Origin of the sequence: Ancylomarina salipaludis (genome assembly GCF_004122035.1) — a bacterium.
Classification (GTDB): domain Bacteria; phylum Bacteroidota; class Bacteroidia; order Bacteroidales; family Marinifilaceae; genus Ancylomarina; species Ancylomarina salipaludis.
Map to the genome: position 1 here is coordinate 115344 of NZ_SAXA01000003.1, position 57671 is coordinate 173014.

Genomic DNA, 57671 nt, shown 5'->3' on the forward strand with positions numbered 1-57671 from the left:
CGATTCCTAGTAGAGCCATCATTCCCATAGCCACAAATGTATGTTGTAGCCCCGATGGTAAGCCGATTTTTAGACTCTTATAAAATAATTCTTTATCAAACCTGAGCTTGGTTAAAGCAAATTTCATAATCTTATGGCTGCGATTTAGGTATAGTAAGGCAGCAATAAAAGCGATGCCTTGAGCTAATACTGTGGCCCAGGCTGCCCCGCCAATTCCCCATTTAAATACCATGACAAAAAGCATATCGAATACAATGTTTAATATCGAAGCCAGTATTAGAAAATAAAGGGGTGTTTTTGAATCACCTAATCCGCGCAGAACTGAACTTGTTCCGTTAAAACCGAAGAAAAGAATCATCCCGGCCATATAGATGTTTAAATAGATGGTGGCCTGGGGCATTAGCTCTTCGGGTAATTGCAGCAGTTTGAATAGATCTTCGCTAAAAATGATGCTAAGAATAGAAATGATAAAACCGGCGACGAATAAAAAGATATACATGGTGTCGATTGATCGTTTCACCCGATCGATATCCTTAGCGCCATAAAATTGGGATATGACGATGGAGAACCCTGATCCAATACCAATCAGGAGAGCAATTAAAGTGAATATGATTGGAAATGAAGCACCAACTGAGGCCAGGGCTTCTTTACCAAGTACTTTACCAACAATGATACTATCAACAATATTATAAAGTTGCTGAAATACATTGCCCAAAAGCATGGGTAGCGTAAAATTAAATATATGGCGTGCTACGTTTCCAGTAGTGAAGTCTTTCATTGGAAAAATATTGGATTACAAAGCTCCCAATTTAATTCGGAATCTCAAAATCTGACCTAATAAATTTAGATTTGATTCAAGTGACGATATTTGAAGAAAGTTTTGGGTATAAAAAAAGCACCAAAGTTTTTCAACTTTGATGCTTTAAAGCGGAGAGAGAGGGATTCGAACCCCCGGTACGTTGCCGCACAATGGTTTTCAAGACCACCGCATTCGACCACTCTGCCATCTCTCCTGAATTGAGCGGGAAACGAGACTCAAACTCGCGACCCTCAGCTTGGAAGGCTGATGCTCTATCAACTGAGCTATTCCCGCAGGAAAATAATAGTGGGGAGAGCAGGATTCGAACCTACGAAGACGAAGTCAGCGGAGTTACAGTCCGCCCCAGTTGGCCACTTTGGTATCTCCCCAATATATTTACAATAAAATTGAGCGGGAAACGAGACTCAAACTCGCGACCCTCAGCTTGGAAGGCTGATGCTCTATCAACTGAGCTATTCCCGCAGATCTTTAGCAATTTATCGATCGTTATCGAATAAATTTGTTTGCTTCAGAATATGGTGGGAAGAGCAGGATTCGAACCTACGAAGACGAAGTCAGCGGAGTTACAGTCCGCCCCAGTTGGCCACTTTGGTATCTTCCCAGTTGCAATGTTTATTGGGTGATCGTTATCTCCCTATTGCGATGCAAATATAGATGCTTTCCCCGAATATACAAGCCTCCTGAAAATATTTTTTTTAGAAAACAGAAGCGAGTTTATGTAAGTATTTGATTTCCTAGTGACTATTTTGAGAACTTTTTTTTGAAAAAAAAATCAGTCTCTCTGTTTTCATTGTTAAATGGTGATTAATTCATATTTCCGGGGTTGAATCAAGCAGCATGAATCTCAAATTTCTTCTTTTAAAGATGCAGTTTTGATTGAATAGAATTATTCAGGCCTATAAATTAAAAGAGAAGAATCGGATTAATCACTTTATCTTAATAAAAGCTGGACATTAAAAAACCGCAACTAAATTTAGCTGCGGTTTTATAGTATTATATAGTATGTCGGTTTTAAATTACTGAGCTTTAATAAAACTCAAGGAAGTTTTTCATCGATCCTAAATAGTAATCTTGCCAGCCTTCAACAATTTCGTCATAAGCTTCGTCAGGAATATTTGTATGTGTTAATTCCAGTAAGGTGTTTTTTCCTGCTTTTTTTAGGGTAAAGCTGACAATAGAAGGGTTTTCAGTTTCTCCGAAAAACCATTCCTGAACCAATTTGTAGTCTTTCACAACCTGAATATTGCAACCTGAAATATCACCTTCCCACAATGAGAAAACAGTTCCAACCTGATCGTCCATTGTTGCAGGATATCCAGTCCATAACTCAATTTGAAATGGATTTGTCAGCGCATTAAATACTTCTTCTTGATTAGCTGATATCTCCAGAGTATAGTTGTAGTCTTTCATGATGCTTTGTTTTATTTGAATGCAAAAATAATTTGAATAATAGATTTCGCTAACTATTTGAGGACTTATTTTGAAAATAGGCTTTATCTTCTGATAATCACGCCTTTTTTCCTTAATAATTATTCATTAACTTGTGATATGTGACTTTGTAAATGGCTGATAATGAATGTTGAATTCTTAGTTGTTATCCAGAGATTGCAAAAAAGTTAAATCTTAAGGAGTCTAAATAAAAATAAATGATATATTTGTCTCATTATTTATAAAGATTCTAACTAATAATCAAAGAATATATGTCAAGTTTTGAAATTCTAATGCCCAAGTTGGGGGAGAGTGTTCAGGAGGCAACCATCACCAAAATGTTTGTTAATCTTAATGATACAGTTGAAGAGGATGATATGCTTTTCGAGATTGCAACCGATAAGGTGGACTCTGAGATTCCTTCTCCTGTATCTGGGAAAGTGATTGAAATTCGCTACAAAGAGGACGATGTGGTACCTGTGGGTGAGGTTGTAGCAATTATTGATTTGAGTGGTGGTGACGATGCAGAAGAAAGCCAGACTCAGGAAACAGCAAGCTTGGAAGCTTCGGTTGTTGAAGAAAAAGTAGTGAGAGAATCTGTTGATATTAAATCAGATTCTGATCGTTTTTATTCTCCGTTGGTAAAAGCAATTGCTCAAAAAGAACAAATCAGTCAAGCTGAGTTGGATTCAATTGTGGGACATGGCAAAGATGGTCGTGTACAGAAAGAGGATGTTTTGAAATTTGTTGCTGAGAGACAAAGTCCGGTACAAGCTCAGATTGTTGCTGAAACACCTGTTAAGCCAGTAGCAGAAAAAACACCTGCAAGTAACGAAAAACCAAAGGTTTCAATGTCAGTTGGAGCGAACGATCAGATTATTGAGATGGATCGTATGCGTCGAATTATTGCTGATCATATGGTAATGTCGAAGCAAACTTCACCTCACGTTACTGCTATGGTTGAGGCCGATGTAACCGATATGGTAAATTGGAGAAACAAGGTGAAAGACGAATTCTTTGCAAAAGAGAAAACCAAAATCACGTTTATGCCGATTATCATTGAGGCTGTTTCAAAAGCTTTACGCGAATTCCCAATGATTAATTCATCAGTTGATGACTATAAGATTATTGTGAAAAAAGATATTAATATTGGCGTTGCAGTTGCTTTACCATCAGGTAATCTGATTGTTCCTGTTATTAAAAATGCAGACCAAAAGAATCTTCTTGGTTTGACTGTTGGTATGAATACTTTGGCTGATAAGGCTAGAAACAACAAATTAGATGCAGATGATATTCAAGGTGGAACCTTCACAATATCAAATTTTGGATCGTTTAAAAATGTAATGGGAACACCGATAATCAATCAGCCACAGGTTGCGATCCTAGCTGTTGGTACTATTGAAAAGAAACCTGCAGTACTGGAAACACCTGCTGGTGATGTTATTGTTCCACGTCAAAAAATGTTCTTATCTCTTTCTTACGACCACCGTGTGGTTGATGGTGCTTTGGGTGGTGCTTTCTTGAGAAAGATTGCCGATTACCTGGAGGAGTTTGATCTTAACAGAGCAGTTTAACGGACTTTGATCAGACAAGCATTTAAAGACAGATTACTAATATATTAATGACTTTTACAATGACAAATAAGAAAAAATATAGCATAAAGGAGACCCCTAAAGAGCTACTTGCTGAGTGGTTTAATTTAATGACTTTAGGACGAGCTCTTGACGAAAAAGCGCCTAATTATTTGAAACAAGCTATTGGCTGGTCGTATCATGCTCCTTATGCTGGACATGATGGTATTCAGTTGGCTATTGGACAAATATTTGATAGAAAAACGGATCATTTGTTTCCTTATTACCGTGATATGTTGACTTCGTTATCTGCTGGTTTAACTGCGGAAGAGGTTATTTTTAATGGTATTTCAAAAGATACTGATGTTGCCGGTGGTGGGCGTCATATGTCGAATCACTTTGCAAAACCCGAGTGGAATGTGCACAACGTTTCGTCATGTACGGGGAATCATACTTTGCATGCGGTAGGTATTGCGCGTGCATTGAAACATTATAAAGGTAAGGGTGTTGCCATTAGTTCTCAGGGGGAATCTTCAGTTTCAGAAGGTTACGTTTATGAGGCGATTAATGGAGCTTCGAAAGAACAATTGCCCGTTATTTTTGTTTTCCAGGACAATGGTTATGGTATCTCAGTTCCTAAGAAAGATCAGACCGCAAATCGTAAGGTTGCGGATAACTTTAGAGGATTAAAATATTTGAAGATTTTCCATTGCAATGGTAAAGATGTTTTTGATTCGATGAATACCATGGCAGAGGCAAAAGCTTATGCGATTGAAAATCAGATGCCGGCTATTGTTCAGGCAAACTGTGTGCGTATGGGCTCGCATTCAAATTCGGATAAACATGAGTTGTATCGTGATAATGCTGAGTTAAACTACGTGCAGAAATACGATCCTTTGGCTAAGTTTCGTCGTTTGTTAATTCGTTACGAGCGTTTTACTGAGGAGGAATTGCAAGCAATTGAAGCGGATGTGAAATTACAGGTTAAGAAGGCACACCGTGCAGGTTTGACTGCTCCGGATCCGGATCCAAATTCGGTTCACGATTTTGTGATGCCTGAAGCTTATCCAGCTGCTAAATATCCGGAAGGACTTCATAATGAAACAGGAGAATCCAAGAAATTAATTGAGGGCTTAAATGAAACCCTAAAAGCTGAATTCCGCCACAATCCTGATACTTTTATTTGGGGACAAGATATTGCCAACAAAGACAAGGGAGGTATTTTTAATGTGTCGAAAGGCATGCAACAGGAGTTTGGTATTGAACGCGTGTTTAATGCACCTATTGCCGAAGATTTTATTATGGGTACGGCCAATGGTATGAGTCGTTTTAATGATAAGATTCGTATTGTTGTTGAAGGGGCTGAGTTTGCCGATTATTTTTGGCCGGCTATGGAACAGTTTGTTGAAACAACCCATGAATACTGGCGTACTAAAGGCCAATATTCACCTAATATTACTGTTCGTTTAGCTTCAGGTGGTTATATTGGAGGAGGACTTTATCATTCACAGAATATTGAAGGTGCTCTATCAACTTTCCCTGGTGTTCGAATTGTTTACCCATCTTATGCTGATGATGCGGCAGGTTTGCTTCGTACAAGTATCCGTTCGAAAGGGATGACCGTATTTATGGAGCCAAAGGCTTTGTATAACGATCCGAAAGCAGCTGCAGTTATTCCTGATGATTTCGAGGTGCCATTTGGTAAAGCTCGTGTTCGTCGCGAGGGAACAGACCTAACAATTATTACCTATGGTAACACGACCCACATGTGTGTTGAGGTGGCTGATCAGATTGCCAAAGATTTGGGTCGAAATGTTGAGGTAATGGACTTGCGTTCCTTAATTCCATTGGATAAGGAAAGCATTCTTAAGTCGGTTGCTAAAACCAATAAAGTATTAGTAGTACACGAAGATAAAGTATTCTCCGGGTTTGGTGCTGAAATTGCAGCGATTGTAACAGAGGAGGCTTTTGAACATTTGGATGCACCTGTAAAACGAGTTGGATCAACTTTTACTCCGGTTGGATTTAATCGAATTTTGGAAAAAGCAATTCTTCCAAACAATGAGAAAATTTACGCTGCAGCTAAAGATTTATTAGACTACTAAACGAGTGATAAGTTAATTTGAAAATGAGTAAATATGTTACGAATAAATTGTAATTTTAATAGTAACGGTTAACTTTTATCAGATTCTAAAAATATAAAGAGATGAAAATTGGATTAATATATAGCTTCAATACCATTAAGACTTCGAAGAATGCTGAGAAAATCAAGAAAGCTTTCGGTAAAGATTTTGATGTGGAAATGGTAAATGCTGAGGAGATTGATGAGAATACTTTCTTGTCCTTTGATAATATGGTGCTTGGCGTTCCAACTTGGTTCGATGGCGAATTGCCAAACTATTGGGATGAGTTTATGCCGGCTATTGAACAATTGAAACTCAAAGGAAAAAAAGTAGCTCTTTTCGGTTTGGGCGATCAGGTCGGTTATCCTGAAAATTTTGTAGATGCCATAGGTTTATTAGCGATTGCCTTGGAAGACCGAGGAGCTCAAGTGATTGGCTTGATAAGTCCCGAAGGCTATACCTTTGAGCGTTCCGTAGCTTTACGTGATGGAAAATTCTTAGGACTTGCCTTGGATATCGAGAACCAAGCTGCTTTGACCGATGAGCGCATTAAGACTTGGGTAGAGCAATTGAAGAAGGAATTTTAATTCTAACAATTAGTCTAAACGAAAAAAGATGATCCGAGGTGGATCATCTTTTTTTTTTTATATATAAATACGATTAATAAATGCTTATAGCATCTGCATGTCGTTAAGTTTTTTGTAGGTGCCATTCAATTTAATCAACTCATCATGCTTGCCTCGCTCTACAATCTCACCCTCGTGGAAAACACAGATTAAATCGGCATTTTTTACTGTTGATAAACGGTGAGCAATTACAACTGATGTTCTGTTTTGCATTAACTTATCCAAAGCATCCTGTACCAAACGTTCAGATTCTGTATCCAGTGCAGAAGTTGCCTCGTCCAGAATCATAATTGGAGGGTTCTTCAATACCGCACGTGCAATACTCAATCGCTGACGCTGACCACCAGAAAGTTTACCGCCACGATCACCAATATTCGTCTGGTAACCATCTTCAGTTGCTGTAATAAAATCATGAGCATTTGCAATTTTTGCTGCAGCTTCAACCTCTTCTTGTGTGGCATTGTCAACACCAAAGGCAATGTTGTTAAAAATGGTGTCGTTAAAAAGGATAGATTCTTGGTTTACATTACCCATTAGGTTTCGCATATCGGCAATCTTGCAATCGCGAATATCTTCGCCATCAATGAAAATACCACCTTCAATCACATCGTAAAAACGTGGTAAGAGGTCAACAAAAGTAGTTTTACCTGATCCGGATTGTCCAACAAGTGCTACGGTTTTCCCTTTTGGAATCTCAAGGTTGATGTTTTTCAGAACTTGTTTTTCACCATTGTAGGTAAAGCTTACGTTTCTGTATTCAATCGCTTTCTCGAATTTATCAACCGATTTGGCATTGGCTTTATCAACAATAGTCGACTCAGCATCTAAGATTTGATCGATACGCTCCATAGCCGCTAAACCTTTTTGAATGCTGTACAAGGCTTTTGAAAAGGCTTTTGCAGGATTAATAATTGAATAGAAAACAACCAAATACGCAATAAACCCAGCACCATTCATCCCGCTTTCACCATTTAGAATCAAGCGGCCACCATACCAAAGGACAATGACAATCACAATGGTACCTAAGAATTCACTGACAGGATGTGCCAATATACGTCTACGCATCAGGCTATTCATAATACGACGGTAGTCGTTATTTTCAGTAGCAAAATGTTTTTTTACCTTATCTTCAGCTGTAAAAGCCTTGATAATACGAAGTCCGGAAAGGGTTTCTTCAATGGTTGATAACAAATCGCCCATTTTGTTTTGTCCCAAACGAGAAGTTTTTTTAAGACTTTTCCCAATTTGCCCAATAATATAACCGGCAATAGGTAAAAGGATGAAACTAAAGAGAGTTAACTGCGGACTCATGATAATCATTGATACAAGGTACACAATGATTAAAACTGGATTTTTAATAAACATGTCCAATGAGTTCATTACCGAGTTTTCGACCTCTTGTACATCACCTGTTGAGCGAGAAATAATATCTCCTTTTTTCTCTTCGGTGAAGAATGGAATAGGTAGGTTAACAATCTTATCATAAATTTGTTTTCTCATATCACGAACGACACCGTTGCGAATACCAACTGTGTGGTAAGAACCCAAGTATGTAAAAGCGACTTTGAAAAGAGCAGTAATAATCAAGACGAAACCGACAAATAGGAGTGCTGAATCGGCTCCATATTCGATCTTCATTTGAGTAGTATAATAATAGAAATTGTGTTTTAATGAATCGATACTCAGCTCCCAAGGAACGAGTTCTTCGACTGGCTTTGCCATTTCGAAAAGAATTTCGAGAACAGGTTGCATCATTACAAAGGAGAATACCCCAAAGATAGCTGCAAGTAAGTTATACACAAAACTCATGATTAAATCACTCTTGTAGGGAGGAAGGAATCGTTTTAATATTTGAATGAAATCTTTCATTTATTCGTTTAAATTATTTCTGTATGTATGGGTTATATTTTGTTTTTCAGGCATGAAGTAAAACAAAATAGCTGGTAAAAATACGATTCTTACCCGCTATTCGCAAAGATTTAACAATATTTAGATGCTGAAGTGCTTTGTGGAGGTATAACAAAAAAAGGCCGCAAAAGTCAAACTCCTGCGGCATTTCAATTAAATGTATTTTGAGATTAAACTCCTGTATAATTGCTCGGAGTGATGGTTTTCAATTCAGCTTTTAGACTGTTAGGAATCTCAAGTGTATCGATAAACTCAGCAATGCTCTCGCTGGTTATTTTTGTATTGGTTCTGGTTAAAGCTTTCAACGCTTCGTATGGGTTTGGATAAGCTTCTCTACGCAAAATGGTTTGAATGGCTTCAGCAACAACTGCCCAGTTATCTTCCAAATCAGCTTCAAAAGCATCAGGAGAAAGAATCAGTTTATCCAATCCTTTTAATACGGATTTGAAGGCAATAATTGAGTGAGCAAATGGTACCCCAATATTTCTCAATACAGTTGAATCGGTAAGATCACGTTGCAAACGAGAGATAGGTAATTTAGATGCCAAATGTTCATAAGTTGCATTAGCTAAGCCCAGATTACCTTCTGAATTTTCAAAATCGATAGGGTTTACCTTATGAGGCATAGCTGAAGAGCCTACTTCACCTTCTTTAATTCTTTGCTTGAAGTAATTCATGGAGATATATGTCCAAAAATCACGGTTCATATCAATTAATATGGTGTTGATACGCTTGAAGTTATCGAAGATAGCACCCATATTGTCGTAGTTCGAAATTTGAGTGGTGTATTCTTCACGCTCTAATTTCAACGACTCGTTTACAAATTTGTTACCAAAAGCTTTCCAGTCGATTTGTGGATAAGCGACATGATGGGCATTGAAATTACCCGTAGCGCCACCAAATTTTGCTGAACAAGGAACCGATTTTAATAGGTCTAATTGTTTTTTTAGACGGTATACATAAACTTGAATTTCTTTACCCAAACGAGTTGGTGAAGCGGGTTGTCCGTGAGTACGAGCCAAAAGAGCCACATCTTTCCAGTCGTTTGATAAGTTTTCAAGCTTTTCAATCAATTCGTCTAAAAGAGGGTAATAAACATCATGTACGGCATCCCTCAAAGAGTATGGCGTAGCAGTGTTGTTGATATCCTGAGAAGTCAATCCAAAGTGGATGAATTCTTTATATTCTTGTAAGTTAAGAGCGTCAAATTTTTCTTTGATGAAGTATTCAACGGCTTTTACATCGTGATTGGTTACAGCCTCAATGTCTTTAACTTTCTGTGCATCTTCAACAGTAAAGTCTAAGTATAAACTGCGTAGTTCATCAAAATTATTGGTGTCGAAATCGGCTAGCTGAGGTAGTGGATACTCGCAAAGTGAGATGAAATATTCGACCTCTACCAATACCCGGTATCGAATAAGCGCATACTCCGAAAAATATTCTCCTAATACGTCAACCTTGTCACGGTAGCGTCCATCGATTGGTGAAATAGCTGTTAAACTGTGCATTCTATAAAAATTAAGTTGTAAAATGATTATTTAGTTTTGCAAAGATACAATATAATGTGAATGAGCATAAATGAATTTTTACGAATCTCTCATTGACAAGATTTTTCCTTGGGGTTTATTAATAAAAAAAGACAGCCCTTAGGATGTCTTTAAAATCTTATCGTTTCATAGTGGCGATAAAGGTGTCGGAATCTAAAAAGAAATCTAATGCATCGACAATCGATGGCATAATTACATCGACATGATCGATAACATCTTTGTGAATGCCTTCTGCTTGAAGCGTAGCAATGGAAACTTTTGATTGAACAAAGAGTCCAATATCTGTTCGAGCATTACCAATGGAAGCTATATTTTTACTTCCCAGTGAAAGAAGGATATCCTCTTTTTCGCGTGCATTGCTTGCTTCGTAGTAGGTCATGCCACTAACACGAGCTAGATGGTTAGCAGTACCACGTTGATCAGCTGATACCATTACTACATTAACACCATGTGCTTGCAACTGATGAATTTTCTCGATAACGCCAGGAACAATTTCGCCTTTAATTGAGATCGTTCCATTTGAGTCGACAATTAAGGTATCAATCTCAATTACTCCTACTCCTGAAACATCGTAAATCATACTCATAATCTGAATTTATTAGTTTTTAATTCAATATCTTATAATTATGGGTCGAGTTCTGTATGTAGAACTCATTTTTTAAAATTGATATTTAACTCCAACAGCTAAGTTTTCCTTAAACTGAATCTTCGATCCGGTATCATCATCCGAAATCAGATAGGTTGATATGGTTGTTGTTAAGTATTGATTAATCGGAAGATTTAAAATGAATTGCCAATCTACATCAATATTCTTGGGTTTATTGGTATAACTCGAATAGAATTCAAGTTTATTTTCCATACTGATTTCCTTTGTGATTTTCCACTTGTGCAGGATTTTCACATAGGAACCGACCTCTTTTTTAATTTTTTTATCAGCATCAATACCAAAAGCAGTCTGATCGATATTTGCCGTATCCCTTACAATGGTGTACTTAGCTGTAAAGGGTGAAATCAGAATTGAGAAGTCTTTTTGGGGTTTAAAGTCTAAACCGACTGAGCCCAGAATATAAGCAGGAGCAAAGAAATTCGAAATGAGTTGTCTGTTTCCGTCAGCTGAGTAATTGTAACCTCTGACAAATTGTGTTCTCAGATTAAACATGGATGTGTAATACCATTTTCCGAATGCCAATTGACCAAATTTTGTATTGAGTTCCAGTTTATCCTGATTTTTTCTAAACTCATTATCACCTGATTTTAAAAGACCGTATTGGAGATCGAGAGTTGTTTCCCAAGAGGTTTTGTTTTTTTGATATTTGGCAAAAGATTTAACACCTGCTAAAGCCGAAATTGAACTTTCGCCCCCTTCAGCCCAGTCTTTACTTACATGACCTTGATTGAAATCCAGCTTAACCAGAGTTCCAAATTTCCAAATATCGACATAGCGATTGTATTTTTTTAGTTTTGCCAGTTTGAATCCATCAGGCGATACTTTTTCTTCTAAACGAACTTTGGCTCCTTTTCGTTTGGTATTTCTCACCGATTCCTGATAAACATCGTCATCGTACAAAATACGGATGCCTTTACTTGGTGTATTTTGAAGCCAAATACCAATTGAATCCCGTTTGTTTTTTTTCAACCAGAAGCGTTTAAAATCCGGTTTACCATTATTTATCCAAAAGGCAAGGGAGTCGTTCATAGCATTTTTTACTGCAAACTCAACGGAGTCACGACTGATTTCTCTGATCCATTGGTGTATCGAATCGTCTTCGATATAATGATACAATTGAGTGTATTTTCGCGTATCATCTATCAAATTGGATTTCTCGTCCTTTGAAAGTTCTTTGGTTTGTTCGATTTTTTGATTTTCAAGATCGACTTTTTTTGCCAGTTCTCTGAGAGCTTCTTCGGTTTGACGTTTTTCGATATAGGATTTCAGGTAGGTCACCATATTTCTGATACTGTCATTTTTCACATAGTCCAGCAAAGTGTTTACTGCGTTATCCAAAGATTTATTCTCTTTTGAATGCGCCTCAATATCAAGCTCTCCAAGCAAATATTTGAAATCGATATTGTTGATGTGTTTTAATGGATCAGTGTATTTTATCGTTTTTATTGCATAGGTTGAATAGGCATCTAGGGTCGATTTTGAATGGCTGATTTTGTAGAGTTTACCAGGAAGCAATTTCACCTTAATTTCAATTGAATCGCGTTCAATTGAACTGATTGGATTCTGAGGTTCATTTTGCAGAACGGGCATGTTTTGTATGCCAATAAATTGGGTGTCAAAAACCTGATTGTAAATTGAACTTGCCTTACTTTCCGATGAAAAAAGGATGCTTGATTGAAAGAGTAATAGAAAGAGGAAAAGGTTGCGATTCATCTCAATGCGTGTGTCTTAGGGTTTAGTATAAGTTGTCAGTGATAATTTACCAGACAGATCAGATAAACTGATCCATATTTCAATTCCACCAAGAACAAAAATGAGAATAAATTTCTGTTTAAAAAGGGAAAAATGCGTATAAATAACTACAATCGTTTGCGAAAAATGCCTGCAGCTCTTTTTTATGAAATTGAAAAAACTTATTTTTGGGGCAATGGTAAAAATTGAGACTATGAAAAAGCATAATCAACTTTCCAAACCAAAGCAGAACAACTTCCTTAATATAAAGAACCGCGACGGATACCACTATTAGTCGTTGAGGTTTTTTTATTGTCAATTGACTGAGCTTTAAAAAAGCTTTCCCACTATATACTGTAATTATTAGATCAAAATTGATAGCGTAAGCTATACTAGTTTCTACACACCTAATTTTATTTGGGTGCTGTATTTCAGGTACATCTAATTGTAAACCCAAACTCAAAGTTTTTCATTTTATAATGAGAAGATTAATACGATACATTTAAAATTTAAAAGAATATAATCATGGAATTACCTTTCGCAGAATCGTTTAAAATCAAGATGGTTGAAACCATCAGAAAAAGTACCAGAGAAGAGAGAGAAAAATGGCTTAAGGAAGCCAATTATAACTTGTTTAACCTAAAAAGCGATCACGTATTTATTGACCTTTTGACTGATTCAGGAACAGGTGCAATGAGTGATAAGCAGTGGTCGGAGCTAATGTTGGGTGATGAGTCATATGCAGGAGCCCGATCATATTACAAAATGAAAGATGCTTTGAAAAATATTCTAGGTTTCGATCATTTTTTACCAACGCATCAGGGGCGTGCTGCTGAGAATGTATTGTTTTCTGTTTTGGTAAAAGAAGGTGATGTTGTTCCTGGTAATTCACACTTTGATACAACTAAAGGTCATATCGAATTCAGAAAAGCCAAAGCTGTTGATTGTACCATTGATGAGGCTTTCGATACCTTAATTGATCATCCTTTCAAAGGAAATTTGGATCTTGTAAAACTAGAATCGGTACTTTCAACTTACCCTAAGGAGCAGATTCCGATGATTATTGTTACAGTAACGTGTAACACATCTGGTGGACAGCCTGTTTCTATGGCAAACATGAAAGCTGTTAAGGAATTAGCTGACAAGTATGGTATTCCTGTGTGTTTCGATTCGGCTCGTTTTGCTGAGAATGCTTATTTTATTAAGCTTCGTGAAGAGGGGTATCAGGATAAGACAATCAAGGAGATTGTAAAGGAAATGTATACATATGCTGATATGGCAACCATGAGTTCTAAAAAGGATGCTATTGTAAACATGGGTGGATTCATTGCAATGAGAGATGAGAACCTATGGAAACAGGCATCTACTTACAATATCATGTTCGAAGGTTATGTGACTTATGGTGGTATGTCAGGTCGTGATATGAATGCTTTGGCTCAAGGTCTTGACGAAGGAACGGAGTTTGAAACATTGGAAACACGTATTAAGCAAGTTGAATACTTGGGTGAGAAACTAAGAAGTTTTGGTGTACCTATTCAGATGCCAATTGGTGGACACGCTATTTTTGTTGATGCTAAGAAATTTTTAAGTCATATTCCAAAAGAAGAATACCAGGCACAAACCTTAGGATGTGAATTGTATCTTGAAGCGGGTATTCGTGGTGTTGAGATTGGTGCAATTTTGGCTGACAGAGATCCTGAAACGCGTGAGAACCGTTACCCTAAATTGGAATTGTTGCGTTTAGCTATTCCTCGTCGTACTTACACCAACAATCATATGGATGTGGTTGCAGTAGCGCTTAAAAATGTTTGGGACAGACGTATGGATATTAAGCACGGTCTTAAGATTGTGGACGAGGCTCCAATTATGCGTCACTTTACTGTACAACTTGAGAAAGTTGAGTAATTTCTGAATCTCGTTAAAGTTTGATATAGCCCCTTTTTAGGGGCTTTTTTTATGGCTTACTTTTTTGTGATTATTAATTTACAGAGAGTTTAAATAAATAGCCAGATCACTGGAATTAGGCTTTCAGAAGTCCTGTTGTTCTTTCCATTGTTCTGATTGATTATATACCAGTCTTTATATCTAAATATATTCATATATTGAGACACCTAAATATTTATTTAATAAGACCTAAAATGAAAAGAATTAGTCTCGTTTACCTTTTCTGTATTTTTGCCAGTCTGGCTTCAGCACAGGAAGTAGAATTGTCACCTTTTTTTAAGCTTGATGCTATAAAGAATTATGAATTGGATCAGGCGAAAGATCTGCTTGAGAATGCTTTTTCAGAAAAATCCTTTAAGTTAATTGGAGATTATAATCCGGAAAATAAAGATAGCTTAAGAGTGCTTTGTTTTTCTCGCAAGGATTTATCGGAGCTTTGTTTAAAATCGAAAGATAGAGGAGCTTTGGCATCTGTTATTCGTGTCGGAATTGTTCAACTGGGAGATCATGTAACTGTTAGCTTATTGAATCCTCAATATGTGTTTTGTGCCTATTTATCGAATTACGAAAGTGATAAATCCGGTTTGATGAATATTGTGAGTGATAGTAAAGAGGCACTCAAAAGCCTGGGTGGAAAAATTGAAGCATTTGGAGGTTGTCTGACTGAAAAGGAACTTAAAAAGTATCATTATAAAATAATGATGCCCTATTTCAATGATCCTGTTGATTTAAATACGTTTGATTCTTTTGAAGAAGGATTAGCAACAATACGTAAGAATATAAACAGTGGAAAAGGGCATACGAGTTTGGTTTACGAGCAAGTTTTTGGAGACGAAAAGGTGGCTGTGTTTGGACTTGGCCTTATGGATGCTGATGATGGAGAAGGGCATTTTCTACCAATAATTGGTGAAGAGCACATTGCTGCTATGCCTTATGAGATTATTCTTCAGGGAAAAGAAGTGAGTATGCTGCATGGTAAATACCGTTTTGCTTTGTATTGGCCAGAGTTGACCATGGGGACTTTTATGAAGATTATGAGTACGCCTGGTGATGTTGAAGACTTCCTGAAAGAAATGACGCATTAAAGAGGACTGGAAACAAAAAAGCGAAGATCATTGATCTTCGCTTTTTTAATATCTGAATGAGTTGATTACTTCAACTTCAATTTTGCACGAGTAATGTATTTTTCGATGTCACGAGCTTCTGATGATTTTGCAAAATCTTTCTCAATAGTTTCGTAAGCAGCTAAAGCATCAGCGTAATTTCCTATCATTTCGTAAGCGATACCTGCTTTCTGAAGATAGATAGGTGTTGTGAAATTATTAGGGTTGATTGAGCTTGCAGTCATATAGTTCGAAGCTGCTTTTTCGTTATTACCAAGTTCCATATAAGCATCACCAATTGCAGCTTTAGCTAGAGATGAAAGAATGAAATCATCTGAAGAAAAGTCTTCTAAATAATTGATTGCATTTTGAAATTCACCAAGGTGAAGGTAAGAAATACCTGTATAGTATGCAGCTAAATTACCTGCTTCAGTTGATCCATAATTGTCAATGATATCAAGGAAACCATCATAGTTACCGTCTCCGTTAATCGCAAGATTAAAAGAGTCTAGCTCGAAATAACGCTGCGCCTGAAACATTTCAGCCTGTGCACTTTGCTCTAGTGGAGCTCTGTAATATTTCTGATATGAAAAAATACCTACTGCAATTACAATAATTGCCAATGCGATATACGTTAATTTCTTTTGGTTTTTCTCGATATATTGTTCGGTTCTACTTAAAGCTTCTTCTAAATTTTCAAAGTTATCCTCGTGAACCTGATCTTTTTTGTTTGTAGACATATTAGAAATATTTAATGTTTTATTTTTTGCTAACGCAAATGTAATTTTTTTTGCGAATATTACGACAACTTTTATATAAAAAGTGAATGTGAATTCGGCATTGATTAATGAATGAAATTGAGTCTGAAACTGAATTTATTCGTATTTTTGATGCGGAATAAAAAATCTGAACATAAATTCAGATTGTGATCTCCTCAAAAGCAAAATAAAAGATATGCACTTAAAGCGTTTGTCCCTTATAAATTACAAGAATATAAAAGAGTTGGAAATAGAGCTGTCGCCTAAGATCAACTGTTTTATAGGTAATAATGGCATGGGGAAGACCAATTTGCTTGATGCCGTTTATTACCTGAGTTTTTGCAAAAGCTACTTTTCTTCAACCGATCAATTGAATATTAAGCACGATGAACTTTTTATGGTTCTGGAAGGGAATTACCAGCGTAAGGAGATGGATGAGTTGATTTATTGCGGGCTAAAACGAGGTCAGAAAAAAAACTTTAAGCGAAATAAAAAGGAGTATAAAAAGCTTTCCGAGCATATTGGACTTTTGCCAATTGTGATGGTTTCGCCGGCTGATGTACGCTTAATTACCGATGGGAGTGAGGAGAGACGCAAGTATATGGATAGTGTGATATCGCAATACGATAGAAAGTATTTGGATGATCTGATACGTTACAATCGGGTGATTTTACAACGTAACAAATTGCTAAAGGATTTTGCGCGTCGGGGGAAGTTCGAGGAGGATAGCCTGAGTATTTGGGACGAGCAGATGGTTATCCTGTCTGCTTCGATATATGAAAAGCGTAAGGATTTTTTGAACAAACTGATGCCCGTTTTTCAAGAGTATTATAATATTATATCGCAGGGGAATGAGCGTGTAACTCTGGAATATAAATCGCAGCTGAATGCTCACTCAATGCGGGATTTATTGCGCCATGCTCGTTTGAAAGATCAGGTAATGCAATACACAACGGTTGGTATTCACAAGGATGATTTAATTTTGTCATTGGGTGATTATCCCATCAAGAAAATGGGATCGCAAGGGCAGCAAAAAACCTATCTGATTGCTCTAAAGTTGGCGCAATTCGAATTCATTAAAAAATTGTCTGAATACAATCCGATACTTTTGCTGGATGATATTTTCGATAAGTTGGATGCGGAGCGTGTGGAACAAATCGTACATTTGGTTTCGGAGGAGCGATTCGGCCAAATTTTCATATCAGATACCAATCGCGATCATTTGGATCAGATTTTATCCTCATCGAATTTGACTTACAAGCTTTTTGGTCTTAATAATGGATCAGTTGTTGGTCTCTAAACTTTTTACTTTATCCTTTAATCTTTATCCTTAATATGCGCCGTTCAAAAACACAAAAAATAGAAGAACTTGTCAAGATTGTTTTAAAAGAGCAAGGCTTGGATGTGAAGCTTAAAGAACTGGAGTTGATTAAGGCATGGGAAGTTGTGATTGGTAAGAATGTTGCCAATGCCACAACCAACCTTTATGTCAAAAACAGGAAATTGTATGTACAGCTCCGTTCATCTATTATTCGAAATGAACTGATGCTGATTAAAACGGGTTTGATCAGAGCCTTAAATAAAGAAGTTGACGAGCAGGTTATTGATGATATTGTTGTAAGATAAAAGGCCTAAAAAGCTTGACTTACTCCTTAGACCTTTAAATTTTATTTAATCTTTAAGCTTAGAAAATTTCACAACCCGAAAAGTGAAACGCACCTTCGATACAAGCGTTTTCATCACTATCAGAACCGTGAACAGCATTCTTCGACATCGATTCGGCGAATTGTTTACGAATGGTTCCCTCTTCAGCTTCAGCCGGATTGGTTGCTCCAATTAGTTTTCTGAAATCAGCTACAGCATTTTCTTTTTCAAGAATAGCAGCTATAATAGGCCCCGAACTCATAAATTCAGTTAATTCGGCATAAAAGGGTCTATCCTTGTGAACCTCGTAGAAAACTTCAGCCTGTTGTTTGCTGATTTGAGTGTATTTCAGAGCTGCAATTCTAAAGCCACCTCTTGTAATGGCAGCTAAAATTTCACCAATATAGCCATTGGCAACAGCATCTGGTTTTATCATTGTAAAAGTTCTGTCACTTCTCATAATTCTTAAATTTTGGTTATTGAAACAAATTTAATCATTCTAAATAATAAAGCAAGTAAAAAGCGTTTGATCTGATAATTGGCTGAAAGGTTGATGTTTTAGGCTGGTTTGCAGAAGTGTGTTCGAAAACAAATAAGCCTGTCAATAGCCCATGTTTAAAATAATTAAAGCCAGGTTTATGTCAATTGGATTGAGCTGGTTTTTATTTCAGATTCTTTTAAAATATTCCGTAATTTAGCAAACTTGAATTATAAGAGAGAAAAAACAGACTATGCAAAACAGAATAAATCAAGAGCTGAGCTTGTCGGCCAAAGAATATATACTAGAATCGAATCAGATTTCAATTATCCCTCATGCAGGGCCGGATGGTGATGCCATTGGCTCATCGCTAGCTTTGTTGCGATACCTTAAAAAGTTGGGTAAGCAGGTAAAAGCCATTTGTCCCAATGCTTATCCTGAGTTTTTAACCTGGTTGCATAGTCCTGAGGAGTTGGAGGTTTTTGAGACAGCAGAAAAAGATTGTACAGCTTATATTAATGCGTCAGATTTGATTTTTATTGTCGATCACAATTCCTTTAAGCGTTCGGGTGATTTGGGTAAGCTATTGGAGGAGCATAAGGCAACAAAAATCATGATTGATCATCATCCAATGCCCGAAGATATTGCTGATATTGCTCTGACGGATACGGCTATGTGTTCCACTTGTGAGATGATTTATGAATTTATCGATGCTCTGGGTGATAATGATCTAATTGATGAAGGAATTGCAGAGTGTATTTATACAGGAATCATTACTGATACCGGAGGCTTGAGCTACAACTCATCGAATCAGCGTATTTACGAGATAGTAGGCAACTTGATGGCTAAGGGCATTGATAAGGGAAAGATTCATGGTAATATTTACGATAACTTTTCGGCACATCGAATGAAACTGTTGGGTTATTGTTTGAATGAGGGACTGGAACTTTTGCCCGAATACGAAGCGGCAATTATTCATTTGACCAAAGAAACTCTTGAGGCATTCGAACATCAGGATGGCGATACTGAGGGTTTTGTCAATTATCCTCTATCAATAAAAGGAATCAATATCTCGGTTATTTTTATGGAGAGGGACGATGCGGTTAAAATCTCATTCCGATCGAAAGGTGATATTCCAATCAATCAAATGGCTCGCGATTTCTTTAACGGTGGTGGACATATTAATGCCGCTGGTGGTCGTACTTACGATAGTATGCCCAAAGCTATTGAGAAGTTTAAAAAAGAATTACCAGCCTTTTATAAGAACTTGTAGTTTTTTATTGATCGTATCACAAAGATGCGCCCACTCTTGTAATAGGAGTGGGCGTATTTTGTATGAAATTAATTTTATCGTGATATTGCTTTTAGGATTCGATCCTCTTTGATTAAGACATCCTTCATTAAAAGTTGGTAAGGAAATTTCTTGTGTTTGGAACTTCTGAACCCATCCAGAATATTTACTAAGGAACCTGCTGTAATAAGAGATAGATTAATTTCGAATTCAAGACCACAATCATTCACAAAATCATCACTAAAATCAGGGGCAATTAATAATGATTTTACCACATTGAATCCATTGTTTTTAGCTTGATCTACGTAGGATTTGATTTGTCTGGAAACTGAACTGAACTTATTATAGCCACTTTCCTTAATCGTTTTACATTCAACGATAATAACATCATTATTCCCTAAGTTGAGAATTAAGTCCATTTTGTTCTTTGTTGAATTGAGTTGTTTTTTTAATTTCTCATCAACGTTAAATTCAAGTTGTTCAAATATCGTACGAGTTACGTCTTCAAATTTTAAACCTAACTCAGATTCTTTTATAATAATCCCATTTTCTTTAAGTTCAGAAAGATTTCGGAATCCAAGATGTTCATAGTTTTCGATATAGAGATTCTCAGCGTCTTTATATGCATCAAGAATATTAAGAATAAGGTCACCCCTTGATTTTAATTCTTTGGCAGCAATAAATGTCTTAAGATCGTCATTGGAAATTAAATCGAGAATGTCTCTGGGTTTGATATTGAAATCCAGGTAATATTGGCTGTTTTCAATCTTATCATCCTGCATTTCAAATTCGTTTTGAATTTGTTTTTGCAGATTTGGCAGAACATCAGTTAAATCAATCAAAAGCCTCTCGTAACCTTCAATTGAAATACCCACTTTTTCATCTCGTTCAACATCTTCGAAGTAATTGATGAGGTTTGAAATTTTATCCTCTAAATTAAGACCATGCAGGGGTGTTGATATTTTTAATCCATTCTCCCATAAATCATTCAGTAATTTCTTTTTTTCAGTAAGTTTTGTTCCCTCTTTGTGCAGACTATTTTGTAAAAGAGTAGAGATTGGAATGCCTTCAGAAATAATCAGTTTAATTTTAGTCTCGTAGGTTTGGTCCTTGATATCAATATTGTGCTTGCGACAGATAAGATTTAATTGAGGTTCTCGCAGGGCTTTAAGAATTCTGCGATAATACTTATCGGCTAAATCTTTTTCCCGTATTTTTCTTAGAACCCGAACCATTTCATCGGCTATGTAGAGTTGACTGTTTTTTCTTGAATAAAAAATAACACCAATGTTTTTTAGGAATGAAATGACTTCATCAATATCATGTTTCTCAGGTGGTATAATCAGATAGTTGATTAACTTGATTTCTTCCTGGGATAATTCAAGCTTCTGAGCTAAACACAAAAGAATAGACAATTCATCATCGGTAATTTTTGCTTCTCTGTTGTTTTCAAGATCATTATTGTATGCCGTTTTTACACAAGCTTTATAAATGTTGTAATCACGTATCCTTTGTTCGTCCAATTCTGATTTTTCGTCCAGCAGATTGTTCTTTAAATTTCGAGTTTTCTTCTTGATACTTGAAAGTTCTTTTTCATAGAGATAGCCTAACCATTCTCTTTTTAATATGGCATTTCCATCACGAATAATGATATCGATTAAAATATCCAACTGTGATGTTGTGTTGACAAATTCAGATTTAACGGATTGGGTAAATTCGTGAGTTATCAGATTGAAAACTTTTGAAATATTGGCATTATCAACGCTTTTGAGATCGACATTGTTATCGGAGAGAATTTTTTCTATTTCTTTTATCTTTTTCGGATTTGAATTAATGATATTATCAACAATTTTTAAAAATGAATTTTTCTCAAGGGAGTTAATACTGTCTAATATTTTTTCAAGTTTCATTGCGCTTGTATTTAGTGAGTATTTCTAATAGAATTAAATTCAGTGTAAGCTGATTTATCAGTAAGATCCTTAAATTTAATGATTTATTGTTTATGATTGTTGTAGAATGATTCTAAAAGAGAGCGAGTTAGAGAATGAGTGATTTGATGAAAAAAAGAGCTGTCGATATTATCAACAGCTCTTTCCCATTTATTATGTAATGACTCTATTTATCCTTGTGCAAAAGAAAAATGGTAGGTCGTTTATGTAGTTCGGGCATTTGGCTTTTCCATTGTTTAGCCGGAAGGGTTTTTATGAATTCTGTTTCCAGCGTGATATCAACCGCCACACATATTTTGGTTCCGGCGCTGCATTGCTGCGTCAGATCTTCCAGCAGTTTCATATTACGGTAGGGCGCTTCGATAAAAATTTGAGTTTGGTTTTCGCTAACTGAACGGTTCTCTAATTGTTTGATTTTTTTAGCGCGCTCACCTTCTTTAATAGGAATGTAGCCATTAAAAGCAAAACTTTGGCCGTTGAAACCCGAAGCCATTAGCGATAGCAAAATGGATGAGGGACCAACCAAAGGAATAATTCGAATGTTTTTTTCATGAGCCAATTTCACCACATCAGCCCCGGGATCAGCCACACCAGGACAACCTGCCTCTGAAATAATGCCCATATCATATTCCTCAATCGCCTTTAAATAATCTGAAATAGCAGCAGGCGAACTGTGTTTGTTCAGTTCGTAAAAACTGAGTTCTTCTATGTCGATGTTGCGATCTACTTTTTTTAGGTAACGACGTGCGGTACGGATATTCTCAACAATAAAATGTTTGATGCTTGGAATCAGTTCCTGAATATCTTTTGGTATCACGGCATCGAGTCCCGAATCACCCAATGTGGTTGGTATGAGATAAAGTTTGCCTTTCATATGTTTATAATTTCATATTTGCCATATGTCAGTCGCCCATAAATATTTTCCTGTAAGAGGAAAGATTTAAGCATGGCTCGTTTCATATATTTTGTGCTTGAATGTGCGAATTGCGTTGTGTTAATATGAGGGCAAATGTACAAATATTTAAGTATTACTTGTTCTGTATTGGATCTTCCTGTTTGTAGAGCTGTTTGTGTAGGCTTCCGTTCGCGGGTTGACCCTTTCCGTTCGCGAACGGAAGGGGTTGCTGATGCAACGGAGCACCTCTCAGGTGCAACGGAAAGGGGTACTGATGCAACGGAACACCTCCCAGCTGCAACGGAAAGGGTTGCTAATGCAACGGAACGCCCTCCGAGTGCAACGCAAGGTATCCCTGATGCAACGGAACAGGTTTTGGTTTATATAATCGCTATTATCAGGCAAATCAATTAAATTTGTGGAATGGAAAAAATTAAGGCAGAACAGGAAAAGGAATTTATAAGCCGCATTTTTATCGATGAAATTGGTCGATTGCAGAAAGAGGGCTTTTATTTCTTCTCGTTTATACTGATGGGACAAGCCATTGAAGCCCTGGGTTGTTTTCTGGACAACAAGCCTTTAAAGGCACGGGCACAATCTTCAAAACGATTCTCTAAAGCACTGAATATTCTGATGGGGAATAAATACCGTGTGGTTAATAATGACCACTGGCTGTACGATAGGTTAAGAAATCAATTAACCCACTCTTTTGTACCCAGCAAGTCACTTTATCTATTGTCGCGCGATAGGCAAACTGACGAATTGCAACATTTGCAATGGTCTGACGATAGATTGGTTTTGGTGGCTGAAGACATGTACGATGATTTAAAAGGCGCTTGCAAACAGCTTTTTTCGATGATAGACAAGGGCAAGGTGCCTTTGAAAAATATAGCGGCTTCACCTGTTGATTTGCTTTTGCAGGATTAATTTTTTTCAGATTAGGATTAACGAATCAGACAATGATTAAAAAGATTGTATTTATCGGGGCTGGAAATCTGGCTACACATTTGGCTTTGGCTCTTAAGAAGGCCGGATATCATATCTTACAGGTTTATAGCAGAACACAATTGTCAGCTGAAACTTTAGCTAAGCAAGTTGATGCAGATTCTTGTTGTTCCTATGAAGACCTTCGTCGAGATGCTGATTTGTATATCTTCGCCTTAAGCGATAAAGCTTTGCTTCCTGTTTTGCAAGCTCTGCAGCTGAAAGGGAAAAAGCTGGTGCATACAGCCGGCAGTTTGCCTCTATCGGTATTCGATGATTTTACGACCAGTTACGGCGTGTTTTATCCTTTGCAAACTTTTTCAAAAGCGCGTCAGCTCGATTTTTCGAACATTCCAATTTGCATAGAAGCCAATGGTTCTGATTTGGAATCGGAACTGATCGAAATGGGAAATCGGATATCCAATTCGGTTCAGCTGCTTTCATCACATCAGCGCAAGCAGCTGCATTTGGCAGCGGTTTTCACATGTAATTTCACCAATCATATGTACCATATCGGAGAAGAATTGCTTCGTGAAGAGGGGATGGATTTCGATTTGCTAAAGCCTTTGATTTTGGAGACAGCACTCAAGGTGCAAGAAATGCCGGCTAAAGCTGCACAAACAGGACCTGCCGTTCGTTTCGACGAAGATGTTATAAAAGCACATGAGGAAAGCCTGAAAATGCAGCCCGATTTTCAAAAATTGTATAGATTTGTCAGTGAAAGTATTTATCACTTGCACAAGGGTAAATAATAAGTAGTTAATGAGAATTGAGTTGATGCATTAAATTTCTCTCAAATTTCACACTTAATAGTTCAATATTAAAAAAATATGGCCTTTTTTAAAGAAGATTTGATGAAAGTGAAGGCTTTCATTTTTGATGTGGATGGTGTATTGTCCACAGAGTGTATCACCATCGATTCTGATGGGGAATTGTTGAGAACAGCCAATACAAAGGATGGTTATGCCATTCAGTATGCTGTGAAAAAAGGCTATCCTGTGGCAATTATTACTGGTGGAACTTCCGCTGCAGTTGAACAACGCTACCGTGGTTTGGGGGTTCAGGATATTTATATGTCGTCGAAGGATAAGATAGCGGATTTCGAAAATTTTCTATCGAAATACAATCTTGCTGCAGACAATATCATGTATATGGGGGACGATTTGCCGGATTATGAAGTAATGCAGCGTGTTGGTGTACCAACTTGCCCTAAAAATGCCGTGACTCAAATTAAAGAAATTTCAGCTTATATCTCTGACATGGATGGTGGTTGTGCTTGCGTTCGTGATGTGATGGAACAGGTGCTTCGCGCTCATGGCAATTGGTATGTTGCCGATACTAAGATTCAAAGTATATAAGCTAGTCGGTTTTCTGTTGATGGATAAAATCGCTTCTTTACTTTAACCTTTTTTACTTTAACCTTATTTGTAATGCTCAACTTATTAAGACTGATTCGTGTACCCAATCTGATTATTATTGCTCTGACACAATATGTGATGCGGTATTTTATTATTCGGCCCATTTTGGCGATTAATAGAATTCATCTGCAGCTTAGCGATATTAATTTTGCCATTCTGGTTTTAGCGACTCTTTTTATTGCAGCTGGGGGGTATATTATCAACGATTATTTCGATTGTAAAGCCGATCGTTTAAACAAACGTCAGGTGATTGTGGGAAGGCAAATTAGTCGCCGGGCCTCGCTTGCTTTACATCAAATTTTCAGTTTTGTTGGTTTGGTATTGGGTGGATACGTATCCTATAAAGTAGGGCACTGGCAGTTTATACTGATCTTTTTCATGGCAGGAGGCTTGTTGTGGTTCTATTCCACATCCTATAAGAATCATTTTATCCTGGGGAATTTGGTTATGGCTTTTATTTGTGGGGCCATCCCGTTTTTGGTGGTGATTTTTGAGATTCCGCCTTTAAACAAAACCTATGCAGAAGTATTGGTGGCTTCAAAAACCAATTTCGATTACCTGTTATATTGGGTAGGCGCTTTCTCATTCTTTGCTTTTTTTGCAGTTCTGATTCACCAGTTGATTCGCGATTTGATATCGGTAAAAGGAGATAAGGAGATTGGGAGACGAAGTTTGCCTTTTATTATTGGTTTCAGATGGACAAAGGCGATTATTGTAAGTCTGATCTTATTTTTAAGTGTCTCAGTTTTTGGTGTGTGGTATCAGTTTTTGAATGCCCCTGTAGATAAAATTACGCCTTGGTATTTTAGTATCTTAATTATTTTCCCGCTGCTGTTACTTTGTTACCTCATTTTAAGATTGAAGAAAGATGAAAGCCTTAAGTTTGGAATAATTCTGTTGCGAATTGCGATTCTTGCAGGTATTTCATACGCTTTTGTTGTCAATCATATTCTATCAAATACAAATTTTTAGTTCTATGTTGAATAATCTAAATGATTATCAATTGATATTGGCTTCTCAATCGCCAAGACGTCATCAGATGTTGAAAGAATTGGGATTGGATTTCAAAATTAAGACCAAAGAAGTTGAAGAGGTTTATCCTGATAATCTGAGAGTCGAAGAAATTCCAATTTACCTTGCAAAATTAAAGGCTGATGCTTTTGAACTCGATACCGTTGAAAACGAATTGGTGATTACTGCTGACACCATTGTTTGTGTGGGTGATACGGTTTTAGGAAAACCCAGGGATAGGGATGAGGCAGTTAAGATGTTGAAAATGCTATCGGGACGTTCACACGAGGTTATTTCGGGTGTTTGTTTGAAGTCTAATGCAAAAGAAGTCTGTTTTTCCACAACAACACATGTGCATTTTAAGGAACTGAGCCTGGATGAAATTAATTATTACATCGACCATTATAAGCCATTTGATAAGGCTGGAGCCTATGGTATTCAGGAATGGATCGGTTTTGTCGGTATTGATGGAATTGAAGGCTCTTACTTTAATGTGGTAGGTCTGCCTATTCAGCGTTTGTACCAGGAACTAAGCACATTTTAATTATGAATTAGGAGTTATGAATGGAAATGTGATCAAAGAAAAGTCATTTCGTTTTGCAGTGAGGATCGTAATACTTTGTAAGTATCTCAAAACAGAAAAGAGAGAATACATATTAAGTAAACAGCTTATGCGTTCCGGGACCTCGATTGGAGCAAATGTGCGAGAAAGTCAGAATGCAGAAAGTAAGGCCGATTTCATTCATAAACTTGCTATAGCACAAAAAGAAGCTGATGAAACATTGTTTTGGTTAGAGCTACTCAAAGAGACTGACTATATTACAGCAGAGGAATTTCGTTCTTTAGAATCCGATGCATCTGAATTGTTAAAGCTTATTCGAAGTATCATTTTAACAACAAAGAAAAATAAGTAGGTTTAACGCTTAAGTTAATTCATCATTCATAACTTATAATTAATATAAGAATCAAGCAACTAAATAACAACCAAGTAAAACAAACCATGTTAAGAAAAATGACATTTTTACTGATTGCTGTACTATTATTAGTCGGAAATCAGGTTAAGGCAGATGAAGGAATGTGGATTCCTATGCTATTGAAAAAGTACAATATTGAAGACATGCAGAAAGCCGGATTTAAGCTGACTGCTGAAGACATTTACGACATCAACCAGGCTTGCTTGAAAGATGCGGTAATTGGATTAGGAAGAGAAGGACGACCATTCCATCACTTTTGTACAGGTGAACTGATCTCAGATCAAGGCCTTGTGGTAACCAATCACCACTGTGGTTACGGTGCTATTCAAGCTCATTCAACACTAGAGCACGATTACCTGAAAGATGGGTTTTGGGCAATGAGCAAGGATGAGGAATTGGTAAATGAAGGCATTACAGCTTCATTTCTGATTCGTATGGCTGATGTTACTGCTGATGTTTTAAAGGGGGTAACTGACGATACAAAGGAGAAAGATCGTATCAAAATCATTAAAGAAAACATTAAAAAAATTGAGGCAGAAGCCGAGAAAGATTCTAAGTATCGTGCCAATGTGAAAGCTTATTTTGCGGGCAATCAATATTTCCTTTCAGTTTACGAGATTTATAAAGATGTGCGATTGGTAGGTGCGCCTCCATCAGCTATTGGTAAATTTGGTGGTGATACTGACAACTGGATGTGGCCTCGTCATACAGGTGACTTTTCTATGTTTAGAATCTATGCCAACAAGGACAATAGACCAGCTTCTTTCTCTAAAGATAATGTGCCATTGAAGCCTAAAACATCTTTTAAAATTTCATTGAAAGGGATAAACGAAGGTGATTTTACAATGGTGTTTGGTTACCCGGGGACTACAACTGAGTATCTGACTTCTTATGCATTAGAAATGATGACACAAGTTGATAACCCTCATAAAATTAAGTTGAGAACCAAGAAGCTTGATTTAATGCGTGCCGATATGGATGCTTCGCCAATGGTGAGAATTCAGTATTCTGCAAAGTATGCAGGCGTTGCGAATTCATGGAAAAGATGGCAAGGTGAGATTAAAGGTTTGAATCGTTTGAATGCCATTGCTAAGAAAAAAGAACTAGAGAATAAATTTGAAATCTGGGCTAATTCTGATGAGAAGCTTAAGGCAAAATATGCTGGCATTTTGGATCAGATGAAAGGCATTTATGAGGAAATGACACCATATAGCCTGGCTCGTGATTATGCGCTTGAAGCTGGACTGTCAGGTGCTGAACTGGTTGATTTTGCATTGGACTTTAAGAAATTGGTTTCTCTTGACAAAAAAGATACTGAAGCAATTGCAAAAGAGGTTGAAGGCTTGAAGAAGAAATCTGCCGCATTCTATAAGAATTACAATCTGGATACTGACAAGAAGTTGTTGGCTGCAATGATGAGTATGTATCATGAGAATGTGGAAGCTAAATTCTTGCCGGAAGAATTGAAGGTAATTGCTAAAAAATACAAAGGCGATTATAAAGCTTACGCTAAAAAGGCGATGGCTAAATCGATATTGGCTAAACAAAGTCAGCTTGAGGATATGTTGGCTAATTATAAGCCTTCAATGGCTAAGAAAATTGCTAAAGATCCTGTCTATAAAATGGCAATGAGTATTCTCGACTTATATAAGAATACAATTAGTCCTAAGTACTATGAGTTATCGGATAAGGTAAACAAATTGCAACGTACTTATATGGCAGGTTTGATGGCTATGCAGTCTGAGAAAGTATTTTATGCGGATGCAAACTCAACTTTCCGTGTACACTTCGGAAAAGTAGCGGGTTACAAGGCTAGAAATGCCGTAAACTACGACTATTACACAACGCTTGAAGGTATTATCGAAAAGGATAATCCAAATATTTTTGATTACGATGTCCCTCAAAAGTTGAAAGATTTATATGCAGCCAAAGATTATGGTCGCTATGGACAAAATGGACAAATGAATGTTTGTTTTGCTGCAACCAACCATACCACTGGTGGTAACTCAGGAAGCCCTGTGTTAAATGCCAATGGAGAGCTTATTGGTTTGAATTTCGACCGTGCCTGGGAAGGGGTGATGTCTGATTTGATGTATGATGCAACGATTTGTAGAAACGTATCATTGGATATTCGCTACGTGTTATTTATCGTTGATAAATTTGCGGGTGCTGGCTATTTAATTGATGAAATGAATATTGTGGAGTAATCTCAATTTGAATTGATACAAAAGGCTGTTGGAGTAATCCGACAGCCTTTTTTGTTTTACTGAGTTCAAAACCTATTTACAGCTCTTAGAGATTCCACTGTGTTAGGGAGAAAAATGCACATGTGTGATCCTTAAAATGGTGTAGGATTATTGGGTTTATCGAAGCAAGGTAAATTTCCCCGATTTATTTATGTTGACACCATTGGTATAGGTGATATCCAAACTATAATAATAGCTATCCATTTCCTGTTTCTGATTGTTGTATGTGCCATCCCAGCCCTGATTGACATCTGTTGTTTCAAAGACCTTTGTACCCGTTCTGGTGAATATCATTAGTTTAATCTTATCGATATCGGTGCCGCGAACGTAAAGGATGTCGTTGTGACTGTCTCCATTGGGAGAAAAAGCTTTGGGTATGCCAACAAAAGGGTAGTCATTTAAAAATTTGACATAGATGCTGTCGCGAGCAGAACATTGAAATTCATTGATGACCTCGATCCAATAGGTCCCGGTATTTTCAACGGTAATGGATTTGCTGACTTCGCCTGTTGACCAGTTATAACTGACTTTATCGACATTTGCGATCAATTCATATTCAATATTGGGATAATCAATAATATCCTCACCCAAATTGACGATAGGCAAGGGAAGCTTGGTGATATGAATTTGAGCACTTTCCATATTGCCAAGATTGTCGGTTACTTCCAGGGTGTAATCGCCTTCTTCTTTTAAGTAAATTTCGGCTTCAGTATGGTTTTGATTTATCCAATTATAAGTTAGTGGATAAACCGGATGTCCGACTATGAGTGGAACGATTAAAACGGAATCCCCTGCACATATGCTTTTGTCATCTCCCAACTCAACTCGAAACTTTTCACCTTTTCTGTAGTCTACGAAAACGGTATCTGAATTGGCACATCCATATTCATCTATCACATTCACCCAAAAGTCACCACCCGAATTAACCGTGATAATCTGGCTTGTCTCAAGCGTATTCCATAAGTAACTTGCTCCCTTATTTTGTGCATCGAGTTGTTTCGATTCACCATCCCAAAGAATAAAATCTTCCCCCAAATCAACAATGGGTTTCGTGTGATAATAAATCTCAGAGCTGGCTGTTTGAGAATAGCCATTGGGATCAGTGGCGGTGAGGGTGTATATGCCTTCGTGGTCGATTTCTATTTCCCTTTCGGTAGAACCGGTACTCCATTCATAAGTATATTCCTGATCAATATCCATATAAGGACTTAGGGTCATAGTCTCCTGCGCGCACATATGCACAATATTGGGCAAGTTTAAGGTGAAAAATGATGATTGGTCTTTAACTGTAAAGGACTTTGAATTTGTACAGCCATATTCTGAAGTAATCATGACAGAATAATCTCCGGGACTTGTTATTTCTATTTCAGGAGTTGTGTCTCCTGTTGACCAGAGATACGTACAGCCGTCTTTTTGAGCACTAACAATGATTGGGCTTCCATCCATCATAATTACATCTGCAATATTAATGGCCGGGGCATCGTGAACAGTAACCTGAACCTGATCGGTTATTTGTTGATTATCTCTAAGATCGGTGACCGTTAGTTCGTATAGACCCGATTTAGAAACTTCGATCGACTCTGATATTTCTCCTGTGCTCCACGAGTAGGCATATTCTGATTTAAGGTCAATGGTTGGGGTGAGGGTAAGGCTTTCTCCTGTGCAGATATTTTTATCTTCACCCAAATCCAGACTGAATTCACTTTTGAGTTCAATCGGACTATAAATGGTGTCGCTAACACATCCAAATCCGGTTTTTTCAATAGATTTAAAAGTAGTGATACCAGCCTCAGCTTGCCATTTAATTCTAATGTTGACATATTTGTAAGGATCAATAACTTCTGTTTGGAAACTAATTTCTTCTGCTCCAACAGGAAGCTCTTTTGTGTATAAGGAATTCATTCCAATGATGATCGTATAATCTTCTTCTGAACCGGTTTTGACTTTATTTTCATAAGTCTGAACACTTGGATTCATTAATGGATAGACTGTTATATTCCGGCTTCTTTCTTCTTCTGTGATAGGTAGAGGTGTACCATCTTCCAGCCAGGCCTCTTCAATCCGTACTGTAAAGGTTTTTAGCCTATTACTAACATTAGGAAAACTGATTTCAAAAGTGAATATTCCTGTATTTATCCCGAAGCCTTCATTCATTTTTTCGGCTGGTCCTCCATTGACAGAATATGAGGCAAACCATATTTTATCGGCAGGACCTGATATATCCAGTGATGAAGTTTGTACAGATGTTAGTATTCCGTTGTTTTGGGGACAGAGTGTTTTGTCAGAATTGCTGATAAATGCAACCGTGTTACTTTGAGCGTATGCATGCGAAAAGATACTGAGTAATATCATGATACTCAGTAGTCTAATCGCTATTTTCTCAAATGACCTCAAAAGTAGATGAATTTATTTTGATTTATGACATCTGATAGAAGTGTATATAATTGGTTTAAAGGTAAGAAAAAAATCAGATTTTAGTCCAAGATAAAAGCGTGTTCGTCACGCTTATTTTGCTATTTATCATTAATTTAAGTAAAGCTCAAAGAGTTAAGAAAATCCTGTGCTGAATAATTTATCTGAAAAAAAAACTTAGTGTAACATTGGTTACATTTTTATACTTGTAAGAGCTTTACTTTTGTAATAGAAAATTAAATAAAAGCTCAACTGAAATGAAGAATCAATATTTTAAAACAGCCGATAGTTTACTTGATATTTGTACACGTTATCCTGAAACAATTAAGATTTTTGTTTCGAATGGATTTAAGCAGTTGGAAGATGCTAAGAAAAGAGAAGTTTTCGGTAAAACTTTGACTTTAGAAATGGCTTTAAAAATGAAAAAGCTCAATGTTGAGGCATTCGCATCTTTGTTGGTTGAAGGTATTGATTTGACAAGAAATCAGGTTGATGCGGATTTAAATCAGAAAGAGAAAAGTACGGATGAAGACGCGATTCATGTACAGGGCTTATTGCCATGTCCTGTTCGTGTACCTTTGGTTGAAGGAATCGATTCCTTTATTGAAACTTATAAGAAACAGAACGATAGAGAAATTGTTTACGATCTTAAGGCGGCTTCAATGGGGCTGGACTGGTTGATGAGTGATGTGATTAATGAGGATAATGCGGACAAATTAGCTGATATTTTTATTTCTGCAGGTTTCGATTTGTTTTTTGATGAGAAATTGATGGGGAAATTTAAGAAGCGTCATGTTTTTGCTGATAGTACAGGTTTCGATCGTCTGAATAAGGATTTTGATAATGAAGAAATTTGCCTGAAAGATCCTCAGGGGCATTATTCGATGATTGGTGTTGTGCCTGCGGTATTTTTAGTGAATACAGCTGAGCTTGGCGATCGTGCAATTCCTCGTACCTGGGCCGATTTATTTAAGCCTGAATTCAAAAATAGTGTGAGTCTGCCCATCAGTGATTTTGATTTGTTCAACTCAATGTTGCTCCATATTTATAAATCATATGGTGAAGAAGGAGTGAAAGGCTTAGGTGAGTGTTTATTGGAAAGTATGCACCCATCTCAAATGGTAAAATCGCATACCAAAAAGAAAGATAGACCGGCGATTACCATTATGCCCTACTTCTTTACAAAAATGGTGAAAGAAGGTGGAAGTATGGTTGCCGTTTGGCCTGAAGATGGTGCAATTATTAGTCCTATTTTCATGTTGACCAAGAAAGATAAATTAGACAAAACACAGGATGTAATCGATTTTTTTGCTTCGAAAGCAGTAGGCGAAATACTTTCGCATCAGGGTTTGTTTCCAAGTATAAATCCGGAAGTTGATAACCGACTTCCAAAGGAAAATAAATTTATGTGGCTGGGTTGGGACTATATCAACTCAAATAATATTGGAGAACTCATTGTGAAGTGCGAAGGGATTTTCAATAAAGCTATAAAGGATAACAGTTTTAGAAATATGGGACCTTTAAGTTTTTCACCTCAATCTTAAATCAGAGGTTAATTTTAACAGCTCGATCAAGCTTGTGTTAAAAACATTATTTCAACAGATATAATCTTAAGATATGAATCTAGTTACAGTATCAGGACCTCCGTCATCAGGGAAGACAGCAGTTATTCTTAAAACCATTGACTCTGTTCAAAAGCGAGGCTTAAAAGTTGGGGTTGTCAAATTCGATTGTTTGTACACCGATGATGATGTGTTGTATGAAAAAGCGGGGGTGAAGGTTAAAAAAGGGCTTTCAGGTTCACTTTGTCCCGATCATTATTTTGTAAGCAATATCGAAGAGGTAACGCAATGGGGATTGAAAGAAGGTTTGGATCTTTTGATTACAGAAAGTGCCGGTTTGTGTAACCGATGTTCTCCTTATATTAAAACGGTTACTGCAGTGTGTGTGATTGATAATTTGAGTGGTATTAATACCCCAAAGAAGATTGGTCCCATGCTTAAAACAGCTGATATTGTTATTATCACGAAGGGTGATATTGTTTCTCAAGCTGAGCGTGAAGTGTTTGCATCGCGTGTTAATACCGTTAATCCCGGTGCAACGATTATGCATGTAAATGGTTTGACAGGACAGGGAGCCTACGAGTTGAGTACCTTATTGTATGATGAAAAAACTGAAGTGAAGACACTTGTGGGGGAGAAATTGAGATTTTCAATGCCATCTGCACTATGTTCGTATTGTTTGGGTGAAACCAGAATCGGGGAATCTTACCAGATGGGTAATGTTCGGAAAATTGATATGAGTGATAAGGAATAGAATGTTGATGATTTTGAATTCAATTAACCATTTTAGCATAAAAAATGATGACAATTAACGATATACAGAGCAAAACACTCACTGATTTATTTGAAAAATACCCGTTCTTACCTGTTTTTTTCGAAGAGCATACTTTGGATTTAAAAGAAAGTCTTGATATTAAATTGATAGATTATTTAAATTTCTTAGATGAAGAAGAAGAGCAGGAAAACAGAGCTATGAATAAAACTCAGGTTCTGGAATCGATGTGTATCTACATCGATCAAATGCTTGAATTCTTAGGCGAAGATGAGGATGATGGCGTTCGCAGTATTACTTTGTTGCCCGGAACAAATAAGTCTGGAGAGGCTGAAATGTTCGAAACATTATCGATTAAAAAAAGTGAGATTGTTTGTATTGTTGGACCAACGGGTTCGGGAAAGAGTCGTTTGTTGGCCGATATCGAATGGGTGGCTCAAAAAGATACGCCAACTTCTCGCTCGGTATTGATCAATGGAGAAGCAGGTGATAAGAAATGGCGATTAAATTCGGGTAATAAATTGGTTGCTCAATTGTCACAAAATATGAATTTTGTGATGGACTTAACAGTTTACGAGTTTATTGAATTGCATGCCCAATCTCGTTTGGTCGAAGATGTTGAGCGTGTCATTAATAAGATTTTTGAACAAGCTAACGATTTGGCGGGGGAGAAGTTTGAGTTAACAACGCCAATAACAAGTTTAAGCGGTGGCCAGTCACGAGCTTTGATGATTGCGGATACAGCTATCCTGAGTAAGTCACCAATTATCCTGATCGATGAGATTGAGAATGCTGGTATCGATCGAAAGCGTGCATTGGATCTCTTGGTTGGTGAAGAAAAGATTGTTTTGATGGCAACTCATGATCCTATTTTGGCGCTTATGGGTGATAAGCGTATTGTTATTAAGAATGGTGGAATCCATAAAGTGATTGAAACCAGCGAAGAGGAACGCAAGCTTTTAGGTGATTTGGAAAGAATGGATGCCGTGGTTCAGAACATGAGAACCCGATTGCGCCAAGGCGAAATCATTAAGAAAGAAGATATTGGATTTTAGCTTGAGATATCAATCTAAATTATTGAATTTACGAACGAACACTAAAAAAACAGATATTATGCACGACGGATGCGCAGGAAGTTTCGAGAATGGTCAACAAGTGGTTGACAAAATTAGAATGATGGGATTTGCAGAGCAATTAATGCCTATGCCATTGGAGATTGAATGTCATGGATGTAAAGAAACGTTTACCATGGAGGAGTTTGAGGGACATTGTCCTAAATGCGATATGGTTCACGGAGTAACACCATGTCATGCTTTCGATCCAAATAATATTATGGCTGCTGGTATTGGTTACTAATTCTCTTTTAATATCATTAAATGGATAAAAGTAAAAAGACCTAAGAGCATTGAGCTTTTAGGTCTTTTCATATTTAAAAAGGGGGAGTTATTTTACAATGAGTTTCCCTTTGTATATTTTTTCACCCTCAAGATTGATAATATGAATACCAGGTTTTAGTTGTTCCCGGTTAATCAATACATTATTGTTAGTGACATTTTCAATAATACGAACTACACGACCTGAAGCATCAACCACAATCAGGCGGTATGATTCGTTATTTTCATTTGGAAATTCAACACGACTGCTATTTTCCATAGGATTAGGATAAATACTCAGTTTGGTGTTGGCTTCGGCTGGATCTTCGATACCTACAAGAGGTCCTGCTGGATCTACAGTTGGTTCTCCAGGTGTTATGTTGGCATGGAAAATACCATTACCATGTGTTCCTACCACAACAAAACCATCTTTTCGGGTTTTAACCATGTTGACTACAGTATTTCCAATTTTATCAGTCGAAACTTGAGTCCATTTTGTATTTGAATTAAGATCGGTTGTCATATATAAACCAATACTTGTTCCTGCAAAATAAACTGGACCATTTTCCGCATTAACAACGTTCAGATATCTTACTGATGGCCCAATATTTTTACTGTCTTTAGTAATCTCAAGGTCACCGGATACATCGGTCCATGTTTCTCCTGCATCTTTCGAAAAGAAAATACTCTCTACTTCATAATTCGAAAATGTGACATATACATAGCTGGCATTAGCAGGATTAACCTCAATACTACTTACATATGCGTCTTCTGGCATAGAAGGACCTGTAATTTCCGTTGTTGCGGCTTGTGAAGAGTGAGAGTTAATTGTTTTATAGATTTTCCCTTTAGACGTACCGAAATACAACAGATTGGCAGGAAGAATTGATGATTTGATAGCTGATATCTGGCCTGTAATATTTGTACCTTCTATTTTTTCCCAACCTAAGGTTGCTGCATTGTTAGAGAACTTCGTGATTTTATAAATATCGGTATTTCTCCAAATATCGGTTCCACCAGCATAAAACATAATGGCTTCGTTGTTGCCATCAATCTCATATGGGTTGATGAATAAGAGAGAATCAGAATTAATACCTTCAGGGTCTACGCGAGCCCATTCCCAATCTTTGTCAGTTGTGTTGTATGCATTTAAATAGATACGACCTTTTTGTGATGAAGTAATGTAAGCATTTTTGTTGTTATGCATGCTACAATAAGCCCCATCTCCACTTCCAAGATGAATCCAATTTTGCTTGTGAATTCCATTGTCTTCTCTATAAGTGTACCAAGTTCCATTATCTTGAAAACCAGTTAGAATTTCATAGGATTCCAAATCATTTGCGTCAATTCCAACGGTATAAGCTTGAGTGGTCAAGTAACCATTGTTCAACGAAACCCAATCTATTGGTTTTAGATCTGGTTCTTCGAGGTCACCATTGTCACTAGGATCAGAATCTTCGGTTTGTTTATAGTTATTTGTTTTACTTATGCCCCCATCGTGACCACTTAGTAGTGTTTTACCATCATTAAGAAAAGCTAATGCATGTTGATCTGGGTGATGTTTATCGTATTGAGAAACGTTATTTATTGTAGCATAACCACCAATCCAATAAGTTTTAGTTTTGTCTTTTTCAGGATTCCCTACACTAACAGGGTTTGCATTCGTAGCAAAGCCGTCGTCACTACGGAAAAGGTTGGTTCCTCCAATGAAAACCATATTTTCATCGTCTGGAGCGACTTTGATAACCATATCGTATGAATTCTGAGATGTATATCCTGATACATCACGGTCTCCTGTTCCACTTGCAGGGAGATTTAAAGAACGATCTTCCCACATGAGTTCATCTCCATTTATAGTTAATTTCCAAAGACTATGGTCGTTAAGGCCAGATCCTGGTGTTTCAGATAAGAAATATAAGACATTCTCATTACTGGGGGCATAAGCCAATACGGTACGATCAAAGCTTTCTGGAAAGTTTTCTGGAGTGATATTTTCCCAATCACCAACATTTCCGGTTTTTGATCTATATAAACCGTTAATTGTTCCACCACTGCTTAGAGTGGCATATTTAATTCCTTCTGGTGTACATATGACATCCGTTGTTGAAGCCCATTTATCGTTATTTGTCGCTTTACTCGTCAAAACAGTCGTTGCGGTTAGACCTCCATCTGTTAGTCGCCAGATTTTTCCGTAGGTTGCAACATAAACATCACCATTCAGAGGATCTACGCTAATATTCCAACAAATATCTGTTGTTTCAGTAAAAATAGGCGTATCATCTGTATCCATTGCAGGCAATTTCTCCCAGAATTTTCCGCCATTTTCGGATTTAAATACTCCGGCTCCTGAATAAAATGCGCCACGAGCTCCGGCAGATCCGGAATATTCACCAGTAGCATAATACCATGTGTCTGTATGTCCTTCACGAGGATCTTGTGCAACGGCAGTAACAGATTGATGATCTGTTGTAGTCGTGGTTTTTGTCCAGGAAGCCCCGCCATCTTCTGATCTCCACATGCCACCAGTCACACCTCCTGCTAAAATAATGTTGTCATTCGTAACATCAATAGCTAGAGCTCTTGTTCTACCACCCACATTATATGGTCCGGTTTGTTTCCAATCAATCCCCTGAGATTTTGTTCTTGATCTGAATTGATTTTTATTATCAGATAGGAACTTCAATTCTCTTTCACGAAAGTTAGCTGGAAGTTCTCCTGTTTTGGGGTCTTGAGTTATTAACTTCTCAAATATTAAGCGTTCATGTGGTGCATCTTTGACACGAATGATTCCTTTACGCTGATCTGCTTTTTTAGCCATTCTGACATGGTTTACCCCAGGTGCAGTAAGCTTTTTGTACGTGTTTTCATTAATAACAATATTCTTTGTTTGTGCCAGGCCACTAAGGGTTAAGGCTACAAGGAATATTGAACTCAGTAGTAGATTTTTCTTCATTCTTTTCTTGTTAGTTAGCGGTTAGTAGGTTTACTGAATTCCTATTACAGACAGAGTTGTACAGGGGTAATTTATCGTCTATACGTAGATTTTCAATTTGGTTGTCTATTTAACTTCTTTAATTAAATTTAAAATGGGGTCATTATTTCCCATAGTTTGAGATTCTTTAAACAAAAAGCTATAATTAGAGTTGATTTTTACATCTGAATTACTTTTTGTCTCGAAACTGATCTCTTTACCTTTTGAGTAGATGCCTATGATTCCAGCACCTGATCCTAATGTTTTATTTACAGTTGCATGAATTTCATTATATTCATTATGAGGAATAATTTTTAATATTTTTATGTTTAAAGCTAAAGTATTTGGTGCAAAATCAGGTTTGTTGATAGGAATCTCCTTTGTGACTTGAGCAGAGTCGGCTACTATTTTTTTAGGTGTATTCTTTTGGTTGGCACATGAAAATGTGATAGATAGAATGGATATGAGTAGTGCATAATGCTTCATAATATTGATGTGTTTGGTTAGATTGAAGCACAAGGTAGGAAAAAAAATGAAAAAGATTCTTTCTATAATAAAATGAAAAAGCCCTCTTTTCATATGAAAAGAGGGCTTCTAAATATGTGTATATTTAATTATTTATGTTTTGCAATCCAGTTTTTAGCATTGATAAAAGCTTCAATCCAAGGACTCACTTCATCCTCCAATCTGCTTTCATCATAGTAAGCCCAATTCCATGGATAAGTAGCACGTTCCAAGTGAGGCATCATGGCAAGATGACGACCATCATTTGAACATATTGCTGCTGTTTCAAATGGCGAGCCATTGGGATTAGCTGGATAATCCTTGAAGCTATATTTCATTGGAATCTGATATTTATCTTCACCGTAAGGTAAATCAAATTTACCTTCACCGTGTGCAACCCAAATACCTAAACGGCTACCAGCAAGAGTAGAAAGCATCACTGAATCGTTAGCTTGAATATCTACGTTCACAAAGCCTGATTCAAATTTATGAGATTCGTTGTGAAGCAGTTTTGGATGCTTATCATGTTCAGGATAAATCAGGCCTAGTTCTGAGATTAACTGACAACCATTACAAACACCTAAACTTAATGTGTCCTTACGTTTGTAGAAATCTTCAAGAGCTTTCTTGGCTTTTTCATTATAAAGGAATGCGCCAGCCCAACCTTTTGCCGATCCTAATACATCTGAGTTAGAGAAGCCTCCAACAAAAACAATCATGTTCACATCAGAGAAGTCTGAACGACCTGAAATCAAATCTGTCATATGAATATCCTTAACATCCATACCTGCCAGATGCATCATCCAAGCCATTTCCCTATCGCCATTTACACCTTTTTCGCGAATGATAGCTGCTTTAATGCCCGATTTAGTTTGACGTTTAGGATCAATGCCGTATTGTGCAAATTTACCCGTGAAGTTTTCAGGGAATTTATAGTTAAGACTATTCTGTTTATATGATTTGAATCGTTCCAATGCTAAATCATTACCAGATTGATTGCGATCCAATAGGTATGATGTTTTATACCAAAGGTCACGTAATGATGCAATATCAAGAGATATGTTTTGATCTGCTTTAGCGATTGTCATTTTTCCAGCTTCAGATGGGGTTCCAATTTTATGGAAAATTATCCCAGCTTCAGAAAGGACTTTACTCACGGTGTTAATATCCTCTACTTGAATGATAACACCAGGGTTTTCGCTGAATAGAACTTTGATTAAGTCAGCTTCTTTAATCTCATTCAGATTAATTGAAGCGCCAAGTTTATTGTCTGCAAAACACATTTCAAGTAAAGCAGTAATCATACCGCCTGAAGAAATATCGTGACCAGCAAGAATTTTTCTATCGAGAATAAGTTGCTGAAGGGTTTCGAAGGTCTTTGCAAAATATTTGGCATCAGTAACATTTGGGGTTGTTTTTCCAAGTTTGTTAATGATTTGAGCAAAACTACTGCCACCTAATTGGAAATCATCTTTCGAAAAGTCGATATGTAATAGGTGAGAGTTTGCTACATTTTTCATTACCGGGCTAACCATACGATTGATATCAATGATTTCACCCACAGTTGAAATGATTACTGTTCCGGGAGCATAAACCACATCATCCTGACCATATTTTTGAGTCATAGATAATGAGTCTTTACCAGTTGGGACGTTTAAACCTAGTTCAATTGCAAATTCACTAATGGATTCAACAGCTTTATAAAGACGAGCATCTTCACCTTTGTTTTTACAAGGCCACATCCAGTTTGCAGAAAGAGAAACACCCTTGATACCTTGTTCAATTGGAGCCCAAACCAAGTTGGTTAGCGACTCGGCAATCGAAAGGCGTGAGCCGTTTGCTGAATCAACAAGTGCAGAAACAGGAGCGTGTCCAATCGAAGTGGCAATCCCTTTTTCTCCCTGAAAGTCCAGAGCAACCGCACCTAAATTGTTAAGAGGTAACTGAAGTGGGCCAGCACATTGCTGCATGGCAATTTTACCGGTTACAGAGCGGTCAACCTTATTGGTTAACCAATCCTTACAAGCAACTGATTCCAGTTGAAGAACTTCCTCAAGGTAGTCTTCCAGTTTCTCGGCTTCGTAAGCAACTTCTTCGAAAGTTTCAACGACTGTTTCGTCAGTCATAACTGTTTTTGGTGGTTTACCAAACATTTCAGAAAGACCAAGATCGATAGGATTCTCGCCTGTTTTTTTATCTTCGAAAGTGAAACGCATGTCTCCGGTTGTTTCACCAATTTCGTATATAGGAGCTCGTTCGCGTTCAGCAATACGAGTTAATAAAGCAACATCATCTTTACCTATAACCAGCCCCATTCTTTCCTGAGACTCGTTACCTACAATTTCTTTAGCAGAAAGAGTCGGGTCACCAACAGGAAGAGCATTTAGATCAATTTTACCACCTGTTTCTTCTACAAGTTCTGACAGACAGTTTAGGTGACCACCAGCACCGTGATCGTGAATTGAAATAATTGGGTTATGATCAGATTCTGCCATGGCTCTGATAGCATTACAAACTCTTTTTTGCATTTCAGGATTCGAACGCTGAACAGCATTTAGCTCAATAGAATTGGCGTATTCACCTGTAGCAACTGAAGATACAGCACTACCCCCCATTCCGATTCTGTAGTTGTCTCCTCCCAGGAGTACAACTTTATCACCTTTTTTAGGGACATCTTTTTGTGCCTGTTCCAATCGGCCATAGCCAATACCACCGGCTTGCATGATGACCTTATCGTAACCGTATTTTTTATTGTTTTCGAAATGTTCGAAAGTTAGTACCGAACCACAAATCAATGGTTGACCGAATTTATTTCCAAAATCACTCGCTCCATTTGAAGCTTTAATTAGAATTTCTTCCGGTGTTTGGTATAGCCATTTGCGAGGATCAGTAGCACCTTCCCATTTTCTAGTAGCTTCAAGTCTAGGGTATGATGTCATATAAACAGCAGTTCCTGCCATTGGCAGAGAAGCTTTTCCTCCTGCAATACGATCTCGGATTTCTCCTCCTGTACCAGTTGCTGCACCATTAAATGGCTCAACAGTTGTTGGGAAGTTATGTGTTTCTGCCTTTAATGAGATGACAGTATCAATATCTTTGGTGTAGAAAAAATCTGCTTTATCGTGAGAGAGTGGGGCAAATTGTTCAACTCTTGGTCCTTGAAGAAAGGCACAATTGTCTTTATATGCCGATACAATACGATTGTGATTTTCTTGTGAGGTTTTTTTTATCAATTGGAAAAGGGATGATTCTTTTTCTTCTCCATCTATAATAAAAGTGCCGTTGAATATTTTGTGACGGCAGTGTTCTGAATTGACTTGAGAGAATCCAAAAACTTCGGAATCGGTTAATTTGCGTTCGATCTTTTTCTCAACTCCTTCAAGATAGCTTATCTCTTCATCGCTTAGAGCCAAACCTTCTTGTTTGTTATAAGCTCTAATATCTTCGATATAAATAATAGGATCAGCTTGTTTCTCGATAGTGAAAATTTTCTGATCTAAATTTTCATACAAGTTTTGAAGCATAGGATCGTACTGCGGGTGTTCAGCATCAACTTGATTGAATTCTTCGATACGAAGGATTCCATTTAATCCCATGTTTTGCGTAATTTCAACAGCATTCGTGCTCCAGGGGGTGATCATCTCTTTACGAGGCCCTACAAATTTTCCTGTTACTTTTTCGTCGGTTAGGATTTCAGCATCGCTAAATAGCCAGGATAATTTAGCTGTATCAATTGCATTTAATTCGAGAGAACAATGTACTCCGTAATGAACTTTACCTTTTTTAAAGAATAGTATCATCTTAAATTTTTTATAAAATTGGTTGAAAGCAGATTTCGCTGCAAATATAGTTAAAGAGTTTGATTTTGTTGGGCTGAGAATGTGGAAAATCCATGTTTTTGCAAGACTCGGTTTGGGCCATAGATTTTAGTCCTGATTTTGAAAAAGACTTACTTTTTGATGATATGATTTTTGTGTATAAACAAGAGGTGTAGGGCTTATTTGTTTTGCAGGTGTAATAAAGAGGTATTAAATTGCGTGCATCGAAACAGAGGTTAATTGGTTTTATCTTCTTTGTTTGGAATATGCTTTGACTCTATCGAAAGGGTTAAAACGAATTTCTTGTTTTAAAACAGTAAAAACTATGTTGAGGAAACTGCTTTAAAATTTCAAAGAAAGAAGGAAAGCATCTTCATTTGTTTTTTTAGAGATAAAGATTCTTGCAAAGGTTTTCGAAAATGCCAGATTTGATGCTGATTTGAATGTATTTTAGGAAAAGTGTCTGAGGCTTCATCCTCTGCAATCAGCTTATTATCAGGAAGTAGTAATTGTTTCTGTTTTGCTTTTTTAGACATGTTGAAGAACAAGTTTAATATTCATTGAAAACATTGATTATCGTTTTTCCTTTCAATAATTTTGTCACCAATTATTCAATCAAAATATAATTTAATTATGAAACCGACACATATTGAGCACATCGGGATTGCTGTTAAAAGCTTAGAAGAAGCTATTCCATTTTACGAAAAAGTATTAGGATTAGAGTGTTATGCTATTGAGGAAGTTGTTGATCAGAAAGTGAAGACAGCATTTTTCAAAGTGGGTGATGTGAAAATCGAATTGCTTGAGTCTACTGATCCAGAGGGACCTATTGGGAAATTTGTAGAAAAAACTGGTGGTGGAATGCATCACTTGGCATTTGCTGTTGAAGATGTTCAGGAAGCTTTGAATGATGCTGCAGAAGCAGGATGTCAGCTGATTGATAAGACACCTCGAGGTGGAGCAGAAGGTTTGAAGATCGGTTTCTTGCACCCTAAGTCAACTCAAAGAGTTTTGACAGAACTTTGTGGTAATAAATAAGAATACTCAATTATAATATATTATAACTAATAGAAGTTATGGCTAGTCAGGATAAAATTAAAAAGTTAATTGACTTAAGAGCAGAAGCTAAACTTGGCGGAGGTGAGAAGCGTATTGAATCTCAGCACAAGAAAGGTAAGTATACTGCTCGTGAAAGAATCGACATGCTTTTGGATGAAGGTAGTTTCGAGGAATTCGATATGTTTGTGACTCATCGTTGTACCAACTTTGGTATGGAGAAAACTAAATTCTTAGGCGATGGTGTTGTTACAGGTCAAGGAACTGTGGATGGACGCTTAGTTTTTGTGTTTTCTCAGGATTTCACTGTATTTGGTGGATCTCTGTCTGAAACTTTTGCACAAAAAATTTGCAAAGTGATGGATATGGCAATGAAAGTTGGTGCACCTTGTGTTGGATTGAATGATTCAGGAGGAGCTCGTATTCAGGAGGGGGTAACTGCTCTTGCTGGTTATGCTGAGATTTTCCAAAGAAACATTATGGCGTCTGGTGTTATCCCTCAGATTTCTGCAATTTTTGGTCCTTGTGCTGGTGGAGCCGTTTATTCTCCTGCATTAACTGATTTTATCATGATGACTGAAGAAAAGTCATACATGTTTGTAACTGGTCCTAAGGTTGTTAAGACTGTGACTGGTGAAGATATTACAACTGAGGCTTTAGGTGGTGCTCATATGCACGCTTCTAAATCAGGTGTTTCTCACTTCAAGTTGGAAGACGAAGAAGAAGGTATTATGATTATTCGTAAGCTGTTGTCTTTTATGCCTTCTAATAACCTTGAAGAGCCGCCTTTGGCTGACTGTACTGACCCTATCGATAGACTAGAGGACGTATTGAATGATATTATACCAGCAAATCCTAACATGCCTTATGACATGAAGGATGTGATTTATTCTATTGTTGATGATGCTGAATTCCTTGAAGTACACCGTCACTATGCAAAGAATATTCTTGTTGGTTTTTCAAGAATGGGTGGTATGCCAGTAGGTATCGTTGCCAATCAGCCTAATTTCCTTGCTGGTGTTCTTGATATCGAATCTTCAAGAAAAGCAGCTCGTTTTATCCGTTTCTGTGACTGTTTCAATATTCCTATCTTGACTTTAGTTGATGTTCCAGGATTCCTTCCAGGATCAGGTCAGGAGTTTGGTGGTATCATTACTCACGGAGCAAAACTTATGTTTGCTTATGGTGAAGCGACAGTTCCTAAAGTAACAATCACCTTACGTAAATCATATGGTGGAGCTCATGATGTAATGTCTTGTAAGCAATTACGTGGCGACCTTAACTATGCTTGGCCATCAGCTGAGATTGCAGTAATGGGTGCTAAGGGTGCTATCGAGGTACTACATGGTAGAAAAATGATGGAGCTTAGCGATGATGAGAAAGTTAAATTCATCAACGAGCAAGAGATTGAGTATAACGAGAAATTTGCTAATCCATACAATGCTGCTTCATATGGTTACATTGATGATGTAATTGAGCCTCGTAATACACGTTTTAGAGTGATTCGTGCATTCCAGTCGTTGCAGACTAAGAAGCAAAGTAATCCTCCTAAAAAGCATTCAAACATTCCATTGTAAAAATTAATAAACTATGAGTTATATCAATTTATTATCGATTGGAAGTCAGGGAGGATGGACAGTTGCTTTGGTTGGATACGGCATCGTATTTGTCGCATTGGTGGCCTTAGTTATTGTTTTTGTGAACCTTCCTAAGCTTTTGCAAATCAATCTTAGATCGAAGCTTAAAAAGCAGGGTAAGGTAAGTTCTGATTCTGAAGATTTAAGTATCGAGGGAAGTGTAAATGCAGCTATCGCAATGGCTCTTTATATGCATTTCGATCAAATTCACGATGAGGAAAGCAACATTATTACCATTAAAAAAGTTACTAAGAATTATTCTCCATGGAGTTCTAAGATTTATGGAGTAATGAATCAACCAAGATAAGACGATGAAAAAGTTCAAATTTACAATACGCGGACAAGAATTCGATGTTGATATCAAAGAGATCGAAGGTACAAACGCTCAAATTGAAGTAAACGGTACTGTTTACGATGTTGAGATTGAAGCAAAAGAGAAAGTTAGCAAAACGCCTCAGTTGATTCGCAAGCCTGTTATTAATAAGCCAGGTGAAGGTCAGATTAAAAAATCAACTGGTGGTATAAGTGTTAAAGCACCTCTTCCAGGAACTATTATTAAAGTTAATGTTGCTGTTGGTGACTCAATTAATGCAGGTGATACTCTACTTATAATGGAAGCCATGAAAATGGAGAACAATGTATTGGCTGAAAAAGCAGGTACTGTTAAATCTATTAAAGTAAATGTAGGTGATAGTGTCCTTCAGGATGATGTACTTATTGAGTTAGCGTAAATTAATTAAGTCAAATTTAACGAAATGAGAAATCTATATAAAATGATATTCTCACTTGTTTTGATGTTAGGGATGTGTTTTTCATCCCTGGCTCAGAATACTGGGACTATCGAAAAACAATTGACCGAAGGGAAATGGATTAATCATCAGGATGGTTATATTCCAAATGCTCTTGGTGCGTCAGATAAAACTGTCAGAAGATATAAAACTTTTGAATTTAAAGAAGAGAATCATTCTTTTTCAATGGATTCAATCAAACAACGTTTTACGGGACATTGGACTATTGAAGGAAATAAGATCATCTTAAAATTCAATCCAAAGAATGTAGATCGTTTAAGCAAAAATACAAATCCGAATTCAGCTTCTGGACCTTACTGGGTTACTTCTAGTGTTTTGGATTTGGGAACTCGTGTAGGTCATATTTCTAATGATGTTCTTAAGTTTGGAAACAATGCCGAATACGATTGTGTTCATGAATCAGGTGCTGTTGCAGGTTTAAGAAATTTTTGGGAATTTACCGGATTTGCGAATGTAACTTCAGGTCACTTATTGATGATGCTTATTGGTATCTTCTTTATTTTCCTGGCTATTAAATACGATTACGAACCATTATTACTTATTCCTATTGGGACAGGTATTTTAATTGGTAACATTCCGATGTTTCAGGCGGTTGATTTCAACCTGAAATTAGGTATTTACGAACCAGGTTCGGTAATGAGTTATCTGTATTCGGGTGTATTGCAGGGTTGGTATCCACCTTTGATTTTCTTGGGAATTGGAGCTATGACTGACTTCTCGTCTTTGATCTCGAATCCTCGATTGATGATTTTGGGAGCTGCAGCTCAGATTGGTATTTTTGTGACTTTCTTAGGGGCGCTTTACTTAGGTTTTGCTCCACCGGAAGCGGGTGCAATTGGAATTATTGGTGGTGCTGATGGTCCAACGGCTATCTTCCTTTCATCTAAATTAGCTAATGGTGTAAATGTTATGGCTAATGGGGTAACTGTGAAGAATTTGATTGGTCCTATTGCGATTGCTGCTTATTCATATATGGCATTGGTTCCTGTGATTCAGCCTCCAATTATCAACTTGTTGACAACTAAGAAAGAGAGACTGATTAAGATGAAACCTCCTCGTGCGGTATCTCGTCTTGAAAAAATCATGTTCCCAATTATTGCCTTGTTGTTAACAGCATATATCTCACCTACATCAGTACCATTGTTAGGTATGTTATTCTTCGGTAATTTATTGAAAGAATCTACAGTAACTGCTCGTTTGGCAGATACAGCTAGTAATGCTTTGATCAATATTATTACAATTCTTTTAGGTATATCAGTTGGTGCTTCAACACAGGCAGATGTATTCTTGACTAAGGATTCAATGTTGATTTTCGGACTTGGAGCTGCTTCCTTTGTGGTTGCAACAGCTGGAGGGGTAATTTTTGGTAAGATTATGAATTGGGTGTCACCTAAAGACAGACCGATTAATCCTATGATTGGAGCTTCTGGTGTATCCGCTGTTCCAGATAGTGCTCGTGTAGTACAGGTTATGGGATTGGAAAATGATCCTACCAATCACTTGTTGATGCATGCAATGGCACCAAACGTTTCTGGTGTGATTGGTTCAGCAGTGGCTGCCGGTATCTTATTGAGTTTCTTAATGTAAGAATTCTTTTACATTTTGATAGATATATTCAAGAACACTCCTGTTTATTCAGGGGTGTTTTTTTATCATTTTTTTGAATGAAAAACTTGTTGAACCGTCTAGATTCACTATATTTGCATCGCAATTGACAAGAACAAGAGGGCTTGTCTGATGTTGAGAAAGCTTACCAATAACGATTAGTGTGTGGGCGTAAATTGCGAGAATAGCTCAGTTGGTAGAGCACAACCTTGCCAAGGTTGGGGTCGCGAGTTCGAGTCTCGTTTCTCGCTCAAATCAGTTATCTTTTCTGATTCATAAAAAAAGAAATGCGAGAATAGCTCAGTTGGTAGAGCACAACCTTGCCAAGGTTGGGGTCGCGAGTTCGAGTCTCGTTTCTCGCTCGATCAGTTATCTTTTCTGATTCATAAAAAAAAGAAATTGCGAGAATAGCTCAGTTGGTAGAGCACAACCTTGCCAAGGTTGGGGTCGCGAGTTCGAGTCTCGTTTCTCGCTCATTTAAGCGTAAAAAAAAAATAAGGATTGTTTCTTCTGAGACAATCCTTATTTTTTGCCCTAAACTCTCTTGTTTGAGTTCAGGGCAAAAAAAAACGACACCCATTGGTATCGCTTTTCTTGTTTTATTTGTGTGCTTACTGATTGAAGATGTCAGCAAATTTTTCGTTGCTGTATTTACCTTCTTTCAATTTAGTCGCTACATCTTTAAATGCTTTTACAGTGTACTCAACATCTTCAAGTGTATGAGTTGCTGTAGGGATCAAACGAAGTAGTAATTGTCCCTTAGGGATTACAGGGTATACAACGATTGAACAGAAAATGTTGTAGTTTTCTCTAAGATCCATTGTTACCTGAGTTCCTTCAGCAACACTACCTGATAGGTAAACCGGAGTTACCGGAGATTCAGTACAACCAATTTCCAAGCCAGCTTCAGTTAATCCTTTTTGAAGAGCGTTTGTGATTGTAAATAGTTGTTCGCGAAGCTCAGGCTTGTTTCTAAGTAATTCTAAACGCTTGATTGAGCCTTCAACAATTGGCATTGGAAGTGATTTAGCAAATGTCTGAGAACGCATGTTGTAGCGTAAATAGTCGCAAACATCTTCGTTACAAGCTACAAATGCTCCAATACCAGCCATTGCCTTAGCAAATGTTCCAAAAAGAACATCAATCTCGTTCTGTACACCAAAATGTTCAGGCGTACCGGCACCAGTTGGTCCCATTACACCAAAACCGTGTGCATCATCAACTAATAAGCGGAAGTTGAACTCTTGTTTCATAGCAACAATTTGGTCCAATTTACCAAGATCACCAGCCATACCGAATACACCTTCAGTAATTACTAGGATACCACCACCAGTGTTTTCAGCCCACTTAGTCGCACGCTCTAGTTGCTTGTGAAGGTTTTCCATATCGTTATGAGGATAAACGAAACGTTTACCTTGGTGTAGTCTCAAACCATCCATGATGCATGCATGCGATTCTGAATCGTAAACGATCACGTCATGACGATTGACCAGTGCATCGATAATTGATAACATACCCTGGTAACCGAAGTTTAAAAGGAATGCATCTGGTTTGCCAACGAAATCAGCAAGTTGAGCTTCTAGGTCTTCGTGGCGACTTGTTTGTCCTGACATCATACGAGCACCCATTGGATATGCAAGTCCCCATTTTTCAGCAGACTCAGCATCAGCTTTTCTTACTTCCGGGTGGTTAGCTAGTCCAATGTAGTTATTCAAACTCCATGTTAGAACTTCTTTTCCTCTAAATTTCATTCTAGAGTTAATTTCGCCTTCTAGTTTTGGGAATGCGAAGTAGCCGTGAGCTTGCTTTGCGTATTGTCCAATATTCCCTTTTTGGGTGTTAACTTTGTCAAAAATATCCACGTTATATGTTTTTTTGAGTTTTCAAATATTCTGAATGGGATTATGAAATTCCTAACAGAAAAATTTCTCGAAATGAATTCATAACTGTGCAAAAGTAACATTTTATAAAAATATATCAAGTGATAGATGCAGTAGATTTTCTTCTCGAATTAATAATAAATGATATGAAGCTGAGCTATCTATGAAATTAATATCTCAATTGCCTATATAGCTGAGAGAGTTGTGATGGCGCTGTATCTAAAATATTGTTTGTGGCTATTTTTCTGATTGCTTGTTAAAAAAATATAAATGCAACAATATGATAGGGGTATTTGTTCAAAATTGGCGGAAAATTCTATCTTTGCATGATACAAAATTGTAGAGTCCTTATACCTATGAAAAAAATCCTTTTCTTGATCGTGCTTGTTTCCACGCTTTTAGCTGGATGTAGCGAATATCAAAAGCTTCTTAAGAGTAATGATACTAATCTTAAATACAAGAAAGCCATTGTATACTATAACGAAGAGCAGTATGTGAAAGCAGCTACGCTATTCGAAGAGTTGATTCCCGTTTTCAGAGGTACAAGTAAAGCTGAAACTGTGAGCTATTATATGGCCTATAGTAATTATGGTATGGGTGATTATATCACAGGTGGATACTATTTCCGTAATTTTATTAAGAATTTCCCTGACAGTCCATATGCAGAGGAATGTTTGTATATGAGTGCTTATTGTTATTACAAAGAATCGCCTAAGCCTCGATTGGATCAAACATCTACTCAGGAAGCCATTGACGCATTTCAGTTGTATATCAATCGCTATCCAAATTCATCACGTATTGAGGAAGGTAATAAGTTGATTGATGAGCTTCAGGACAAATTGGTTTATAAATCTTATTTAAGTGCTCGTAACTATTTTGATAGAGAGCATTATCCTTCTGCAATTATTGCACTGCAAAATGCGATTAAGGATTATCCAGGTTCTTCTTATCGCGAAGAACTCATGTTTATGCTTTTGGAGTCCCGCTTTGAGTATGCAGTGAAATCAATTGATGAGAAACAAAATGAGCGTTTTAATTTGGCTAAGGAAGAATATTTTGCCTTTGTTGATGAGTTTCCCCAAAGCAAATTTAAGAAGTCTACCGATCGTATGATTAAGGTGATTGATGCTTATTTTGAGAAAGATAAATCTGCAAAAGAAGATAATTAGTTATAAATTAGAGAAAAACTATTAAAAATTTGTATTTTTGCAAGCTGAACTAAAAATAAACCAATAGATAATAATTCTTTGACAGTATGGATTACAAAAAAACGAATGCAGCAAGTTCAACTATTACACGTAACGTTACAGAGTTGAGCAGGGAAGTAGGGAATGCTTACGAATCAGTAATGATCATGGCTAAGCGTTCTAATCAGATTGCTGTAGAGCTTAAAACAGAACTGAATAAGAAACTTCAAGAATTCGCATCTTTTACTGATAATTTGGAGGAAGTTTTCGAGAATCGCGAGCAGATCGAGATTTCGAAATATTATGAGCGTTTACCTAAACCAACTTTAATTGCGGTTGAAGAATTTATAAATGGTGACGTTTATTACAGAAATCCTGCTACTGAAAACAAAACAAATAAGTAAAATTTTGCTTTAATATTTAAGTTCCCTCGAAATAGGGAACTTTTTTAGTTTTTGACCTTATGTTAAAAGATAAGAAAATAATACTAGGCGTTACAGCAAGTATTGCTGCATACAAAGCTGCTACATTAGTCCGTTTACTTGTGAAAGAAGGTGCAGAAGTAAAAGTCATTATGACACCTTATGCTAAGGAGTTTATTTCACCGGTAACCATGGCAACTCTTTCAAAAAACACTGTGTTGAGTGATTTTTTTAAGCATGACGATGGCGAATGGAACAGTCATGTTGATTTGGGTTTATGGGCTGATGTGTTATTAATTGCACCCACCACTGCTAATACAATGGCTAAAATGGCTCATGGTATTTGCGATAATCTATTGCTGACAACCTATTTGTCAGCCAAATGTCCGGTGGTTCATGCGCCAGCTATGGATTTGGATATGTTTAAGCATCCGGCTACACTTCGTAATATGGATATTTTGAAATCATATGGCGACCATTTTATTGAGCCCTCAAGTGGCGAATTAGCCAGTGGTCTTTATGGAAAAGGACGTATGGAAGATCCTGAAAAAATAGTTGAGAAGCTGAAGGAATTCTTTGCTTCAAAAAAAAAAGACTAATTGACAAAAAGGTCATGATAACAACAGGGCCGACTTACGAAAAAATCGACCCTGTTCGTTTTATTGGTAATTTTTCCTCTGGTAAAATGGGTTTTTCAATTGCTGAAAAACTCGCAGATGAAGGCGCTCAAGTCATTCTCATCTCCGGGCCGTCTTCATGCCAAACCAATCATCCCAACATACATAGAATAGATGTTGTTTCTGCAAAAGAAATGTATGATGCATCTGTTGAACACTTCCCTAATTGTGATGGGGCGGTTATGGCGGCTGCCGTAGCCGATTTTACACCTCTCAATCCAGTTGATGCTAAGGTCAAGCGCGAAAAATCGAATTATACGATTGAATTAACGCCGACTCAGGATATTGCAGCCTCACTTGGAAAAATGAAATCGGAAAAGCAATTTTTGGTTGGTTTTGCACTTGAGACAAATGATGAAGAGCAAAATGCGCAATTAAAACTGGAAAAGAAGAATTTAGATCTAATAGTGCTTAATTCGTTGAATGATTCAGGTGCCGGCTTTCAGCACGATACAAATAAAATCACCATTTTCTCTCGCAGTGGTCAAATGAAGAAGTTCGATTTAAAAACCAAGAAAGAAGTTGCTGCAGATATTGTTGATGAGTTAATTCTAAATCAAAATTTATAAGGGGTTATCTGGATTTGATTCATCCTTTAAACAATAATTGAATATTTCATTAGTTTGGTTTATAAGACTTGACTGCTCGTTTGTTTTGATTAACTTTAGTCTTAATTTTTGAAAAATTCTATATGCGCAAATTACTTTTTTGTCTTCTTGTTTTAGTTTCAGCTCTAAATGCAAATTCGCAAGAGTTACGCTGTAATATTCAGGTTGTTAGTCAGCAAATTCAAGGAACCAATAAGCAGGTTTTTAGAACGATGCAAACAGCTATTTATGAATTTGTAAACACAAGAAGCTGGACGGATCATATTTATGATCAGGATGAGAAAATAGAGTGTAATATTCTGATAAATCTGACTGATCAGATATCTTCTGATGAGTTTAAAGGGACTATGCAAATTCAGGCACGACGCCCAGTTTTTAATTCGTCATTCAATACGGTTTTATTAAATTTTAAAGATGATGATATTCACTTTAAATATGCCGAATATCAAGCTTTGGAATATAACGAGACGACAACACCAGGTAGTTTAACAGCACTTTTGGCTTTTTATGCCAATATCATTATTGGACTAGATTACGATTCTTTTGCATTAGAAGGTGGTACGCCCTATTTTACAAGGGCTGAGTCAATTGTGAACAAAATGCAGAATGCCAAATATCCAGGATGGAAATCTTTTGAGAGTAAGAGTAACAGGTATTGGTTGATTGAAAATATCCTGAACAACTCCTATCGTCCTGTTCGTGAATGTATTTATCGTTATCATCGTTTGGGATTGGATCGAATGGCTGATAAATTAACTGATGGACGTTCTGAGATAGCTGAATCCTTGCGTCTTTTACAAAAAGCTCACCGAGCAAAGCCCGGTTCTTTTATTCTTCAGATATTTTTTGATGCCAAAGCAGATGAATTGGTTAAGATCTTTACTGAATCGTTCAATGATGAGAAAAAACGGGCTTATAATATTTTATCTGACATCGATCCGGCAAACTTGACTAAGTACAAAAAGATACTTAAGTAGGTCCACCAAATTATTACCCGTAGTACTTTAATTTTATTAATTATATATGCTTCAATCCTTAGCCATACAGAATTATACTTTGATCAATCAGATTGAGATTGATTTTAAAAATGGGTTTTCTATCATAACAGGAGAGACAGGTTCAGGAAAATCTATTTTATTGGGAGCTTTAGGCTTGGTATTAGGTCAACGTCCCGAAACGAATATTCTTAAAGATAAAGATAGAAAGTGCATTATCGAAGCAAATTTTAATATTTCAAAGTATCAGCTTCATAAGTTTTTTGCTGATGCTGAAATGGAGTATGAAGAAGAAACGATTTTGCGACGCGAAATTCTTCCCAACGGGAAAACGCGTGGCTTTGTAAATGATTCCCCTGTTAGTCTGAAGGTTTTAAAAGAGTTGGGACTTAAATTGATTGATATCCATTCTCAGAATCAAAATTTGTCTTTGGGAGATCCTGAATATCAAATGGGTATTGTTGATACTTATGCACAACATACTCCAATATTAATCGACTATCAGGCTCAATTCGAAGCTTACCAAAAAATTAAGAGAGAACTAAGAACTCAGGAAGAAATTGCTCAAAAAGAGAAGGCTGACTTAGATTATTACCAGTTTCAATTGCAGCAATTGCTTGATGCGAATTTAGTGGAAGGTGAACAGGTCGAGATGGAGTCGGAACTTGAAATGCTTAATCATGCTGAAGAGATTAAAACGAATCTGTATAAAGCTTCAAATTTGCTTAGCGAAGGCGATGTTGCAATTATTTCTCTTTTGAAGGAGGCTCGTTCTGCAATTGGGCATGTTCAATCAGTATTTCCTGAAGGGAATGAGTTTTATGAGCGATTTGAAAGCTCCTGTATCGAATTGCAAGATCTGGCTTCTGAACTTGAGAGAAGTTATGAAGCTATGGAATTTGATCCTTCCCGCATTTCTTTTCTGACTGAAAAGTTGGATGCCATATACAGCCTGCAACAAAAACACAGGGTTGAATCTGTTGAGGAGCTGATTAAGATACGTGAGGATCTGGATGAAAAAGTTTTGAAGATTTCATCGAGTGATGATTTGATTGAAGATTTAAAAGCTAAGCTAAAAGCTCAAAATCTGAAACTGGATAAGGCTGCTGATAAACTGAGTAAAAGTAGAAAGTCAGTTATTCCTATTATCGAAAAAACTTTGGAGACTCAATTGATTCAATTGGGCATGCCTCACGCTAAAATTAAGTTCGAACAAAGTATTACTGAAGAATATCAGTATTTAGGCAAGGATTTAATCCGAATTCTTTTTTCTGCTAATAAGAATGGACAGCTTGAGGAAATATCAAAGGTTGCTTCAGGAGGGGAGATGTCGCGATTGATGCTGAGTATTAAATATTTAATATCTGCTTCGACAGCTCTGCCATCTATTGTTTTTGATGAAATCGACACGGGAGTTTCCGGAGAAATAGCTGATAAAATGGGTGTTGTTATGCGTGAAATGGCTGAAAATATTCAGGTGATCAGTATTACGCATTTACCACAAATTGCCAGTAAAGGAAATTATCATTATAAAGTTTATAAGGCGGATGATGAGCTTGAAACTTATTCAAATATAGTTCTTTTAGATCAGGAGAGCCGTATAGAAGAGTTAGCAAAAATGTTGAGTGGGGCAGATATGACTCAGGCAGCAATGGAAAATGCTAAGGTGTTGTTGGAAAGGTAGATGAGATGTAATGTGTTTGATTAGAGAATTTATTCAGTCTTAATTAATGTGTCTTTTTTGATTTAATCTAAATAATATTGGTTAAATTTGTGGCTGATAAAATTGAAAATTTCAAATTATGTCGTACAATTTATTAAAAGGAAAAAAAGGAATCATCTTTGGTGCCTTGAACGAAATGTCAATAGCATGGAAAGTTGCTGAATTGGCTGTTGAAGAAGGTGCTGAGATCGTTTTAACCAATACACCCGTTTCCATTCGTATGGGAACTATTGATGAGTTAGCAAAGAAATGTAATGCACATGTGATTGCTGCTGATGCTACAAATCCTGATGATTTGGAGGAATTGTATAAAAAATCGATGGAACTTTTAGGAGGACCGGTTGATTTTATTCTTCACTCTATTGGTATGTCGCCCAATGTTCGTAAAGGAAATGCTTACGATGAATTGAATTACGAATACCTTAAGAAAACGCTTGATGTTTCGGCTATCTCTTTCCATAAAGTGATTCAGAAAGCTAAAGAAATGGATGTTGTTGCCGAGTGGGGATCTATTGTTGCGTTAACCTATGCAGCGGCTCAAAGAACCATGTACGAATACAACGATATGGCTGATGCAAAGGCTATGTTGGAGTCTATTGCACGTAGTTTTGGTTATATTTATGGTCGTGAGAAACGAGTTAGAGTAAATACAATTTCTCAATCGCCAACTATGACTACCGCCGGTAGTGGTGTAAAAGGTTTCGATAAACTGATTGACTTTTCAGAGCGTATGTCTCCACTGGGAAATGCAGATGCTCAGGAATGTGCTAATTATTGTATTACTTTATTCTCGGATTTAACCAGAAAAGTAACGATGCAGAACTTATTCCACGACGGAGGATTCTCCAATATGGGTATGAGTTACAGAGCAATGCAACAGTACAATAAAAGTTTTGATGATAAGTGTGACTGTAAATAGTCCTTTGCTGATATGAAATTTGAAAAGCTTCCTTTGGGAAGCTTTTTTTGTATCTGTAATTTAATTTTAATATTGATGAAGTTTGATTTATAACCGTGAGTATGGGCGTCTTTTTCTACTGTAAAATCAAGTCTGTGTATTCCTAGTCTAAAATTTTTATAATCATCTTAGAAATTGTACATTTGTGTCTGATTTTTTTGGAGGATCAGGCTTTATAATGCCTTAAGAATCTTCCATTATTGGCGAATAGCGTTTCCCGAATCAGATACGACTGATTGGATTCATTTAAAATAGATTGATGACCACCAAAGCAACAAATATTCATCCTGTTTTCGACCGAATTATTGGTAGGGATGAGAAGGAACAATTTTTAAATCAAAGGGCTCGTGTGATTTGGATGACCGGGCTTTCCGGCTCAGGAAAAACGACTATTGCCATTGGATTGGAGAAAGAACTTCAGAAAAGAGGTTTTTTAACTCAGATTCTTGACGGGGACAATATTCGTACAGGGATTAATAAAAATCTGGGGTTTTCTGATGAGGATAGGACTGAGAATATTCGTCGTATTGCAGAGGTTTCAAAATTGTTTGTGAATTGTGGAATCATCACAATTAATTGTTTTGTGAGTCCGACTCTGGCGATAAGAGAGCAAGCAAAAGAGATTATTGGAGATGATGATTTCAGGGAGGTGTACGTTAATGCGTCTTATGAGGAGTGTGAGAAACGAGATGTAAAAGGTTTGTACAAAAAAGCTCGAAATGGTGAAATCAAAAATTTTACAGGTTTAGATGCTCCTTTTGAAGCGCCTGAAAATGCTTTTTTAGAAATTAAAACGGCAGATTTATCTATCGAAGAGTCTGTTCGTTGTCTGGTCGATGCTATTTTATCGGATATAAGTCAGGCCTAATTAACTTGAGAATATTAAAATATATTATACTGGTGATCGATTTCGATCATATAACAGAAGAGTAAATAAAATTTTTTCGAATGAATGAATACAATATAAATCACTTAAGAGAACTTGAAGCTGAATCGATTTATGTGATTCGTGAAGTTGCAGCTCAATTCGAGAATCCCGTGATGTTATTTTCGGGAGGAAAGGATTCTATCATCATGTTTCATTTAGCACGCAAAGCTTTTGCTCCGGCTAAGGTTCCTTTTGCTTTAATGCACGTTGATACAGGTCACAATTTTCCTGAAACTATTGAATTTCGCGATAGGTTGATGGAAGAAACCGGAACTCGTCTGATTGTACGCTATGTTCAGGATTCTATTGATCAGGGAAAAGCAGTTGAGGAAACTGGATTTGATGCAAGTAGAAACAAGTTGCAAACTGTAACTCTGCTTGATGGTCTTGAAGAATTGCAAGTGGATTGTGCTATGGGAGGAGGTCGTCGTGACGAAGAGAAAGCTCGTGCAAAAGAGCGTTTTTTCTCTCATCGTGATGAGTTTGGACAGTGGGATCCTAAGAATCAAAGACCGGAACTTTGGAATTTATTCAATGGTAAAAAACATATGGGTGAGCATTTCAGAGTTTTTCCTATTTCAAACTGGACTGAGATGGATGTGTGGCAATATATCTATCTGGAGAATATTGATATTCCTAATATTTATTTCTCTCATGA

49 protein-coding genes and 8 tRNA genes (2 of these 57 cut by a window edge) are annotated in these 57671 nt (G+C 37.0%); 36 read left to right on the top strand and 21 right to left on the bottom strand.

Features of this window, described 5'->3' with window-relative positions:
* The 7 genes from EO244_RS04640 to EO244_RS04670 form a co-directional block, all read right to left on the bottom strand.
* On the bottom strand, positions 1-778 hold the 5' portion of the coding sequence (locus EO244_RS04640) for an MATE family efflux transporter (RefSeq protein WP_129253441.1). 557 nt of this gene lie to the left of the window's left edge; only the first 778 of its 1335 coding nucleotides appear in the window; its start codon is at positions 776-778; its stop codon lies beyond the left edge, outside the window.
* 150 nt (positions 779-928) lie between these two features.
* Positions 929-1013 (bottom strand) — tRNA-Ser (locus EO244_RS04645).
* A 7-nt stretch (positions 1014-1020) separates the two neighbouring features.
* Positions 1021-1093: transfer RNA gene (locus EO244_RS04650), tRNA-Gly, on the bottom strand.
* Positions 1094-1106: 13 nt separating this feature from the next.
* Positions 1107-1188 (bottom strand) — tRNA-Tyr (locus EO244_RS04655).
* 21 nt (positions 1189-1209) lie between these two features.
* Positions 1210-1282 (bottom strand) — tRNA-Gly (locus EO244_RS04660).
* A 54-nt stretch (positions 1283-1336) separates the two neighbouring features.
* Positions 1337-1421: transfer RNA gene (locus EO244_RS04665), tRNA-Tyr, on the bottom strand.
* Positions 1422-1846: 425 nt separating this feature from the next.
* The gene (locus EO244_RS04670) at positions 1847-2230 is read right to left on the bottom strand and encodes an SRPBCC domain-containing protein (RefSeq protein ID WP_129253443.1); all 384 of its coding nucleotides are present in this window, start codon (positions 2228-2230) and stop codon (positions 1847-1849) included.
* A 290-nt stretch (positions 2231-2520) separates the two neighbouring features.
* Between EO244_RS04670 and EO244_RS04675 the strand changes: the two genes are divergently transcribed.
* The 3 genes from EO244_RS04675 (at position 2521) to EO244_RS04685 (ending at position 6529) form a co-directional block, all read left to right on the top strand.
* A complete protein-coding gene (locus EO244_RS04675) occupies positions 2521-3822 on the top strand; it encodes a dihydrolipoamide acetyltransferase family protein (protein ID WP_129253445.1) in 1302 nt (433 codons plus the stop codon).
* A 59-nt stretch (positions 3823-3881) separates the two neighbouring features.
* Positions 3882-5924, top strand: coding sequence for an alpha-ketoacid dehydrogenase subunit alpha/beta (locus EO244_RS04680; RefSeq protein ID WP_129253446.1), 2043 nt, complete (start codon positions 3882-3884; stop codon positions 5922-5924).
* A 101-nt stretch (positions 5925-6025) separates the two neighbouring features.
* Positions 6026-6529, top strand: coding sequence for a flavodoxin (locus tag EO244_RS04685; protein WP_129253448.1), 504 nt, complete (start codon positions 6026-6028; stop codon positions 6527-6529).
* A gap of 84 nt (positions 6530-6613) precedes the next feature.
* Here the strand turns inward: EO244_RS04685 and EO244_RS04690 are convergent, their stop codons facing one another.
* The 4 genes from EO244_RS04690 to EO244_RS04705 form a co-directional block, all read right to left on the bottom strand.
* Positions 6614-8437, bottom strand: a complete 1824-nt coding sequence (locus tag EO244_RS04690) for an ABC transporter ATP-binding protein (RefSeq protein ID WP_129253450.1) — start codon at positions 8435-8437, stop codon at positions 6614-6616.
* Between the two features lie 209 nt (positions 8438-8646).
* On the bottom strand, positions 8647-9984 hold the full coding sequence (gene purB / locus EO244_RS04695) for an adenylosuccinate lyase (protein WP_129253452.1): 1338 nt from the start codon (positions 9982-9984) through the stop codon (positions 8647-8649).
* Between the two features lie 157 nt (positions 9985-10141).
* Positions 10142-10609 (bottom strand): HAD family hydrolase, encoded by a 468-nt coding sequence (locus tag EO244_RS04700; protein ID WP_129253454.1) that lies wholly within the window; start codon positions 10607-10609, stop codon positions 10142-10144.
* A gap of 72 nt (positions 10610-10681) precedes the next feature.
* A complete protein-coding gene (locus EO244_RS04705; protein WP_129253456.1) occupies positions 10682-12403 on the bottom strand; it encodes a DUF3078 domain-containing protein in 1722 nt (573 codons plus the stop codon).
* A 543-nt stretch (positions 12404-12946) separates the two neighbouring features.
* On the opposite strand from EO244_RS04705, the gene EO244_RS04710 reads away from it, so the two are divergent.
* Both EO244_RS04710 and EO244_RS04715 read left to right on the top strand, forming a co-directional pair.
* A complete protein-coding gene (locus EO244_RS04710) occupies positions 12947-14326 on the top strand; it encodes a tryptophanase (protein ID WP_129253458.1) in 1380 nt (459 codons plus the stop codon).
* A gap of 233 nt (positions 14327-14559) precedes the next feature.
* A complete protein-coding gene (locus EO244_RS04715; RefSeq protein WP_129253460.1) occupies positions 14560-15450 on the top strand; it encodes a hypothetical protein in 891 nt (296 codons plus the stop codon).
* A gap of 65 nt (positions 15451-15515) precedes the next feature.
* Here the strand turns inward: EO244_RS04715 and EO244_RS04720 are convergent, their stop codons facing one another.
* Complete coding sequence (locus EO244_RS04720; RefSeq protein ID WP_129253462.1) at positions 15516-16208, bottom strand: tetratricopeptide repeat protein; 693 nt, start codon at positions 16206-16208, stop codon at positions 15516-15518.
* Between the two features lie 214 nt (positions 16209-16422).
* Between EO244_RS04720 and recF the strand changes: the two genes are divergently transcribed.
* Both recF and EO244_RS04730 read left to right on the top strand, forming a co-directional pair.
* Positions 16423-17526: a DNA replication/repair protein RecF gene (gene recF, locus EO244_RS04725; protein WP_129253464.1), complete on the top strand. Its 1104-nt coding sequence runs from the start codon at positions 16423-16425 to the stop codon at positions 17524-17526.
* Positions 17527-17561: 35 nt separating this feature from the next.
* Positions 17562-17852 (top strand): DUF721 domain-containing protein, encoded by a 291-nt coding sequence (locus tag EO244_RS04730; protein WP_129253467.1) that lies wholly within the window; start codon positions 17562-17564, stop codon positions 17850-17852.
* Positions 17853-17910: 58 nt separating this feature from the next.
* Here the strand turns inward: EO244_RS04730 and EO244_RS04735 are convergent, their stop codons facing one another.
* Positions 17911-18330 (bottom strand): nucleoside-diphosphate kinase, encoded by a 420-nt coding sequence (locus EO244_RS04735; RefSeq protein ID WP_129253468.1) that lies wholly within the window; start codon positions 18328-18330, stop codon positions 17911-17913.
* A gap of 271 nt (positions 18331-18601) precedes the next feature.
* Between EO244_RS04735 and EO244_RS04740 the strand changes: the two genes are divergently transcribed.
* Positions 18602-19621 carry a DHH family phosphoesterase gene (locus tag EO244_RS04740; RefSeq protein ID WP_129253470.1) on the top strand — a complete coding sequence of 340 codons (1020 nt, stop codon included), beginning with the start codon at positions 18602-18604 and terminating at the stop codon, positions 19619-19621.
* 74 nt (positions 19622-19695) lie between these two features.
* On the opposite strand, the gene EO244_RS04745 is transcribed toward EO244_RS04740, so the two are convergent.
* Positions 19696-21549 carry a hypothetical protein gene (locus EO244_RS04745; RefSeq protein ID WP_129253472.1) on the bottom strand — a complete coding sequence of 618 codons (1854 nt, stop codon included), beginning with the start codon at positions 21547-21549 and terminating at the stop codon, positions 19696-19698.
* 205 nt (positions 21550-21754) lie between these two features.
* Positions 21755-22462 carry an SAM-dependent methyltransferase gene (locus tag EO244_RS04750; RefSeq protein WP_129253474.1) on the bottom strand — a complete coding sequence of 236 codons (708 nt, stop codon included), beginning with the start codon at positions 22460-22462 and terminating at the stop codon, positions 21755-21757.
* Between the two features lie 444 nt (positions 22463-22906).
* Here EO244_RS04750 and EO244_RS04755 point away from each other — a divergent pair, with 444 nt between their 5' ends.
* The 7 genes from EO244_RS04755 to EO244_RS04785 all read left to right on the top strand — a co-directional run bounded on the left by EO244_RS04755 (position 22907) and on the right by EO244_RS04785 (position 29077).
* Positions 22907-23410 carry a hypothetical protein gene (locus EO244_RS04755; protein ID WP_129253476.1) on the top strand — a complete coding sequence of 168 codons (504 nt, stop codon included), beginning with the start codon at positions 22907-22909 and terminating at the stop codon, positions 23408-23410.
* 32 nt (positions 23411-23442) lie between these two features.
* Positions 23443-24219, top strand: coding sequence for a Rossmann-like and DUF2520 domain-containing protein (locus tag EO244_RS04760; protein ID WP_129253478.1), 777 nt, complete (start codon positions 23443-23445; stop codon positions 24217-24219).
* A gap of 78 nt (positions 24220-24297) precedes the next feature.
* Positions 24298-24825 carry a KdsC family phosphatase gene (locus EO244_RS04765; protein ID WP_129253480.1) on the top strand — a complete coding sequence of 176 codons (528 nt, stop codon included), beginning with the start codon at positions 24298-24300 and terminating at the stop codon, positions 24823-24825.
* Between the two features lie 72 nt (positions 24826-24897).
* Positions 24898-25857, top strand: coding sequence for a UbiA family prenyltransferase (locus EO244_RS04770; RefSeq protein WP_129253482.1), 960 nt, complete (start codon positions 24898-24900; stop codon positions 25855-25857).
* 4 nt (positions 25858-25861) lie between these two features.
* Complete coding sequence (locus EO244_RS04775; protein WP_129253483.1) at positions 25862-26440, top strand: Maf-like protein; 579 nt, start codon at positions 25862-25864, stop codon at positions 26438-26440.
* A 16-nt stretch (positions 26441-26456) separates the two neighbouring features.
* Complete coding sequence (locus EO244_RS04780; RefSeq protein WP_129253485.1) at positions 26457-26810, top strand: four helix bundle protein; 354 nt, start codon at positions 26457-26459, stop codon at positions 26808-26810.
* 98 nt (positions 26811-26908) lie between these two features.
* Positions 26909-29077, top strand: a complete 2169-nt coding sequence (locus EO244_RS04785) for a S46 family peptidase (protein ID WP_241687938.1) — start codon at positions 26909-26911, stop codon at positions 29075-29077.
* Between the two features lie 156 nt (positions 29078-29233).
* Here the strand turns inward: EO244_RS04785 and EO244_RS04790 are convergent, their stop codons facing one another.
* Positions 29234-31468: a T9SS type B sorting domain-containing protein gene (locus tag EO244_RS04790; protein ID WP_129253490.1), complete on the bottom strand. Its 2235-nt coding sequence runs from the start codon at positions 31466-31468 to the stop codon at positions 29234-29236.
* 317 nt (positions 31469-31785) lie between these two features.
* Between EO244_RS04790 and EO244_RS04795 the strand changes: the two genes are divergently transcribed.
* From EO244_RS04795 to EO244_RS04810, 4 genes are all read left to right on the top strand, one after another.
* Positions 31786-33072 (top strand): ABC transporter substrate-binding protein, encoded by a 1287-nt coding sequence (locus EO244_RS04795; RefSeq protein WP_129253492.1) that lies wholly within the window; start codon positions 31786-31788, stop codon positions 33070-33072.
* A 73-nt stretch (positions 33073-33145) separates the two neighbouring features.
* Positions 33146-33844 (top strand): GTP-binding protein, encoded by a 699-nt coding sequence (locus EO244_RS04800; RefSeq protein WP_129253494.1) that lies wholly within the window; start codon positions 33146-33148, stop codon positions 33842-33844.
* A 44-nt stretch (positions 33845-33888) separates the two neighbouring features.
* On the top strand, positions 33889-34917 hold the full coding sequence (locus EO244_RS04805; protein WP_129253496.1) for an ATP-binding cassette domain-containing protein: 1029 nt from the start codon (positions 33889-33891) through the stop codon (positions 34915-34917).
* A gap of 58 nt (positions 34918-34975) precedes the next feature.
* Complete coding sequence (locus EO244_RS04810; RefSeq protein ID WP_129253497.1) at positions 34976-35218, top strand: hypothetical protein; 243 nt, start codon at positions 34976-34978, stop codon at positions 35216-35218.
* An 87-nt stretch (positions 35219-35305) separates the two neighbouring features.
* Here the strand turns inward: EO244_RS04810 and EO244_RS04815 are convergent, their stop codons facing one another.
* The 4 genes from EO244_RS04815 to EO244_RS16865 all read right to left on the bottom strand — a co-directional run bounded on the left by EO244_RS04815 (position 35306) and on the right by EO244_RS16865 (position 43064).
* Positions 35306-38188 (bottom strand): WD40/YVTN/BNR-like repeat-containing protein, encoded by a 2883-nt coding sequence (locus EO244_RS04815; RefSeq protein ID WP_129253499.1) that lies wholly within the window; start codon positions 38186-38188, stop codon positions 35306-35308.
* A 105-nt stretch (positions 38189-38293) separates the two neighbouring features.
* Entirely contained in the window at positions 38294-38692 is a 399-nt protein-coding gene (locus EO244_RS04820; RefSeq protein ID WP_129253501.1) for a hypothetical protein, read from the bottom strand.
* Positions 38693-38820: 128 nt separating this feature from the next.
* The gene (gene purL / locus EO244_RS04825; RefSeq protein ID WP_129253503.1) at positions 38821-42510 is read right to left on the bottom strand and encodes a phosphoribosylformylglycinamidine synthase; all 3690 of its coding nucleotides are present in this window, start codon (positions 42508-42510) and stop codon (positions 38821-38823) included.
* A 368-nt stretch (positions 42511-42878) separates the two neighbouring features.
* On the bottom strand, positions 42879-43064 hold the full coding sequence (locus tag EO244_RS16865) for a hypothetical protein (RefSeq protein WP_164977404.1): 186 nt from the start codon (positions 43062-43064) through the stop codon (positions 42879-42881).
* 97 nt (positions 43065-43161) lie between these two features.
* Here EO244_RS16865 and mce point away from each other — a divergent pair, with 97 nt between their 5' ends.
* From mce to EO244_RS04865, 8 genes are all read left to right on the top strand, one after another.
* Complete coding sequence (gene mce / locus EO244_RS04830) at positions 43162-43566, top strand: methylmalonyl-CoA epimerase (RefSeq protein ID WP_129253505.1); 405 nt, start codon at positions 43162-43164, stop codon at positions 43564-43566.
* A 38-nt stretch (positions 43567-43604) separates the two neighbouring features.
* Complete coding sequence (locus EO244_RS04835; protein ID WP_129253507.1) at positions 43605-45161, top strand: acyl-CoA carboxylase subunit beta; 1557 nt, start codon at positions 43605-43607, stop codon at positions 45159-45161.
* Between the two features lie 13 nt (positions 45162-45174).
* A complete protein-coding gene (locus EO244_RS04840; RefSeq protein WP_129253509.1) occupies positions 45175-45528 on the top strand; it encodes an OadG family protein in 354 nt (117 codons plus the stop codon).
* A gap of 4 nt (positions 45529-45532) precedes the next feature.
* Complete coding sequence (locus EO244_RS04845) at positions 45533-45952, top strand: biotin/lipoyl-containing protein (RefSeq protein ID WP_129253511.1); 420 nt, start codon at positions 45533-45535, stop codon at positions 45950-45952.
* Positions 45953-45976: 24 nt separating this feature from the next.
* Positions 45977-47617 (top strand): sodium ion-translocating decarboxylase subunit beta, encoded by a 1641-nt coding sequence (locus EO244_RS04850; RefSeq protein WP_241687939.1) that lies wholly within the window; start codon positions 45977-45979, stop codon positions 47615-47617.
* A 196-nt stretch (positions 47618-47813) separates the two neighbouring features.
* Positions 47814-47886 (top strand) — tRNA-Gly (locus EO244_RS04855).
* 38 nt (positions 47887-47924) lie between these two features.
* A tRNA-Gly gene (locus EO244_RS04860) sits at positions 47925-47997 on the top strand.
* Between the two features lie 39 nt (positions 47998-48036).
* A tRNA-Gly gene (locus EO244_RS04865) sits at positions 48037-48109 on the top strand.
* Between the two features lie 137 nt (positions 48110-48246).
* Here the strand turns inward: EO244_RS04865 and EO244_RS04870 are convergent.
* The gene (locus tag EO244_RS04870) at positions 48247-49497 is read right to left on the bottom strand and encodes an aminotransferase class I/II-fold pyridoxal phosphate-dependent enzyme (RefSeq protein ID WP_129253512.1); all 1251 of its coding nucleotides are present in this window, start codon (positions 49495-49497) and stop codon (positions 48247-48249) included.
* A 374-nt stretch (positions 49498-49871) separates the two neighbouring features.
* Between EO244_RS04870 and EO244_RS04875 the strand changes: the two genes are divergently transcribed.
* The 9 genes from EO244_RS04875 to cysD all read left to right on the top strand — a co-directional run.
* On the top strand, positions 49872-50684 hold the full coding sequence (locus EO244_RS04875) for an outer membrane protein assembly factor BamD (protein ID WP_129253514.1): 813 nt from the start codon (positions 49872-49874) through the stop codon (positions 50682-50684).
* An 86-nt stretch (positions 50685-50770) separates the two neighbouring features.
* Positions 50771-51106, top strand: a complete 336-nt coding sequence (locus EO244_RS04880) for a DNA-directed RNA polymerase subunit omega (RefSeq protein ID WP_129253516.1) — start codon at positions 50771-50773, stop codon at positions 51104-51106.
* A 59-nt stretch (positions 51107-51165) separates the two neighbouring features.
* Positions 51166-51723, top strand: a complete 558-nt coding sequence (locus tag EO244_RS17080; RefSeq protein ID WP_241687940.1) for a flavoprotein — start codon at positions 51166-51168, stop codon at positions 51721-51723.
* A gap of 14 nt (positions 51724-51737) precedes the next feature.
* Positions 51738-52370 carry a phosphopantothenoylcysteine decarboxylase gene (locus EO244_RS17085; RefSeq protein ID WP_241687941.1) on the top strand — a complete coding sequence of 211 codons (633 nt, stop codon included), beginning with the start codon at positions 51738-51740 and terminating at the stop codon, positions 52368-52370.
* Positions 52371-52492: 122 nt separating this feature from the next.
* Complete coding sequence (porD, locus tag EO244_RS04890; RefSeq protein WP_129253517.1) at positions 52493-53386, top strand: type IX secretion system protein PorD; 894 nt, start codon at positions 52493-52495, stop codon at positions 53384-53386.
* 46 nt (positions 53387-53432) lie between these two features.
* Complete coding sequence (gene recN, locus EO244_RS04895; RefSeq protein ID WP_129253519.1) at positions 53433-55088, top strand: DNA repair protein RecN; 1656 nt, start codon at positions 53433-53435, stop codon at positions 55086-55088.
* 118 nt (positions 55089-55206) lie between these two features.
* Positions 55207-56046, top strand: coding sequence for an enoyl-ACP reductase FabI (locus tag EO244_RS04900; RefSeq protein WP_129253521.1), 840 nt, complete (start codon positions 55207-55209; stop codon positions 56044-56046).
* 298 nt (positions 56047-56344) lie between these two features.
* On the top strand, positions 56345-56953 hold the full coding sequence (cysC, locus tag EO244_RS04905; protein ID WP_129253523.1) for an adenylyl-sulfate kinase: 609 nt from the start codon (positions 56345-56347) through the stop codon (positions 56951-56953).
* A gap of 80 nt (positions 56954-57033) precedes the next feature.
* Positions 57034-57671: the 5' portion of a sulfate adenylyltransferase subunit CysD gene (gene cysD / locus EO244_RS04910; protein ID WP_129253525.1), read on the top strand. The gene runs 268 nt beyond the window's last position; 638 of the gene's 906 nt are visible here — the first part of the coding sequence; its start codon is at positions 57034-57036; its stop codon lies off the right edge, out of view.

What these genes read in the sequence shown, in the direction of transcription:
- EO244_RS04670 (WP_129253443.1), bottom strand. Translation starts at nt 2,230, where the DNA reads ATGAAAGACTACAACTATACTCTGGAGATATCAGCTAATCAAGAAGAA.
- EO244_RS04675 (WP_129253445.1), top strand. Translation starts at nt 2,521, where the DNA reads ATGTCAAGTTTTGAAATTCTAATGCCCAAGTTGGGGGAGAGTGTTCAG.
- EO244_RS04680 (WP_129253446.1), top strand. Translation starts at nt 3,882, where the DNA reads ATGACAAATAAGAAAAAATATAGCATAAAGGAGACCCCTAAAGAGCTA.
- EO244_RS04685 (WP_129253448.1), top strand. Translation starts at nt 6,026, where the DNA reads ATGAAAATTGGATTAATATATAGCTTCAATACCATTAAGACTTCGAAG.
- EO244_RS04690 (WP_129253450.1), bottom strand. Translation starts at nt 8,437, where the DNA reads ATGAAAGATTTCATTCAAATATTAAAACGATTCCTTCCTCCCTACAAG.
- purB (WP_129253452.1), bottom strand. Translation starts at nt 9,984, where the DNA reads ATGCACAGTTTAACAGCTATTTCACCAATCGATGGACGCTACCGTGAC.
- EO244_RS04700 (WP_129253454.1), bottom strand. Translation starts at nt 10,609, where the DNA reads ATGAGTATGATTTACGATGTTTCAGGAGTAGGAGTAATTGAGATTGAT.
- EO244_RS04705 (WP_129253456.1), bottom strand. Translation starts at nt 12,403, where the DNA reads ATGAATCGCAACCTTTTCCTCTTTCTATTACTCTTTCAATCAAGCATC.
- EO244_RS04710 (WP_129253458.1), top strand. Translation starts at nt 12,947, where the DNA reads ATGGAATTACCTTTCGCAGAATCGTTTAAAATCAAGATGGTTGAAACC.
- EO244_RS04715 (WP_129253460.1), top strand. Translation starts at nt 14,560, where the DNA reads ATGAAAAGAATTAGTCTCGTTTACCTTTTCTGTATTTTTGCCAGTCTG.
- EO244_RS04720 (WP_129253462.1), bottom strand. Translation starts at nt 16,208, where the DNA reads ATGTCTACAAACAAAAAAGATCAGGTTCACGAGGATAACTTTGAAAAT.
- recF (WP_129253464.1), top strand. Translation starts at nt 16,423, where the DNA reads ATGCACTTAAAGCGTTTGTCCCTTATAAATTACAAGAATATAAAAGAG.
- EO244_RS04730 (WP_129253467.1), top strand. Translation starts at nt 17,562, where the DNA reads ATGCGCCGTTCAAAAACACAAAAAATAGAAGAACTTGTCAAGATTGTT.
- EO244_RS04735 (WP_129253468.1), bottom strand. Translation starts at nt 18,330, where the DNA reads ATGAGAAGTGACAGAACTTTTACAATGATAAAACCAGATGCTGTTGCC.
- EO244_RS04740 (WP_129253470.1), top strand. Translation starts at nt 18,602, where the DNA reads ATGCAAAACAGAATAAATCAAGAGCTGAGCTTGTCGGCCAAAGAATAT.
- EO244_RS04745 (WP_129253472.1), bottom strand. Translation starts at nt 21,549, where the DNA reads ATGAAACTTGAAAAAATATTAGACAGTATTAACTCCCTTGAGAAAAAT.
- EO244_RS04750 (WP_129253474.1), bottom strand. Translation starts at nt 22,462, where the DNA reads ATGAAAGGCAAACTTTATCTCATACCAACCACATTGGGTGATTCGGGA.
- EO244_RS04755 (WP_129253476.1), top strand. Translation starts at nt 22,907, where the DNA reads ATGGAAAAAATTAAGGCAGAACAGGAAAAGGAATTTATAAGCCGCATT.
- EO244_RS04760 (WP_129253478.1), top strand. Translation starts at nt 23,443, where the DNA reads ATGATTAAAAAGATTGTATTTATCGGGGCTGGAAATCTGGCTACACAT.
- EO244_RS04765 (WP_129253480.1), top strand. Translation starts at nt 24,298, where the DNA reads ATGGCCTTTTTTAAAGAAGATTTGATGAAAGTGAAGGCTTTCATTTTT.
- EO244_RS04770 (WP_129253482.1), top strand. Translation starts at nt 24,898, where the DNA reads ATGCTCAACTTATTAAGACTGATTCGTGTACCCAATCTGATTATTATT.
- EO244_RS04775 (WP_129253483.1), top strand. Translation starts at nt 25,862, where the DNA reads ATGTTGAATAATCTAAATGATTATCAATTGATATTGGCTTCTCAATCG.
- EO244_RS04780 (WP_129253485.1), top strand. Translation starts at nt 26,457, where the DNA reads ATGAATGGAAATGTGATCAAAGAAAAGTCATTTCGTTTTGCAGTGAGG.
- EO244_RS04785 (WP_241687938.1), top strand. Translation starts at nt 26,909, where the DNA reads ATGACATTTTTACTGATTGCTGTACTATTATTAGTCGGAAATCAGGTT.
- EO244_RS04790 (WP_129253490.1), bottom strand. Translation starts at nt 31,468, where the DNA reads ATGATATTACTCAGTATCTTTTCGCATGCATACGCTCAAAGTAACACG.
- EO244_RS04795 (WP_129253492.1), top strand. Translation starts at nt 31,786, where the DNA reads ATGAAGAATCAATATTTTAAAACAGCCGATAGTTTACTTGATATTTGT.
- EO244_RS04800 (WP_129253494.1), top strand. Translation starts at nt 33,146, where the DNA reads ATGAATCTAGTTACAGTATCAGGACCTCCGTCATCAGGGAAGACAGCA.
- EO244_RS04805 (WP_129253496.1), top strand. Translation starts at nt 33,889, where the DNA reads ATGATGACAATTAACGATATACAGAGCAAAACACTCACTGATTTATTT.
- EO244_RS04810 (WP_129253497.1), top strand. Translation starts at nt 34,976, where the DNA reads ATGCACGACGGATGCGCAGGAAGTTTCGAGAATGGTCAACAAGTGGTT.
- EO244_RS04815 (WP_129253499.1), bottom strand. Translation starts at nt 38,188, where the DNA reads ATGAAGAAAAATCTACTACTGAGTTCAATATTCCTTGTAGCCTTAACC.
- EO244_RS04820 (WP_129253501.1), bottom strand. Translation starts at nt 38,692, where the DNA reads ATGAAGCATTATGCACTACTCATATCCATTCTATCTATCACATTTTCA.
- purL (WP_129253503.1), bottom strand. Translation starts at nt 42,510, where the DNA reads ATGATACTATTCTTTAAAAAAGGTAAAGTTCATTACGGAGTACATTGT.
- EO244_RS16865 (WP_164977404.1), bottom strand. Translation starts at nt 43,064, where the DNA reads ATGTCTAAAAAAGCAAAACAGAAACAATTACTACTTCCTGATAATAAG.
- mce (WP_129253505.1), top strand. Translation starts at nt 43,162, where the DNA reads ATGAAACCGACACATATTGAGCACATCGGGATTGCTGTTAAAAGCTTA.
- EO244_RS04835 (WP_129253507.1), top strand. Translation starts at nt 43,605, where the DNA reads ATGGCTAGTCAGGATAAAATTAAAAAGTTAATTGACTTAAGAGCAGAA.
- EO244_RS04840 (WP_129253509.1), top strand. Translation starts at nt 45,175, where the DNA reads ATGAGTTATATCAATTTATTATCGATTGGAAGTCAGGGAGGATGGACA.
- EO244_RS04845 (WP_129253511.1), top strand. Translation starts at nt 45,533, where the DNA reads ATGAAAAAGTTCAAATTTACAATACGCGGACAAGAATTCGATGTTGAT.
- EO244_RS04850 (WP_241687939.1), top strand. Translation starts at nt 45,977, where the DNA reads ATGAGAAATCTATATAAAATGATATTCTCACTTGTTTTGATGTTAGGG.
- EO244_RS04875 (WP_129253514.1), top strand. Translation starts at nt 49,872, where the DNA reads ATGAAAAAAATCCTTTTCTTGATCGTGCTTGTTTCCACGCTTTTAGCT.
- EO244_RS04880 (WP_129253516.1), top strand. Translation starts at nt 50,771, where the DNA reads ATGGATTACAAAAAAACGAATGCAGCAAGTTCAACTATTACACGTAAC.
- EO244_RS17080 (WP_241687940.1), top strand. Translation starts at nt 51,166, where the DNA reads ATGTTAAAAGATAAGAAAATAATACTAGGCGTTACAGCAAGTATTGCT.
- EO244_RS17085 (WP_241687941.1), top strand. Translation starts at nt 51,738, where the DNA reads ATGATAACAACAGGGCCGACTTACGAAAAAATCGACCCTGTTCGTTTT.
- porD (WP_129253517.1), top strand. Translation starts at nt 52,493, where the DNA reads ATGCGCAAATTACTTTTTTGTCTTCTTGTTTTAGTTTCAGCTCTAAAT.
- recN (WP_129253519.1), top strand. Translation starts at nt 53,433, where the DNA reads ATGCTTCAATCCTTAGCCATACAGAATTATACTTTGATCAATCAGATT.
- EO244_RS04900 (WP_129253521.1), top strand. Translation starts at nt 55,207, where the DNA reads ATGTCGTACAATTTATTAAAAGGAAAAAAAGGAATCATCTTTGGTGCC.
- cysC (WP_129253523.1), top strand. Translation starts at nt 56,345, where the DNA reads ATGACCACCAAAGCAACAAATATTCATCCTGTTTTCGACCGAATTATT.